The sequence below is a fragment of the Rhodococcus sp. BUPNP1 genome, assembly GCF_002215235.1.
Classification (GTDB): Bacteria; Actinomycetota; Actinomycetes; order Mycobacteriales; family Mycobacteriaceae; genus Rhodococcus.
Genome location: NZ_NERM01000018.1, coordinates 56,937 through 103,837, shown reverse-complemented (window position 1 = coordinate 103,837; position 46,901 = coordinate 56,937). Strand labels below are relative to the sequence as shown.

44 protein-coding genes (1 of these 44 only partly in view) are annotated in these 46,901 nt (G+C 67.9%); 29 read left to right on the top strand and 15 right to left on the bottom strand.

All coding sequences use genetic code 11. The features are described from left to right. Positions 1-132 precede the first annotated feature (132 nt). From B9C99_RS18320 to B9C99_RS18310, 3 genes are all read left to right on the top strand, one after another. Positions 133-828 (top strand): hypothetical protein, encoded by a 696-nt coding sequence (locus B9C99_RS18320; RefSeq protein ID WP_172414999.1) that lies wholly within the window; start codon positions 133-135, stop codon positions 826-828. A 70-nt stretch (positions 829-898) separates the two neighbouring features. Then, positions 899-2,830: a histidine kinase gene (locus B9C99_RS18315; RefSeq protein ID WP_088898838.1), complete on the top strand. Its 1,932-nt coding sequence runs from the start codon at positions 899-901 to the stop codon at positions 2,828-2,830. Continuing rightward, complete coding sequence (locus B9C99_RS18310) at positions 2,827-3,477, top strand: response regulator transcription factor (RefSeq protein WP_088898837.1); 651 nt, start codon at positions 2,827-2,829, stop codon at positions 3,475-3,477. The genes B9C99_RS18315 and B9C99_RS18310 overlap by 4 nt, the downstream gene beginning before the upstream one ends. A gap of 8 nt (positions 3,478-3,485) precedes the next feature. Here the strand turns inward: B9C99_RS18310 and B9C99_RS18305 are convergent, their stop codons facing one another. Continuing rightward, the gene (locus tag B9C99_RS18305; protein WP_088898836.1) at positions 3,486-4,202 is read right to left on the bottom strand and encodes a GntR family transcriptional regulator; all 717 of its coding nucleotides are present in this window, start codon (positions 4,200-4,202) and stop codon (positions 3,486-3,488) included. A gap of 98 nt (positions 4,203-4,300) precedes the next feature. On the opposite strand from B9C99_RS18305, the gene B9C99_RS18300 reads away from it, so the two are divergent. The 8 genes from B9C99_RS18300 (at position 4,301) to B9C99_RS18265 (ending at position 14,064) form a co-directional block, all read left to right on the top strand. Continuing rightward, positions 4,301-5,431, top strand: a complete 1,131-nt coding sequence (locus B9C99_RS18300; protein ID WP_088898835.1) for a TIGR03364 family FAD-dependent oxidoreductase — start codon at positions 4,301-4,303, stop codon at positions 5,429-5,431. Between the two features lie 40 nt (positions 5,432-5,471). Then, positions 5,472-6,143 carry a phosphonatase-like hydrolase gene (locus B9C99_RS18295; protein ID WP_088898834.1) on the top strand — a complete coding sequence of 224 codons (672 nt, stop codon included), beginning with the start codon at positions 5,472-5,474 and terminating at the stop codon, positions 6,141-6,143. Positions 6,144-6,166: 23 nt separating this feature from the next. Next, a complete protein-coding gene (locus B9C99_RS18290; RefSeq protein ID WP_088898833.1) occupies positions 6,167-7,135 on the top strand; it encodes a phosphate/phosphite/phosphonate ABC transporter substrate-binding protein in 969 nt (322 codons plus the stop codon). 2 nt (positions 7,136-7,137) lie between these two features. After that, positions 7,138-7,950: a phosphonate ABC transporter ATP-binding protein gene (gene phnC, locus B9C99_RS18285; RefSeq protein WP_088898832.1), complete on the top strand. Its 813-nt coding sequence runs from the start codon at positions 7,138-7,140 to the stop codon at positions 7,948-7,950. Beyond that, on the top strand, positions 7,947-9,536 hold the full coding sequence (phnE, locus tag B9C99_RS18280; protein ID WP_088898831.1) for a phosphonate ABC transporter, permease protein PhnE: 1,590 nt from the start codon (positions 7,947-7,949) through the stop codon (positions 9,534-9,536). The genes phnC and phnE overlap by 4 nt, the downstream gene beginning before the upstream one ends. Further along, on the top strand, positions 9,512-10,519 hold the full coding sequence (locus tag B9C99_RS18275) for a zinc-binding dehydrogenase (RefSeq protein ID WP_088898830.1): 1,008 nt from the start codon (positions 9,512-9,514) through the stop codon (positions 10,517-10,519). Before phnE ends, B9C99_RS18275 begins: the two co-directional genes overlap by 25 nt. Before the next feature lie 159 nt (positions 10,520-10,678). Then, positions 10,679-11,893 (top strand): acetyl-CoA C-acetyltransferase, encoded by a 1,215-nt coding sequence (locus B9C99_RS18270; RefSeq protein ID WP_088898829.1) that lies wholly within the window; start codon positions 10,679-10,681, stop codon positions 11,891-11,893. Between the two features lie 23 nt (positions 11,894-11,916). After that, positions 11,917-14,064, top strand: coding sequence for a 3-hydroxyacyl-CoA dehydrogenase NAD-binding domain-containing protein (locus B9C99_RS18265; protein ID WP_088898828.1), 2,148 nt, complete (start codon positions 11,917-11,919; stop codon positions 14,062-14,064). A gap of 158 nt (positions 14,065-14,222) precedes the next feature. Here B9C99_RS18265 and B9C99_RS18260 read toward each other — a convergent pair whose 3' ends face one another. Continuing rightward, the gene (locus B9C99_RS18260) at positions 14,223-15,530 is read right to left on the bottom strand and encodes a class I SAM-dependent methyltransferase (protein ID WP_088898827.1); all 1,308 of its coding nucleotides are present in this window, start codon (positions 15,528-15,530) and stop codon (positions 14,223-14,225) included. Further along, a complete protein-coding gene (locus tag B9C99_RS18255) occupies positions 15,527-16,987 on the bottom strand; it encodes an FAD-binding oxidoreductase (RefSeq protein WP_088898826.1) in 1,461 nt (486 codons plus the stop codon). Before B9C99_RS18255 ends, B9C99_RS18260 begins: the two co-directional genes overlap by 4 nt. Positions 16,988-17,136: 149 nt before the next feature. Between B9C99_RS18255 and B9C99_RS18250 the strand changes: the two genes are divergently transcribed. The 5 genes from B9C99_RS18250 to B9C99_RS18230 all read left to right on the top strand — a co-directional run bounded on the left by B9C99_RS18250 (position 17,137) and on the right by B9C99_RS18230 (position 20,807). Then, entirely contained in the window at positions 17,137-17,571 is a 435-nt protein-coding gene (locus B9C99_RS18250) for an SRPBCC family protein (RefSeq protein WP_026061346.1), read from the top strand. Positions 17,572-17,675: 104 nt separating this feature from the next. Then, complete coding sequence (locus tag B9C99_RS18245) at positions 17,676-17,999, top strand: YbaB/EbfC family nucleoid-associated protein (RefSeq protein ID WP_088898825.1); 324 nt, start codon at positions 17,676-17,678, stop codon at positions 17,997-17,999. A gap of 9 nt (positions 18,000-18,008) precedes the next feature. After that, complete coding sequence (recR, locus tag B9C99_RS18240) at positions 18,009-18,617, top strand: recombination mediator RecR (RefSeq protein WP_016693177.1); 609 nt, start codon at positions 18,009-18,011, stop codon at positions 18,615-18,617. Continuing rightward, complete coding sequence (locus tag B9C99_RS18235; RefSeq protein ID WP_016693178.1) at positions 18,614-19,213, top strand: TetR family transcriptional regulator; 600 nt, start codon at positions 18,614-18,616, stop codon at positions 19,211-19,213. Before recR ends, B9C99_RS18235 begins: the two co-directional genes overlap by 4 nt. Positions 19,214-19,310: 97 nt before the next feature. Continuing rightward, positions 19,311-20,807: an MFS transporter gene (locus tag B9C99_RS18230; RefSeq protein WP_237451269.1), complete on the top strand. Its 1,497-nt coding sequence runs from the start codon at positions 19,311-19,313 to the stop codon at positions 20,805-20,807. A 95-nt stretch (positions 20,808-20,902) separates the two neighbouring features. Here the strand turns inward: B9C99_RS18230 and B9C99_RS18225 are convergent, their stop codons facing one another. Both B9C99_RS18225 and B9C99_RS18220 read right to left on the bottom strand, forming a co-directional pair. Continuing rightward, complete coding sequence (locus B9C99_RS18225; protein ID WP_016693180.1) at positions 20,903-21,868, bottom strand: oxygenase MpaB family protein; 966 nt, start codon at positions 21,866-21,868, stop codon at positions 20,903-20,905. 4 nt (positions 21,869-21,872) lie between these two features. Next, positions 21,873-23,408 carry an aldehyde dehydrogenase family protein gene (locus B9C99_RS18220; RefSeq protein ID WP_088898846.1) on the bottom strand — a complete coding sequence of 512 codons (1,536 nt, stop codon included), beginning with the start codon at positions 23,406-23,408 and terminating at the stop codon, positions 21,873-21,875. Between the two features lie 130 nt (positions 23,409-23,538). On the opposite strand from B9C99_RS18220, the gene B9C99_RS18215 reads away from it, so the two are divergent. After that, on the top strand, positions 23,539-24,288 hold the full coding sequence (locus B9C99_RS18215) for a GntR family transcriptional regulator (RefSeq protein WP_202400023.1): 750 nt from the start codon (positions 23,539-23,541) through the stop codon (positions 24,286-24,288). A gap of 80 nt (positions 24,289-24,368) precedes the next feature. Continuing rightward, positions 24,369-25,226, top strand: coding sequence for an oxygenase MpaB family protein (locus B9C99_RS18210; RefSeq protein WP_088898823.1), 858 nt, complete (start codon positions 24,369-24,371; stop codon positions 25,224-25,226). A gap of 68 nt (positions 25,227-25,294) precedes the next feature. On the opposite strand, the gene B9C99_RS18205 is transcribed toward B9C99_RS18210, so the two are convergent. The 3 genes from B9C99_RS18205 to B9C99_RS18195 are packed head-to-tail and all read right to left on the bottom strand — an operon-like array spanning position 25,295 to position 28,166. After that, positions 25,295-25,771 carry a DUF4334 domain-containing protein gene (locus B9C99_RS18205; RefSeq protein WP_088898822.1) on the bottom strand — a complete coding sequence of 159 codons (477 nt, stop codon included), beginning with the start codon at positions 25,769-25,771 and terminating at the stop codon, positions 25,295-25,297. Next, a complete protein-coding gene (locus B9C99_RS18200) occupies positions 25,768-26,892 on the bottom strand; it encodes an NAD(P)-dependent alcohol dehydrogenase (protein WP_016693185.1) in 1,125 nt (374 codons plus the stop codon). Before B9C99_RS18200 ends, B9C99_RS18205 begins: the two co-directional genes overlap by 4 nt. Further along, on the bottom strand, positions 26,889-28,166 hold the full coding sequence (locus B9C99_RS18195; protein ID WP_016693186.1) for a TetR/AcrR family transcriptional regulator: 1,278 nt from the start codon (positions 28,164-28,166) through the stop codon (positions 26,889-26,891). The genes B9C99_RS18200 and B9C99_RS18195 overlap by 4 nt, the downstream gene beginning before the upstream one ends. A 254-nt stretch (positions 28,167-28,420) precedes the next feature. Here B9C99_RS18195 and B9C99_RS18190 point away from each other — a divergent pair, with 254 nt between their 5' ends. The 4 genes from B9C99_RS18190 to B9C99_RS18175 all read left to right on the top strand — a co-directional run bounded on the left by B9C99_RS18190 (position 28,421) and on the right by B9C99_RS18175 (position 32,787). Then, positions 28,421-29,410: a nitronate monooxygenase family protein gene (locus tag B9C99_RS18190; RefSeq protein ID WP_088898821.1), complete on the top strand. Its 990-nt coding sequence runs from the start codon at positions 28,421-28,423 to the stop codon at positions 29,408-29,410. Further along, positions 29,407-30,186 carry an enoyl-CoA hydratase gene (locus B9C99_RS18185; protein WP_016693188.1) on the top strand — a complete coding sequence of 260 codons (780 nt, stop codon included), beginning with the start codon at positions 29,407-29,409 and terminating at the stop codon, positions 30,184-30,186. The genes B9C99_RS18190 and B9C99_RS18185 overlap by 4 nt, the downstream gene beginning before the upstream one ends. 308 nt (positions 30,187-30,494) lie before the next feature. Further along, positions 30,495-32,093 (top strand): fatty-acid--CoA ligase FadD5, encoded by a 1,599-nt coding sequence (gene fadD5, locus B9C99_RS18180; RefSeq protein WP_088898820.1) that lies wholly within the window; start codon positions 30,495-30,497, stop codon positions 32,091-32,093. A 145-nt stretch (positions 32,094-32,238) separates the two neighbouring features. Further along, positions 32,239-32,787: a hypothetical protein gene (locus tag B9C99_RS18175; protein WP_088898819.1), complete on the top strand. Its 549-nt coding sequence runs from the start codon at positions 32,239-32,241 to the stop codon at positions 32,785-32,787. 48 nt (positions 32,788-32,835) lie between these two features. Here B9C99_RS18175 and B9C99_RS18170 read toward each other — a convergent pair whose 3' ends face one another. Together B9C99_RS18170 and B9C99_RS18165 are read right to left on the bottom strand one after the other, a co-directional pair. Further along, positions 32,836-33,984 carry a hypothetical protein gene (locus B9C99_RS18170; protein ID WP_088898818.1) on the bottom strand — a complete coding sequence of 383 codons (1,149 nt, stop codon included), beginning with the start codon at positions 33,982-33,984 and terminating at the stop codon, positions 32,836-32,838. Further along, positions 33,984-34,919, bottom strand: a complete 936-nt coding sequence (locus B9C99_RS18165) for a metal-dependent hydrolase (protein ID WP_088898817.1) — start codon at positions 34,917-34,919, stop codon at positions 33,984-33,986. The genes B9C99_RS18170 and B9C99_RS18165 overlap by 1 nt, the downstream gene beginning before the upstream one ends. Before the next feature lie 234 nt (positions 34,920-35,153). On the opposite strand from B9C99_RS18165, the gene B9C99_RS18160 reads away from it, so the two are divergent. The 3 genes from B9C99_RS18160 to B9C99_RS18150 all read left to right on the top strand — a co-directional run bounded on the left by B9C99_RS18160 (position 35,154) and on the right by B9C99_RS18150 (position 37,362). Next, a complete protein-coding gene (locus B9C99_RS18160) occupies positions 35,154-35,813 on the top strand; it encodes a TetR/AcrR family transcriptional regulator (protein WP_088898816.1) in 660 nt (219 codons plus the stop codon). After that, entirely contained in the window at positions 35,810-36,280 is a 471-nt protein-coding gene (locus B9C99_RS18155; RefSeq protein WP_088898815.1) for a rhodanese-like domain-containing protein, read from the top strand. The genes B9C99_RS18160 and B9C99_RS18155 overlap by 4 nt, the downstream gene beginning before the upstream one ends. A 239-nt stretch (positions 36,281-36,519) precedes the next feature. Further along, entirely contained in the window at positions 36,520-37,362 is an 843-nt protein-coding gene (locus B9C99_RS18150; RefSeq protein WP_088898814.1) for an alpha/beta fold hydrolase, read from the top strand. Positions 37,363-37,381: 19 nt separating this feature from the next. Here B9C99_RS18150 and B9C99_RS18145 read toward each other — a convergent pair whose 3' ends face one another. Genes B9C99_RS18145 through B9C99_RS18135 form a run of 3 tightly spaced genes read right to left on the bottom strand, consistent with a single transcriptional unit; the run spans position 37,382 to position 40,270 of the window. Next, positions 37,382-38,092: a type 1 glutamine amidotransferase gene (locus B9C99_RS18145; RefSeq protein ID WP_006552453.1), complete on the bottom strand. Its 711-nt coding sequence runs from the start codon at positions 38,090-38,092 to the stop codon at positions 37,382-37,384. After that, positions 38,085-39,338, bottom strand: a complete 1,254-nt coding sequence (locus tag B9C99_RS18140) for a Mur ligase family protein (RefSeq protein WP_088898813.1) — start codon at positions 39,336-39,338, stop codon at positions 38,085-38,087. The genes B9C99_RS18145 and B9C99_RS18140 overlap by 8 nt, the downstream gene beginning before the upstream one ends. Beyond that, entirely contained in the window at positions 39,233-40,270 is a 1,038-nt protein-coding gene (locus B9C99_RS18135; RefSeq protein ID WP_016693198.1) for an EamA family transporter, read from the bottom strand. Before B9C99_RS18135 ends, B9C99_RS18140 begins: the two co-directional genes overlap by 106 nt. Before the next feature lie 72 nt (positions 40,271-40,342). Here B9C99_RS18135 and B9C99_RS18130 point away from each other — a divergent pair, with 72 nt between their 5' ends. Next, complete coding sequence (locus B9C99_RS18130; protein ID WP_016693199.1) at positions 40,343-41,239, top strand: LysR family transcriptional regulator; 897 nt, start codon at positions 40,343-40,345, stop codon at positions 41,237-41,239. Positions 41,240-41,261: 22 nt separating this feature from the next. Here B9C99_RS18130 and B9C99_RS18125 read toward each other — a convergent pair whose 3' ends face one another. After that, positions 41,262-41,636 (bottom strand): SHOCT domain-containing protein, encoded by a 375-nt coding sequence (locus B9C99_RS18125; protein ID WP_088898812.1) that lies wholly within the window; start codon positions 41,634-41,636, stop codon positions 41,262-41,264. A 233-nt stretch (positions 41,637-41,869) separates the two neighbouring features. Beyond that, positions 41,870-43,681 (bottom strand): 2-isopropylmalate synthase, encoded by a 1,812-nt coding sequence (leuA, locus tag B9C99_RS18120; RefSeq protein ID WP_088898811.1) that lies wholly within the window; start codon positions 43,679-43,681, stop codon positions 41,870-41,872. Between the two features lie 354 nt (positions 43,682-44,035). Here leuA and B9C99_RS18115 point away from each other — a divergent pair, with 354 nt between their 5' ends. The 3 genes from B9C99_RS18115 to B9C99_RS18105 form a co-directional block, all read left to right on the top strand. Then, a complete protein-coding gene (locus B9C99_RS18115) occupies positions 44,036-45,331 on the top strand; it encodes a DUF4185 domain-containing protein (protein ID WP_088898845.1) in 1,296 nt (431 codons plus the stop codon). Positions 45,332-45,409: 78 nt separating this feature from the next. Then, positions 45,410-46,675: an aspartate kinase gene (locus tag B9C99_RS18110; RefSeq protein WP_088898810.1), complete on the top strand. Its 1,266-nt coding sequence runs from the start codon at positions 45,410-45,412 to the stop codon at positions 46,673-46,675. 2 nt (positions 46,676-46,677) lie between these two features. After that, a protein-coding gene (locus B9C99_RS18105) for an aspartate-semialdehyde dehydrogenase (RefSeq protein WP_088898809.1) crosses the window boundary here: on the top strand, positions 46,678-46,901 show its start. 838 nt of this gene lie beyond the right edge of the window; 224 of the gene's 1,062 nt are visible here — the first part of the coding sequence; the start codon lies at positions 46,678-46,680; its stop codon lies off the right edge, out of view.

The window sequence follows — 46,901 nt, the reverse complement described above, 5'->3', positions numbered from 1 at the left end:
AGGTCGGGTGGCCAGTCCTTTCAAGCCCCACTCGAGAGTGGGCAAACCTTATGCAGCCTCGCCCGGCCCGCCCGGGTTACAGCTCAACGTAACTCTCACGAAGTAACTGCACCTACGAACTTAAGGACCCTCATGAACACTCTCGGCACCGAGACCGAACCCCTCGCGCCGATCGCCCCCGACCGTCGTGGCCCCGGTTCGCTCTGGGCGTGGACGGGGGCGGTCGCCGGACTCGCCGGCGTCGTGGGCATCCAGGCGAGCATGGCGATGAGCGCGGCGTACAACGAGCGCACCGCCGGCAACGCGGTGGCGATCATGACCGAGTTCGCCGGGCAGCGCACGGCCATGCTCGTCATGCATCTGACGCTGATGGTGTCGACGACGCTGCTGCTCGTCTTCGCTGCCGGACTGCAGCGTCGGCTGCGCGCGGGCACTCCGGAGTTCAGCCTCGTGCCGACGGTCGCGGCATTCGGTCTCGTGCTCACCTCGGTTGCGACCCTCATGGGTACCGGGCTCGACACCGAGTTGCTGTTCGGCCTCGGCAACACCGACCAGATGGTGCCCGAGGTGGCGGTCTTCGCCTCGCACTGGATGGGCACCATCCCGTGGCTGTGGGTCGGTGCCGGCGTCAGCGGCGTCGCGGTCGCGGTGGCGGCCCTGCGTCACCGCGCGGCGCCCCGGTGGATCGGTTGGGCGAGCATCGTTCTCGGCGGCCTGACGCTGCTCCTCGGCATCTCCCCGCTGCAGTACATGGCGGGTTTCACCGGCCCGGTGTGGGTGTTGGTGGCCGGAGTCGGATTCGCCCTCGCGGACCGGCGTGCACGTTAGTGCCACTGCGAGCGGCCCAGCGGCGTATACCGGCCGCATCGAGGACACAGTGGTGCATACTCACCGCACCATGAAGGACACAGTCGCGGCGAACGGAGCGGCGGGTACCGGGGCACCGGTACCCGCCGCCGTCGTGGCCGTCGCCTCCTGGCTGCTCGCCGTCGCGGCCGTCGTCGTGTTCGTCGCGGCCCGGCCCGCGCTCGATTCCGACCAGCTGTTCTTCCTCGTCGACGTCGTCGGAGCCGCCGTCTACGGGACGGTCGCCGGGGTGATCCTCGCCCGCCGGGTCCACGCCGTGCCGATCCTGCTGGCCGTCGCGTCGATCGGCGTCGGTGTGGCAGCGGTGTCCTACAGCTGGACCCAGCTCGCCCTCGTCCGCCCCGAACTGCCCGTCGGATTCCTCGGTCCGCTGCAGAACACCACCTGGATCCCCGGGACGCTCGCGTTGTTCCTGGTGGTGCCGTGGCTCGTCCGCGACCGCCCGGCCGATCCCGTGGTGCGGGCCGGGATCGGCATCGGCGTCCTGACGATCGCCTGGTTCTTCTGGGCGCGCACCTTCACCGATATCGCCGACATCTGGTTCGTCGGACCCGTTGTGGCCGTGGGCTTCCTGACCGCGGGGCACGTCGAGTGGCGTCGCCGCCACGCTCCGGCCGGCGAACGATCCGGGACGGGATGGCTCGCGCTCGGCAGTGCCCTGATGACGGCCTCGTACATCCCGATGGCAGTCCCGGACGTGCCGTGGATGCTCACACCGCTGCTCCACCTTGCGACGCAGGCCTTCTATCCGGTCGCGATCCTCGCCGTCGTGCTGCGCCAACGACTCTGGGGTATCGAACTCGCCGTCGGTCGTGCCGCGCTCGCCGGCAGTCTCACCGCCGTGCTCGTCACCTGCTATCTCGCGGTGACGGTCGCGGTGTCGCTGGTGCTTCCGAACGAGTCGGTCTTCGCCCAGGCGGTCGCCGCCACCGCCGTCGCCCTGGCCGTGCAACCGGTGCGGATGTGGCTCGGCCGGAAGGTGCACCGCCTCGTCTACGGTGACGGCGTCGACCCGGCACGCGCCGTCCGGATCCTCGGGCGGCACTTCGCCGGTGCCGATTCCCCCGACCTGCTGCTGGGCGAACTCGCCGCCGGCATCGGTACCGCACTGCGCCTCGAATCGGTCGAGGTGCGCCGCGGCAGCGACGTGATCGCACGCTGGGGGACCGCGACCGGACCCGTCGAGGAGGTGCCGGTCGGTTCCGGTGACGCCACACTCGCCGTCACCGCACCCCCGGGCGAATCGCTCGGGACACGCAGCCGGCGGGCGCTCACCGAACTCGCGACCGTCGTCGACGCCGGTCTCGTCGTCCTGCGGTCTGCGGAGGACCTCGAAGACGCACGTCGCCGCCTCACCGAGGTGAGACTCGAGGAACGCCGCACCATCCGCCGTGAACTGCACGACGGTCTCGGCCCGTCGCTCGCCGGGGTGCGGCTCGGCCTGCAGGGCGCACGCAATCTCGTCGCCACCGACCCGGAAGCCGCGGCCGGACTTGTCGACGAACTGCTCCGCGAACTCGACCGGCAGGTCGACGGTGTCCGCGAACTGTCGCGCAGTCTGCTGCCCCCGGTCCTCGACGAACTCGGCCTCACCGCCGCACTCGACGAACTCGTGATCACCCACGCCCGCGCGGGATTCGGCGTCGACCTGCAGTCCGACCTCCCCGCCGGGATGTCCGGGCCGATCGCGTGGGCCGCCTACGGCATCGCCTCCGAGGCGATCATCAACGCACGACGGCACTCCGGCGCCGACGAATGCACGGTGCGGGTCGCGGCGGAGGGCGACCTGCTGGTCCTCGACATCGTCGACGACGGACGAGGGCTCGCGACCGACGCGCGTGTCGGTGTGGGGACGCAGAGCATGCGGGAACGGGCCCGGGAGGTCGGCGGAACGGTGGGCATCGAACCCGGCGACCCGCGCGGTGTCGTGGTGCGGGCACGGCTACCCTGGTCCGAATCATGAGCGACAACGGAGCGATACGCGTTGCGGTCGTCGACGACCATCCCGTCTTCCGCCTCGGTATGGCGGCCCTGCTGGGCACCCTCGGCGGGATCGACGTCGTGTGCCAGGCGAGTTCGGTGGGGGAGGCGCTCGAGGTCGTGACCACCGACGTCGACGTCGTGCTCATGGACATCGAACTCGGCGACGGATCGGGGATCGACGCGACCCGCAGCATCCTCCGGAAGTCGCCGGGCACCCGGATCCTGATGGTCACCATGCACGAGGACGAGGACATCCTCGTCGCATCGATCCGTGCCGGTGCGTCGGGTTATCTCGTCAAGGGGGCCGATCCGTCAGGGGTCGAACGGGCGATCCGGGCCGTGGCCGACGGCGAGATGATCGTCGGTGCGGCGGTCGCGGCGAAAGCCCTTGCGGCGGTCGCGACCTCCCGCAACACCTCGGCGGCCTTCCCGGACCTGACCGAACGGGAGCGGGAGATCCTCGATCTCGTGGCCCGCGGACTGGACAACACCGCGATCTCCCGTCGGCTCGTGCTCAGCCAGAAGACGGTGCGCAACCACGTGTCGAACATCCTCGGCAAGATCGGTGCCGCCGACCGGGCGAGCGCGATCGTGCGTGCGCGAGAAGCAGGCCTGGGCGTCGACTGACCTGCTGCTCAGTGAGTGACGGTCGTGACGAAGGACATCCGGTCGCCGCGGTAGAGCGACCGGCGGTGCTCGATCGGCACGTCGTTCTCGTCGTAGGAGATCCGCTCGAGCAGCAGCATGGGGGTGCGCGTGTCGGCGTCGAGCAGCGCCGCCTCGCGCGCATCCGGCAGCGTGGTCTCGATCCGCTCGACCGCCCGCGCGAAGGTGATCCCGTACGAACGGATCGCGGCGTACAGCGACGACGACGGATCCAGCGTCCGGCGCAGCTCCGGAAAGCGGTGTGCGGGAAGGCGCGTGCGTTCGAGCCCGACATGCACGCCGTCGGTGAGCAGGACACGTTCGAGTTCGAGGACGGGATCGCCGGGTTCGAGACCGAGACGGCAGGCCAACTCGTCGTCGGCGACGAGATCGGTCCACGCGACGAGCACACGCCCGGCGCTGCGCCCTTCGAGCAGGGCGGCCTCGGTGTAGGAACCGATGACGAGAGGCTGGACGATCTTCGGTCCGGCGACGACGGTGCTGCGGCCCCGCCGTTCGATGCGACCGTCGACGAGCAGTTCCCGAAGTGCCTGACGGACGGTTTCGCGGGCGACGTCGAATCGTGTGGCGAGATCGCGTTCGGAAGGGACCTGATCTCCCACGCTGAGCTGGTCGAGGAGGCACTCGACCTGGCGGCGCACGACCTGGTGCTTGAGGGTGCGCGCTTCGCGAACGACGGTGGCCACACATCCAGCGTAACCGAATTCCGGTCTATACCAACTGTTCACCGGGCGTTCGCCGAACCACCCCCATATGGTCTAGACCATCCGTCACTGTCGTCCCCATGCGAATCCTGATCATCGGTGGCGGCATCCTCGGCACCGCACACGCCGACGCCGCCGTCCGCCGCGGACACGACGTCCTGCACCTCGAACGCGAACCGGAAGCGCGCGGCGCCACCGTGCGGAACTTCGGACTCGTCTGGGTCTCCGGCCGCACACGCGGCGAACTCGACGCCACCCTGCGCTCCCGCGAGCTGTGGGAGGACCTCGGTGCCCGTGTTCCCGACGTCGGTTTCCGAGCGAACGGTTCGCTGACGTTGCTGCGCACCGACGCCGAGGTCGCCGTCGCCGAGGAAGCGATCGCACGCGACGACGCGCAGCGACGGGGATTCGCCCTGCTCGATGCGGACGAGACGCGCCGCCGTAACCCCGCGCTACGCGGCAAGTTCCTCGCGGCACTGCACTGCAGCGCCGACGCCGCCGTCGAATCCCGCATCGCGCTCCCGGCGATCCGGCAACACCTCGCCACCTCGGGCCGCTACCGGTTCCTGCCGTCCACCGAGGCGCGGGACGTCTCCCGCACGCCCCACGGGACCGTGCAGGTGCGCGACGACCACGGCACCGTGCACGAGACCGACCTCGTTCTCGTCTGTCCCGGCGCGACACTCGGTGGCCTCGCCCGCGACCTCGCCGACGACCTGCCGTTGCGCAGGGTCCGACTGCAGATGATGCAGACCGCACCGCTCGGCGAAGACCTCACCACGTCGATCGCCGACGGCGACAGCCTGCGCTACTACCCGGGATTCGCCGGTACCGCCCTCGACGACCTCACCGCCTCCGAAGAGCAACGACCCGTCGCCGCACGGCATCGCATGCAGTTGCTGTGCGTCCAGCGCCTGCACGGCGGCCTCACCATCGGCGATACCCACGCCTACGACGAACCGTTCGACTTCGACGTCGACGAAGAACCCTACGACCACCTCGTCGCGGTGACGGAGGAGTTCCTCGGCCGCCGACTGCCGCGCGTCGTCCGGCGCTGGGCCGGTGTGTACAGCCAGTGCATCGACCCCACGGCGCTCGTGCACCGCGCGAAGGCCGATGAGGACGTGTGGGTCGTCGCCGGTCCGGGTGGCCGCGGTATGACCCTCGGCCCCTATCTCGGCGAGGAGACCGCCGACCTTCTCGGCCTCTGACATCCCGGAACGGGACGCCCCGAAACCCTTGGAGAAGAACATGACCATCCGACTCGCCGTGCTCGACATGGCCGGAACCACCGTCGCCGACGACGGACTCGTCGTTCGCGCATTCGACGAGGCGGCCACCGCCGTCGGCCTTCCCGCGAGCGGCCCGGACCGGGACGACGCACGCCGATACGTCCTCGACACCATGGGGCAGTCGAAGATCGTCGTATTCCGCGCACTGTTCGGCAGCGACGAACGTGCCCGGATCGCCAACAACGCCTTCGAACGCGCCTACGAACGATTCGTCGACCAGGGCGACGTCTCCGCCGTCCCCGGCGCCGAGAAGGCGATCACGCAGCTGCGTGAGGCCGGCGTGAAAGTCGTACTCACCACCGGATTCAGCCGATCCACCCAGGACAGGCTGCTCGATGCACTCGGCTGGCGTGACCTCGCCGACCTCGCTCTCACGCCCGCCGACGCCGGTCGCGGACGCCCCTACCCCGACATGATCCTCACCGCCCTGCTGCGCACCGGTACCGACGACGTCCGTGACGTCGCCGTCGTCGGGGACACGGCAGGAGACATCCTGTCCGGTCTGCGCGCCGGCGCCTCCGTCGTCGCCGGAACCCGCACCGGCGCCCACGACGAGGCGACGCTCCGCGAAGCCGGAGCCACACACGTTCTCGACTCGATCGCCGATCTGCCTGCTCTGCTCCTCGCCTGACCCCCGACACGAAGGACACCCCCATGCGTTCCCTGTCGTCCCGGCGCACCGTTGCCTGTGCCGGTCTCGCCGCCGGACTCACCCTCGCCCTGACAGCCTGCGGTGGTTCGGATCCCGACGCGCTCACCGAACAAGGCTTCCCCGAAACCCTCACGCTCGGTGCGATTCCGGCCGAGAACTCGTCCGACCTGAAGGCGAGTTACGAACCGCTGCTGAAGATGCTCGAGGACGAGACCGGATCGACCGTCGAGTTCGTCCAGGCCTCCGATTACGCGGGCGTGGTCGAAGGCATGATCGCCGACAACGTCGATCTCGCCTTCTTCGGTCCCTTCGCGTACGTCGTCGCACAGCTCAACGGCGCCGACACCACCCCGCTCGGCGCCGTGGTGCAGGATCCGGGCGCCGAACCCGGTTACCGCTCCTACGGTCTGACGCAGTCCGGCAACTCCGGGATCGACAGTATCGAGGACTTCGCGGACAAGGACGTGTGCTTCGTCGATCCCGGTTCGACGTCCGGATTCCTGTACCCCTCGGCAGGACTCATCGAAGCGGGAGTCGTCGGATCGGGAACCGAGCAGGATCTCGTCGCCGGCCTGACCCCCGTCTACGCCGGCGGACACGACGCCTCCGCACTGGCGATCGCAGCGGGCGACTGCGATGCCGGCTTCGCGTTCGACACCATGGTCGACAAGACCATGATCGAGAGCGGCGACATCCGGGAAGGCGAACTGAAGAAGGTCTGGGAATCCGAGACGATCGCCGGATCCCTGTTCGTCGGCGACAATTCCCTCGGCACCGAGGTCGTCGAACGACTCGCCGGCATCCTCACCGAGAAGGGCAACGCCGACTACCTGCGCGCACAGGGATACTGCGACGGCGAATGCCGCATCACCGACGAACGTGCCTGGGGTGTCGTGCCCGCGACCGACGCCGACTACGACGGGGTACGCCACGTCTGTGAGATCACCGGCTCCGAGAAGTGCAAGGGCTGACGATGAACATCGATCCCACCCATCAGGTCGCCGGCGACGATCTCGTTCTCTCCGTCCGTGGTGTCACCAAGGAATTCGGCACCACCACCGCGCTGTCCGGCGTCGATCTCGACGTCCACCGCAGCGAACTGGTCGTGCTGCTCGGCCTGTCCGGCTCGGGGAAGTCGACCTTCCTCCGGTGCCTGAACGGTCTGCACCCCGTCACCGAGGGCAGCATCGACGTCTCCGGGACGCGGGTCGATCTCGCGTCGCGCCGTGAACTGCGGTCGCTGCGCAGGAACGTCGGATTCGTCTTCCAGCAGTTCAATCTGGTCGGACGGCTCAGCTGCCTCGAGAACGTACTCATCGGCGGACTGGGCAGACTGTCGCTGCCCCGCTACGGGGCACTCACCTACCCGAAGGCGATGCGTGTCGAGGCGCGGGAGCATCTCGACCGGGTCGGTCTCGCCGACCTCGCGGACCGGCGCGCCGACACGCTTTCAGGAGGCCAGCAGCAGCGCGTCGCGATCGCGCGGACCCTCATGCAGCGGCCCACGGTCCTGCTCGCCGACGAACCCGTCGCCTCCCTCGACCCGGAGAACGCCGGCGTGGTCATGGACCTGCTGTTCCGAGTGTGCATGGAGGACAAGCTCACCGTCGTGTGCACGCTGCACCAGGTCGACCTCGCACTCGGGTGGGCACACCGCATCGTCGGTCTGCGCGACGGCCGCAAAGTGCTCGATCGCCCCGCGGTCGGTCTCTCACGCGACGAGGCCATGGAGATCTACCGGCGCGTCGAGCCCGCCTCCGACCCGCTCGGAGCCGGGTCGGCATGAGCATCCTCGCCCCACCCCGCACCGAGCCGACGCCCCACGACGCCGGTCGCGGCCGCCGGCGGACGATCACCGCCGGGTGGGCGATCGTCGCGGTCGCCGTCCTGGCATCGGCCGCGTATATCGACTTCGCGCCCGCGACCCTGCTCGACGGGCTCGATTCGACGGCCGGCCTGATCGAACGCATGCTGCCGCCGCGGCTCGACGATCCGGGCCGCATCGGTGTCCTCGCCCTCGAGACGCTGCTCATGGCGGTGCTCGGCACCGTCCTCGCGGCGGTCGCCTCGATCCCGCTCGCATTCCTCGCGGCACGCAACACGACACCGCATCCGGTGCTGTATCGCATCGCCCGCGCCGTCATCACGTTCTGCCGCGCCATGCCCGACCTGCTGTTCGCGGTCCTGTTCGTCCGCGCACTCGGAATCGGCGTGCTCCCCGGTGTTCTCGCGCTCGCGCTCCATTCGATCGGCATGCTCGGCAAGTTGTTCGCCGACGCGATCGAACAGACCGACGCCGGGCCGCGGGAAGCCGTGCGCAGCACCGGCGTCGGGTACGTCCGCGAGATGATCAACGCGGTTCTGCCGCAGGTCGTTCCGTCCTGGACCGCGAACTTCGTCTACCGCATCGACATCAACCTCCGAACCTCCGTCGTCCTCGGTTTCGTCGGTGCCGGCGGCATCGGGTTCGCGCTGCAGGACGCACTGCGCGGACTGGTCTATCCACGAGCGCTCGGAATCGTGTGCGTGATCCTGGTGATCATCGCCGCGATGGAGGTCGTCGCCATCCTCGTCCGGCGCGCCCTGCTCACCCCCTCCGCGAACGGTCCCGGACGCGAACGTGTCTCACGTACCGTCTTCTCGGTCACCGTCGTGGGAGCCACGGTACTCGCCCTGATCACCCTCCGTATCGACCCGCGCGAGCTGTTCACGTGGATCGGTCCGTCCCTCGAGGTCTTCACGCGTCTCGTGCCGCCGGACTTCGCCGCGGTGGGATGGGATCTCGCCGACGCGGTGCTGCAGACCCTCGCGATCGGTGCGGTCGCGACCGCCGTGGGCGCGGCGCTGTCACTACCCTTCGGGATCCTGGCTGCGGGCAACGTGTCGCCACATCCCACCGTCTACGCATCCGCACGCGCCGTGATCCTCGTCGTGCGGGCCGTCCCCGAACTCGTCCTCGCGGTGATCTTCGTGGCCGCTATCGGACTCGGCCCCGTCGCCGGTGCATGCGCGCTCGCCGTCGGATCCGTCGGATTCCTCGGCAAACTCGTCGCCGACGCCGTCGAGGAGATCGACTCCGGTCCGCTCGACGCGGTCCGCGCCGTCGGTGGCGGATGGTGGAAGACCTTGTTCGCCGCGGTGATTCCCCAGGTGGTTCCGTCCGTCGTCGGTTCGACGCTGTACCTGCTCGACGTCAACATCCGCACCTCGACCGTTCTCGGTGTCGTCGGTGCGGGAGGCGTGGGATTCCTTCTCTTCGAAGCGGTCCGGACACTGAACTTCGAATTCGCCGGTGCGATCGTGGTCATCGTGTTCGCCGTCGTGTACGTCATCGAAAGGGTGTCGGGATGGATCCGCTCGAAGGTCGTGTGAGCCGCACGGCGGTGTGGACGGGAGCGGACATCGAGATGCGAGAGGTGCCGGTACCGGCCCTGCGTGACGGCGACGTGCTCGTCCGTGTCCGGCTCGCCACGGTGTGCGGGAGCGATCTGCACACCGTGTCCGGACGACGCTGCGGTCCGGTGCCGTCGGTTCTCGGACACGAAGGGGTCGGGGAGATCGTCGCGGTCGGCCCGCATGCCACCTCGGACGTGGGGGAGCGGGTCGTGTGGAGCGTGACGCGCGTGTGCCACGAGTGCGACCGCTGCCGATCCGGGCGCACGGCCAAGTGCAGATCGGTGACGAAGGTCGGTCACGAACCGTTCACCGGGCCGTGGCCGTTGTCGGGAACGTACTCCGAGTACATCGTCCTGCCCGCGGGCACGGAACTCGTGCCCGTCCCGGACCTGCTGCCCGACGTCGTCGCAGCTCCCGCCGCGTGCGCGACCGCCACTGCCGCCGCGGTGATCGACGCGGCCGGCGACCTCGCAGGACGCCGGGTCGTGGTGTGCGGTGCCGGAATGCTCGGTGTCACGGCCGTGGCCATGTGTGCGGATGCCGGTGCCGAGGTCGTGGTCCTCGACGTCGATCCCCGGCGCACCGCGTGTGCCGGACGATTCGGAGCGGTCGCCGACGAGGGTGGTCCCGTGGACGTCGCCCTCGACTTCTCCGGGTCGTCGGAGGCGATCGCCTCGCTCGTACCGCGCCTGGACATCGGTGGCCGCGTCGTCCTCGCGGGGTCGGTGGCTCCCGCCGCCGCAGTCCCTGTCGATCCGGAGGCGATCGTGCGCGGCTGGCTCACCATCAGCGGGGTGCACAACTACGAACCCCGGCACCTGCACGAGGCCGTGGCGTTCCTGACTCGCACGGTCGCCGTCCACCCCTGGGCCGAGCTCGTCGACGCGCCTGTTCCCCTCGCTGCGCTGGGAGAAGTCCTGCACAGAGGACGCGGCCTGCGGGCAGCGGTGGCTCCGTAGACGGTTTCCGGACGTTCGGTTCGGTCACGGACACCGATCGCTTCGGTCCTTACCGCCGAGGGCCGTCCGCTTCTACCGTGGGGGAGGTTGGGCACCCACGGCCCTCTACAGGGCCGTGGGTGCCATCGCTCCGCAAGCACGGGAAGGAACCTGCGCACTGTGACCACCGAGGCATTCATCTATGAAGCCATCCGAACACCACGCGGCCGAGGCAAGAAGACGGGGTCGCTGCACTCCGTCAAGCCGATCTCCCTGGTTACGGGCCTGATCGACGAGCTGCGTGTTCGCTTCCCCGACCTCGACGAGAACCGCATCTCCGACCTGATCCTCGGTGTCGTCAGCCCCGTCGGCGACCAGGGTGCCGACATCGCCCGCACCGCGGTCACCATCGCGAACCTGCCGGTCACCACCGGCGGCGTCCAGATCAACCGCTTCTGCGCGTCGGGCCTCGAGGCTGTCAACATGGCTGCGCAGAAGGTCCGCTCGGGCTGGGACGAGCTCGTCCTCGCCGGTGGCGTCGAGTCGATGTCCCGCGTGCCCATGGGCTCCGACGGTGGCGCGTGGATGCTCGATCCCGCCACCAACTACGACAGCTACCTGGTTCCCCAGGGCATCTCCGCCGACCTCATCGCGACCATCGAGGGCTTCACCCGCGAGGACGTCGACGCCTACGCACTGCGTTCGCAGCAGCTCGCGGCGGCAGCCTGGTCCGGCGGTTACTTCTCCAAGTCGGTCGTCCCGGTCAAGGACCAGAACGGTCTGACGATCCTCGACCAGGACGAGCACATGCGTCCGGACACGACCCTCGAGGGTCTGGCCAAGCTGCAGCCGTCGTTCGCGACCATCGGTGAGATGGGCGGCTTCGACGCCGTGGCGCAGCAGAAGTACCACTTCGTCGAGAAGATCAACCACGTCCACCACGGCGGCAACAGCTCGGGCATCGTCGACGGCGCGGCACTCGTGCTCGTCGGTTCCGAGCAGGCCGGCAAGGACCTCGGCCTGACCCCGCGTGCCCGCGTCGTCGCCACGGCCACCTCCGGTGCCGACTCGACGATCATGCTCACCGGCCCCACGCCGGCCGCGCACAAGGTTCTCGCCGCGGCGGGCCTGACGGTCGACGACATCGACCTGTTCGAGATCAACGAGGCCTTCGCCTCGGTCGTCCTGAAGTTCCAGAAGGATCTGAACATCCCGGACGAGAAGCTCAACGTCAACGGCGGCGCCATCGCGATGGGCCACCCGCTCGGCGCCACCGGCGCCATGATCACCGGCACCATGATCGACGAGCTCGAGCGCCGCGGAGCCAAGCGCGCCCTCGTCACCCTGTGCATCGGTGGCGGCATGGGTGTGGCCACCATCATCGAGCGCGTCTGACACCGGAAGGAATTCGAACAACAGTGAGCGACAACATGATTTCCTGGGAGAAGGACGCCGACGGCATCGTCGTGCTGACCCTTGACGACCCCAACCAGGGCGCCAACACGATGAACGAGCTGTACAAGGCGTCGATGAAGGCCACCGTCGACCGCCTGTACGAGGAGCAGGACTCCATCACCGGTGTGGTGATCACCTCCGCGAAGAAGACCTTCTTCGCCGGCGGTGACCTGCGCAACATCATCGCGATCGGCCCCGACGACGCGCAGGCCGCGTTCGACGAGGTCCAGGGCATCAAGGCCGACCTGCGTCGCCTCGAGACCCTCGGTAAGCCCGTCGTCGCCGCCATCAACGGCGCGGCCCTCGGTGGCGGTCTCGAGATCGCCCTCGCGACGCACCACCGCATCGCCGCCGACGTCAAGGGTGTCCAGATCGGCCTGCCCGAGGCGAGCCTCGGCCTGCTCCCCGGTGGCGGTGGCATCACCCGCACCGTGCGCCTCCTCGGCATCCAGACCGCTCTGCTCTCGGTTCTGTTGCAGGGCAACAAGTACAACGCTGTCAAGGCCAAGGAGATCGGCCTGGTCCACGAGGTCGTGGGCAGCGTCGAGGAGCTCGTCCCGGCCGCCAAGGAATGGATCAAGGCCAATCCCGAGGGTGGCGTCCAGCCGTGGGATGTCAAGGGCTACAAGATCCCCGGTGGCACCCCGTCCAGCCCGGCCTTCGCCGCGAACCTCCCGGCCTTCCCCGCGAACCTGCGCAAGCAGATCAAGGGCGCCCCGATGCCGGCTCCGCGCGCCATCATGGCCGCCGCCGTCGAGGGCTCGCAGGTCGACTTCGACAACGCCTCGACCATCGAGTCGCGGTACTTCGTCGAGCTCGCCACCGGCCAGGTCGCGAAGAACATGATCCAGGCGTTCTTCTTCGACATGCAGTCCATCAACTCGGGCGCTTCGCGTCCGAAGGACGTGCCGAAGCGCGAGATCAAGAAGATCGGCGTTCTCGGTGCGGGCATGATGGGCGCCGGCATCGCCTACGTCTCCGCCAAGGCCGGTTACGAGGTCGTCCTCAAGGACGTCACCCTCGAGGCCGCCGAGCGTGGCAAGAACTACTCGGAGAAGATCGAGACCAAGGCTCTCTCGCGTGGCAAGACCACCGAGGAGAAGTCGAAGGCTCTGCTCGACCGCATCACGCCGACGGCCGACCCCGCCGACTTCGCGGGCGTCGACTTCGTCATCGAGGCGGTGTTCGAGAACACCGAGCTCAAGCACAAGGTGTTCCAGGAGATCGAAGACATCGTCGATCCCGACGCGCTGCTCGGTTCGAACACCTCGACGCTGCCCATCACCGGTCTCGCGACCGGCGTCAAGCGTCCCGAGGACTTCATCGGTATCCACTTCTTCTCGCCGGTCGACAAGATGCCGCTGGTCGAGATCATCAAGGGTGAGAAGACCTCCGACGAGGCCCTGGCCCGCGTGTTCGACTACACGCTCGCGATCCGCAAGACCCCGATCGTCGTCAACGACAGTCGCGGCTTCTTCACCTCGCGTGTGATCGGCACCTTCGTCAACGAGGCCATCGCCATGCTCGGCGAGGGCATCGAGCCCGCGACCATCGAGCAGGCCGGTTCGCAGGCGGGTTACCCGGCTCCGCCGCTGCAGCTGACCGACGAGCTGAACATGAAGCTCATGCAGAAGATCGCGAAGGAAACCGAGGAGGCCGCCAAGCAGGGCGACACCAAGCTCGGCACCACGCGTCATCCCGCACTCGACGTGGTCGACTGGATGGTCGAGCAGGGCCGTCCGGGCCGCCTCGAGAAGGCCGGCTTCTACGAGTACGACGAGAACGGCAAGCGCCTGGGCATCTGGCAGGGCGTGCGCGATCACTACAAGACCGAGGCGACCCTCGATGTGCCGCTGCAGGATCTGATCGACCGCATGCTCTTCGCCGAGGCGATCGAGACCCAGAAGTGCTTCGACGAGGGTGTTCTCGAGACCACCGCCGACGCCAACATCGGCTCGATCTTCGGCATCGGTTTCCCGGCCTGGACCGGTGGTGTCGCTCAGTACATCGTCGGTTACCCGGGTGGCAAGGAAGGCTTCGTCGCGCGGGCCGAGGAACTCGCCGCCAAGTACGGCGAGCGCTTCAACCCGCCGGCGTCGCTGCGCAGCTGACGCACACGACGGTTGCACGGAAGGGCTCCCGACGCCACGGCGTCGGGAGCCCTTCCCGTTCGGTGACAGTCCATCGGAGCGCGAAACGGTCGGAGGAGCGGGAAATGCCCGCTCCTCCGACCGTTTCGCGCTCTTCTGTTGTGGTGCCGACCGGGCGACTAGGCGACCCACCAGGGCCGCAGCGGCGTCTGCGGCTTCTTGTCGTCGCCGAGCTTGACCGCGAGCACCTGGTGCAGCTGCACCACGTTGCGTTCGAAGCCGAGGCGGGAACCGGCCATGTACAGACCCCACAGGCGAGCCGTGCCCTCACCGACCTCGGCGACGCACGCCTCCCAGTGCTTCTCGAGGTACTCGCACCAGCCCTTCAGCGTCAGGGCGTAATGCTCGCGCAGATTCTCCTCGTGCATCACCTCGAAGCCGATGTTCTGCGCCTCGGTGATGATGCGACCCGAACCGGTGAGCTCCCCGTCGGGGAAGACGTACCGGTCGATGAAACCGCCGGCCTTGGCACGGGTGTTGTTCGTCGGCCGGGTGATACAGTGGTTGAGCAGCAGACCGCCCGCCCGCAGCTTGCTGTGGAGGAACCGGAAGTAGGCCGGGTAGTTGGCGACACCGATGTGCTCGGTCAGGCCGATCGACGAGATGGCGTCGAACCCGCCCTCGGGCACGTCGCGGTAGTCGGAGTGCCGGACCTCGGCCAGGTCGCTCAGACCCTCCTCGACGATGGCCTTCTGAGCCCACTCCGCCTGCTCCTTGGAGAGCGTCACGCCGAGGGCCTTCACACCGCGCCGAGCGGCGTAACGCACCATTCCGCCCCAGCCGCAACCGATGTCGAGCAGACGGTCGCCCGGCTTCAGTCGCAGCTTCTCGAAGACCAGACGGTACTTGTTCTCCTGGGCGTCCTCGAGGCTCTGGTTCTCGGATTCGAAGACGGCGCAGGTGTACGTCATCGAGGGCCCGAGGACGTACTCGTAGAACTCGTTGGACACGTCGTAGTGGTGGTGGATGACCTCGGCGTCGCGCGACTTCGAGTGCCGCAGGCCCTCGGCGATGCGGCGCCAGCGCGGCAGGTGCTCCTGCGGCGGCGGCGCGATCGGCTTGAGCAGTTCGGTGCCGAGCGACCGGGCGATCTGCGCGAGGACGCGGGCCGGGGGACGTTCGAAGTGCAGGTCGCCGAGCGCGGCGAGCAACTCGTAGGGGTTGCCGGGATGCACGCCCTTCGCCTGGAGATCGCCCGAGATGTACGCCCGTGCCATACCCAGATCGCCGGGGGCGGTGGCAATGTACGTCGCTCCCTTGGGCGATGCGAGATGCAGACCGTAGGGGGAGTCCTCGGGGCCCGCTGCCGATCCGTCGTAGGCCGTGAAGCGCAGCGGCATGTCGCCGCCGGTCACGATCTCGACGATCTGGGCGAGTGCGAGCTTGTCCTCGGTGGACCGATCGTTGTCGGCCTTGAATATGGTCACTTTCGTTGCACCGCCTTCGAAAAGAGGTCCAGTAGACGGGACCGAGGGTCGTATTTCTGTTTGAGGGCGGGGTATTCACCACCGCCGTAATAAAGTTCCTCGAACTCGTCCTTCGAGTAGTAGGAGTCCGAGTAGAGCGATTTGTGCCCGTCGAGTTCGGCGACCTTCTTCTCGATCAACCGGTTGGCGACGCCCTCCTCGGCGCCGGGCACGATGGGAACGGACGACCAGAACCCGACGTTCACATAGGCGCGCTTCGGCTCGAGTGGGTACAGCGGCCACGGGCGCTGGGCGTCCGAGGTGCTCGGACGACCGGCCTCCGGGGACGACTCGATGTCGCGCAACTTCAAGGGGCACAACCAGATCGGCTCGATGGGGATCTCGTCGAGGAACCACTCGACGAACTCCTGCGTGCGCTCGAGCGGAACCTCGATGTCCTGCACGACGCGCTCGCGGGGCGGATTGCCCTTGCGTGCCTCGATCCGGTCGGCCACCGAGTACTTGTGGTCGAGCGCGATGAGCTTCCAGTAGAAACTGCTGCGCAGCAACTGCTTCGGCCACAATCGGCGGATCTTCGGGTTCTGGGCACCGAAAGCCCGTGAGCACCAGAACCAGTCGGTGTCCCACCGCCACAGATAGTCGCGGATCGTGAGCCGATCCTCCTTGGGGCGGTTGACGGAGACGTGCTGGATCGACCGGTAGTAGATGTCCTGCCCGGTGTAATCGCTGACGGGGCCCGGCTCGTCGGTCTGCGTGCCGAGCGTCAGGTAGCTCTCGGTCGCGGAGAAGACGACACCATCGAGGTAGTCGACCGGCGTGCCGTCCCAGGTCCGCTCGTCGACGATCCGCGCGAGAGCGGACTGCAGATCGGCGATCGTGTCGAATCGCAGGTGACGCAGTGCGACGAAACGCTTCACCGGTTCGAGTTCGATGCGCAGGCGCGTGGCGTATCCGAGCGAACCGTACGAGTTGGGGAAGCCGTGGAACAGGTCGGCGTGCTCACCCTCGGGGCGGGCCGTGACGATCTCGCCGGACCCGGTGAGGATGTCCATCTCGAGCACCGACTCGTGGGGGAGACCGTTGCGGAAGGACGTCGACTCGATGCCGAGCCCGGTGACGGCGCCGCCGAGCGTGATGGTCTTCAGTTGCGGGACGACCAACGGTGCCAGGCCGTAGGGCAGCGTCGCGTCGACGAGGTCCTCGTAGGTGCACATGCCGGCGACGTCGGCGGTGCGGGCCTGCGGGTCGACGGAGATGACACCGCCGAGGCCGGAGACGTCGAGCCCCGGCGCGTTCACCGCGGCGCGTGCTCGAAAGAGGTTCGACGTCTTCTTCGCGAGTCGCACGGGCGCGTCGGCCGGAATCGCGCTGTACGAGCGCAGCAGGCGGTCGACACCCTGACGGTGTACCGCCTCCCCGTACGGGACCTTCACACCTGACGATCTCGGCATCTGCATTCGACTCCTTCGGAGCGGCGCATCAGTGGGCACGTCCACAATAGACCCGGCGGTCGCATCCGTCCCGGAACGCGCAGGGCAGGATGGATGCTGTCGTCACAGGCACATTCGAGCCCGCATCAGCACGGAAGAAGCAGAAGGAGTCGTTCATGGCACAGGTCAGCGCAAGTAGTTCGATCCAGTTGGCGGCAGCTCCCGAGGCGGTGCTCACCGCCCTGGCCGACTACGAGACCGTGCGTCCGCGCATCCTCACCGAGCACTACCGCGACTACCGCGTGATCTCCGGCGGCCGCGGTGACGGCACCGTCGTGCACTGGATCCTCCAGGCCACGGAGAAGCGTCAGCGCGACGTGCAGGCCACCGTGTCGGTGAAGGGCAGTACCGTCACGGAGACGGACGCGAACTCGACGCTCGTGACGACCTACAGCGTCGTGCCGAACGGGACGGGTTCGACGGTCGTCGTGCTCACTCAGTGGAAGGGTGCCGGAGGCGTCAAGGGCTTCTTCGAGAAGACGTTCGCGCCGCTCGGCCTGAAGAAGATCCAGCAGCAGGTGCTCGAGAACCTGAAGAAGGAAGTCGACTGAGCCCGGTTCCGTCGACCTCGGCGTCTGTGCCGACCCCGATGCGCGGCGACTAGGCTGGCATCACAAACGTGCAGAAAGGACGTGCCGTGCAACCCGGTGGTGGAATGCCCGACATGCAGCAACTCCTCGCTCAGGCCCAGCAGATGCAGCAGCAGCTCGCCGCTGCGCAGAACGAGATGGCGCAGGCGGAGGTCACCGGCCAGGCCGGCGGTGGCCTCGTGACGGCGACGGTGAAGGGCACGGGCGAGGTCGTGTCTGTGAAGATCGATCCGAAGGTCGTCGACCCCGAGGACGTCGAGACCCTGCAGGATCTCGTGGTCGGTGCGATCGCCGACGCCTCGGCGAAGGCCCAGGAGATCGCGACCGAGAAACTCGGTCCGCTCGCGGGTGGGCTCGGCGGCGGAATCCCCGGCCTGCCCGGTTTCTAGAGGTCGGCGTTGTACGAAGGACCGGTACAGGACCTCATCGACGAGCTGGGCAAGCTTCCGGGCGTCGGTCCGAAGAGTGCCCAGCGCATCGCGTTCCACCTGCTCTCGGTCGAGCCGCCCGAGATCGACCGCCTGCAGGCGGCGCTGCAGCGGATCCGCGACGGCGTGCAGTTCTGCGAGGTCTGCGGAACGGTCTCCGACCAGCAGCGTTGCCGGATCTGCTCCGATCCTCGCCGCGACCGCACGGTGATCTGCGTGGTCGAGGAACCGAAGGACGTGCAGGCGATCGAACGCACCCGTGAGTTCCGGGGGCGCTATCACGTCCTCGGCGGTGCGCTCGACCCGCTCAACGGCGTCGGTCCCGACCAGCTGCACATCCGCGAACTGCTCACCCGGATCGGCAACCAGGAGGACGGCGTCGACGTCTCCGAGGTGATCATCGCGACCGACCCCAACACGGAGGGCGAGGCGACGGCCACCTATCTGGTGCGCATGCTGCGCGACTTTCCGGGGTTGAGCGTCACCCGCCTCGCGTCGGGTCTGCCGATGGGTGGCGACCTCGAGTTCGCCGACGAACTGACGCTCGGACGAGCGTTGTCGGGGAGGCGGGCGATGTGACCGTGCGCAGCACGGAGGCATCGCATCGGGGTGGGCCCGAGAAGCGTCGCCGGACTTCCGACGAGACCCGGAAGCTGATCATCGACGCTGCCGGGAAGGCGTTCGCGACGCGCCCCTACCGCGACATCACGCTCAAGGACATCGCGGAGGAAGCGGGGGTCAGCGCACCGCTGATCATCAAGTACTTCGGCTCGAAGGAGCAGTTGTACGAGGAGCTCGTCGACTTCCAGTACGGCGCGCAGGTGCTGTTCGACGGGCCGCTCGAGAGCCTGGGGGAGCGGATGGTCGCGATGTTCGCCCGCCCGCTCGAGCCGTACAAGCCGTTGTCGATGAACATCCTGTTCATGAGCGGGGGCAGCGAGGAGAGCAACCGCATGCTCCGCGACAACTACTCCACGCAGATGGTCGACGCTCTCGCCGCGAGGCTTCCGGGGCCGGATGCCCGGCTCCGGGCCGAGCTGGCGATGTCGGCGTTGATGGGGTTGGCGATCATGCGTCGTCGCATGATGCAGGAGCGCGCGACCGGCACGGTCGAGGAAGTCGTGGCCATGTACGCGCCGCTGGTCCAGCGGTTGCTCGACGGAGACGGTTCTTAGCGGCACGAATGACCTTGGTCACTACTCTTGAGGGTAAATAGCCGTTCACCTAATGTGGTGAACGGCTATTTACCTGTTTGGCGAGGAGGGGGTGTCGATGTCGATCTCGCTCCCCCTGCGCCTGCACGTGGCGGGTAGGTCCGTCTCAGCGCCGACGCGCTCGGCGTCCGGAACGACGAAGGCGAGCGGACCGGCGGAGAAGAAGGCGCGCAATCTGCGGCATCTCGTCTTCCCGGTTCTCGCGGTCGGTGCCGTCTTCCAGGCCATCATGCAGACCGTCATGGTCCCGCTCCTGCCGAGCATGCCGGGCTTCACCGGCGCCGGAACCACCGCCGTGTCGTGGCTCGTGACGAGCACCCTGCTGGTCGGTGCGGTGATGACGCCCATCTTCGGCCGTCTCGCCGACATGATCGGCAAGAAGCGGATGCTGCTCATCGCGTTCTCGCTCATGACCCTCGGCTCGCTGATCTGCGCGCTGACCTCCGACATCGGGCTGCTCATCCTCGCCCGTGGCCTGCAGGGCGCCGGCGCGGCGGTGCTGCCGATCGGCATGGCGATCCTCCGCGAGGTCCTGCCCCGTGAGCACGTGGAGCGCTCGATCGCGATGCTCAGCTCCACCCTCGGCATCGGCACCGCGGTCGGCATCCCGTTCGCGGCCGCCATCGTCCAGTTCGCCGACTGGCACCTGCTCTTCTGGATCACCGCCGCCATCGGCGCCGGTGTCGCCCTCGCGGCGTGGATCGTCATCCCGGAATCCGACACCCGCACCGGCGGTCGCTTCGACGCCGTGGGCGCCGCCGGGTTGTCCGCCGCGCTGGTGTGCCTGCTCGTGCCCATCACCCAGGGCAGCACGTGGGGATGGACGAGCCCGGCGGTGCTGCTCTCGTTCGCCGCGTCGGTGCTGCTGTTCGTGCTCTGGGGCGTGCAGCAGTTGCGCAACCGCAACCCGCTCGTCGACCTGCGTGTCTCGGCCCGCCGGTCCGTCCTCGCGCCGCACCTGTCGGCACTGCTCGTCGGGTTCGCCTTCTACGGCAACACCCTCATCACCACGCAGCTGCTGCAGGCGCCGTCGGCGCACGGAGCCGGATACGACCTGACCATCCTCCAGGCCGCGGCCTGTCAGCTCGCCGCCAGCTTCGCGATGATGATCTTCGCGATCGTGGCCTCCCGGATCACCGAGCGCTTCGGACCCAAGATCACGATCATGACCGGAGCGGTCTTCCTGCTCGCCGGTTACAGCGTCCACGCGGTGCCCGGCAAGCCGCTGTGGCTCGTGGTCGCCGCCATCTTCGTCGCGGCCATCGGCACGTCGCTCGTGTACTGCACGCTGCCGGTGCTCCTGCTCGGCGCGGTGCCGCTGTCGCAGAACGCCGCGGCGAACGGCGTCAACGTCCTGCTCCGCACTGTGGGCAGCACCGTCTGCAGCGCGGTCGTCGCCTCGGTGCTCGCGGCCCACACCCTCGGCGGCGGGCTCGGCATCGGCACGGCGGGCTTCGTGATCGCCTATCTCGTGTGCGCCGGCTGCGCCGTCGTCGTCTTCGTCTCGGGGTTCGCGCTCCCGTCGAAGCAGGCCCTGCGGCCCGTCGAGAACTGAGCCCGGCCCGCTCCTCCCCGAACAGTTACGGCCCCGCACCCGGTGTGAAACCGGAATGCGGGGCCGCCCTCCTGTCCCCCAGGTCTATCGGTGCGTCAGTGTTCGACGCCCAGATCGTTCGGACGGTAACCGAGGGGGTAACCCGGATACGTCCTGTTGGTGGCATTGCCCGCCGACAGCGACACGCGTCGCTTCGGCAGTCGCCGCACGAACGCCGACCGAGCCCGCAGCGCGCCCTCGACGATCTCCGTCAGCTGCGGTGAGCTCTTCGGGAAACCGAACGCCGACGCCATGCGGTCGTCGATCAGTGCGAAGACGACCTTCTCGATGCCCTTGTTCAGCACCTTCGGGTACCACGACTGGAACAGGCGCAACGTGTAGGTGCCGATGGCGTGGTTGTCGTCGCTGTAGGTGAACTTCTCACGCTCGTATTCGAGCTTGAACCGGTGGAACTCCTGGAACGACTCCGGGATGTCCTTGATGCCCATCCGGATGCCCACCTGGCGGTAGAAGTAGAACGATGCCAGCCGCTCCTTCGGGTGCAGACGACGCCACCCGTAACGGTCGATCCAGTCGAGCGGGTCGTACACGAAGGTCGACAGGACGTACAGCATGTCGTCGTTGTCGATCGAGTACTTGCCGTGCATCCGGTTGATGTTGCGCAGCGATTCGCGTCCCCGCTCGGCGTCGTAGCCGTGTTCGACCAGCTCGGCCATCAGCAGCGCCGTGTCGTCGTACCGCTTCTGCGGCCGCTTCTCGAACTCGCCGGTGCGGGCGAGCAGTTCCGAGATGCTGGGCACGCAGTACGTGCGGAAGAGGGCGAACTCGAGCGACCGCTGATAGTCCCACGGGAACTCGTAGCCGGCGGTGATCCGCACGATGTCCTGGTGCTGCGTGACCGGGTCGAGCTCCTCGATCACCTTGACCCAGCCCATCCGCCCACGCTTCGGGTGCGGATCCCTGTTCGGGGGCGGGAACGTGCCGGCCTTCTCGATACGTGCCTCGGGCTTCGCGACGACGGCGGCCTTCCGGCTGCGAGTGCGCGGGGGAGTGGTCGTCATCGGCTCACCTTCCGTGCATGAACTTGAGCATCGCCTGCGAGATCTTCAGGTCGCGCTCCGGACGCTCGAGGCTCATGAGCTTGAGCGGCGAGCTGAACTTCGCCACCGTGACGGACTTGGGACGGCTGAACTCGCGCAGGCCGTCGGCGCCGTGGATGCGGCCGAAGCCGGACTCGCCGATGCCGCCGAAGGGCAGCGAGGCGATGGCGGCGAAGCCGAGCACCGAGTTGACCGACACCATGCCGTTGCGCAGGCGCTCGGCGAGCTGACGGCCCTTCTTCTTGTTGCGCGTGAAGATCGACGCGCCGAGACCGTAGTTGGTGCCGTTCGCGCGCTCGACTGCCTCGTCGAGGTCGCGGACCTTGTTGACGACGACCGTCGGGCCGAAGGTCTCCTCGCACACCGCGGCCGAGGTCTCGGGCACGTCGGTGAGGATGACGGGTTCGACGATGCGCTCCTGCACCGACTCGAGTCCGCCCAGGACGGCCTTGCCGCCGGACTTCAGGGCGTCCTCGATGTGGTTGCGCACGATGTCGACCTGGCGCGGAAGCGTCATCGGGCCGTAGGTCGAGTTCTCGTCGCCGCCCGGCTTCGCACGCCGGACGGTGGCGGTGAGCTTGTCGAGGAACTCACGGTAGACGGGCTCCTCGACGTAGATGCGCTCGACGCCCGCGCAGGTCTGGCCGGCGTTGCCGAACGCACCGAAGGCGGCGAACTCGACGGCCTCGTCGATGTTCGCGTCGGCAGCGACGATCATCGCGTCCTTGCCGCCGCACTCGGCGACGAGCGGGGTGAGCGACTCGGCGCACACCGCCATGACCTTGCGGGCGGTGGGGCCGGAGCCGGTGAAGGCGACCTTGTCGACACCCGAACGTACGAGCGCCGAACCCGTCTCACCGAGACCGGTGATCACCTGGAAGACCGGCTGGGTGGGGGCGATCGAGTTCCACTTGTCCTCGAGCCACTTCGCGACACCGGGGGTGAGCTCGCTCGGCTTGAACACGACGGCGTTGCCGGCGGCCAGCGAGTAGGCGATCGAACCCATCGGGGTGTAGACCGGGTAGTTCCAGGGGCCGATCACGCCGATGACGCCGAGCGGCTTGTACTCGAGGGTCGCGGCCTGGTTGAAGCTCGCGACGCCCGAGGGCACCTTGCGAGGCTTGAGCACCTTCTTGGCGTTCTTGGCCGCCCAGTCGAGGTGCTCGACCGCCAGCATGACTTCGAGGAAGGCGTCGCCGAAGGGCTTGCCGGTCTCCTTCGCCACCACCGATGCGAGCGAGGTCGCGTCGGACGCGACGGCCTTCTTGAACTCGAGGAGCCAGTCGCGGCGGCCGCGGAAGCCCTGGGCCTCCCACCAGCGGGCGGCGACGCGGGCACGCTCGACGGCCGCGCCCACGGCGGCCTCGTCGGCGATCGGATACTCGGCGATCACCTCGCCGTTCCGGGGGTCGAGGCTGGCGAAGGTGTCGGTGTTCGCTGCCGTGGATGCCTTGTCCGAGCTGCTCTTCGCGTTTTTCGGACTGGTGAGGTTCTGGGTCATGTTCGACACTTCCTGGTGGACCACATCACATATATTTGATGTGATAGCTGTAGTGGACATCACATTAGGCGTTCGCGGGCCAATTGGACAACCCCCGTGCGCAGTTGTCCGGATTCCTACAGGAGACACGATGGCGGCACCGACACGCAGCCCCGGGACAGCGGCGGATCACGCTGCGGCATCCCGACGTTCGGAGGGGGCCGTGCGGCGCCGTCCGCAGCTGTCCGACGAGGTGGCCGGCCACCTCCGCGGCTCGATCATGTCCGGCGCACTGCGTCCGGGCGACTTCATCCGGCTCGACGAGACGGCGGTCGAACTCGGCGTCAGCGTCACCCCCGTCCGGGAGGCGCTGCTGACGCTGCGCGGGGAGGGGATGGTCGAATCCGCCCCGAATCGCGGGTACCGGGTCTCGCCCCTCACGCGCGGCGACATCGACGACATCTTCTGGCTGCAGGGACAGATCGCCGTCGAGCTCGCGCTCCGTGCGGTCGACCGTGCCACGCCGGCCGATCTCGAGCGTCTGGCCGAACTCAACGAGAGGCTGCGCATGCTCGTCGTCGTCCCGGAGGGGGTGACACCCGACATCGAGCGGATCGCCGACGCCGAGTTCGACTTCCATCGCGAGCTCAACCGCATCGCCGACAGCCCCAAGCTCGCGTGGTTCCTCAACACCGCCGCGCGCACGATTCCGTACCGCCTCTACGCGCGGGACGCCGAGTGGGGCACGCTCGCCATCCGGTCGCACACGAAGCTGATCGAGGCGATCGCCGCGCAGGACCACAGCGAGGTGATCACGCAGACGCTCGTGCAGTTCGAGGACGCGGCCGCGCGCCTGGTCGCCCACCGCGAGCGGGCGGGGGTCGATTCGCCCTCCGGATAGGCACTTGCCTATCTGAGTACGGGTGTGCACAATTTGTATGACAGTGCTGCACCCGTACTTTCACCATCAGGAGACCTCCGATGACGACCCACGCCGAAGAGCGCGCCCCCGCCGTCACCACCGACGAACCGGTGGCGACCCCCGCTCCGCTTCCGGTGGGCTCGGTCGAACTGGCCGACTTCGTCGGAGAGTCGATGCTCCTGCTCGGCGCCGGCGCGACGGTCCTCCTGCAGCTGGCATCGCGCGGTGTCGGGCACGGCGTCGCCGACCACAGCACCACCCTGCAGCGGCCGCTCGACCGGCTGCGCACCACGATGACCTACGTCTACGCCGTCACGCTCGGTACTCCCGAGGAGAAGAAGCAGGTCGTCCGGATGGTCAACAAGGCGCACGTCCCGGTGCGCTCGGAGACCTACAACGCCTTCGACCCCGAACTCCAGTTGTGGGTTGCCGCAACGCTGTACCGCAACGGTGTCGACATGTACCGGCGGATGTTCGGTCCTCTCACCGACGCCGACATCGAACGCATCTACCGTCAGTCCGCGGTCTACGGCACGGCCCTGCAGGTCAAGGACGACATGTGGCCGAAGACGCGGGAGGAGTTCGACAGGTACTGGGACGAGATGATCGCGACCTTCGAGGTCGACCGGAAGGTGCGTTCGTTCACCCGCGACCTCCTCACCGGCGGCGACGCCCCGCTTCCTGTTCGGGCTCTCATGCCGCTGCAGCGCTTCATGACGATCGGTCTTCTCCCGCAACGCATGCGCGACGAGTTCGCGCTGCCGTGGAGTCCGCGCGACCAGCGGCGCTTCGACCTGTTCTGGAAGGTGGTCCCGCCGATCTACCGCGCGGTGCCCAGGCCCATCCGCCAACTGTCGGCCACCTACTACCTCAACGACATGCGCCGCCGGATGAAGGCGCACGGGCACGTCATCTGAGTTCTCTCCGGAGAACGACACAGTGGCCGGACGCACGTCCGGCCACTGTGTCGTTTCCCGTCGGACGATTACACAGCGCTGTCGCGTTCGAGACCGAACCAGTAGTGCTCACCGTCGTCGAACACCAGCGAGCCCTTACCGTTCATCACCCCGACGACGGTGTCGTCGTCGACCTTCTTGAAATGGTCGAAGACCGGCATGCCGTCGTAGACCATCGTCGCCGTCACCTCGCCGCGGAAGACGATCTCCCACAGGCTCGCCTCGCCGCGTCCGGTCTTCGTGTCGGAGAACAACTCGCCGTCCTCGTCGTAACACACGAGCGGCTGGACCTCGGACACAGACGCGAACGTCTTCCCGTACCACCGCGACCTGCCGAGCAGTGTGTGGGTGCGGTGCCCGGTATCGAAACTGAAGCCCTTCCACCGGTATCCGACGAGATCGTCGATACGTGCAGGAGCGAGATGCTCCCAGAGGGCGTCGAGTTCGCGAGGATCGATCCGGTCGGTGCGGGCGCGCAGTTCCTCGAGTCGCTGGACGACGTTCATGTGTTCCCCTGGATGTCGAAGGTGAGTACGGCCTTGACGACCTCGCCGGAAGCGACAGCGGCGAGAGCGTCGTCGAATTTCGTGAAATCGAAGGTCTGAACGAGTTCGTCGACGGGGAAGCGCCCGTCGCGCCAGAGTGCGGCCAGTTCGGGAAGGAACCGGTGCGGATCGACGTCGCCCTCGATGACTCCGGTCAGGGTGCGACCGGACAACAGATGGGTCTGGTCGATCGAGACGGGATTGCGGCCGGCGCGCAGTCCGAGGGTGGCGCAGACGCCGGGACTGGTCAGGGACGACAGTGCCTGCCGGATCACGGATTCCGAACCCACGGACTCCACCGCGTAGTCGGCGCCACCGCCGGTGAGACGGCGCAGATGGCGTCCGAGGTCGTCGTGATCGGTGGGGGAGAGCAGCTCGGTGGCCCCGAGCGATCGCGCGAGTCCGTGCCGTCGCGGGTTGGGGTCGACACCGATGATGTTCGCGCACCCGGCGATACGTGCCGCCATCACCGCGGCCATGCCGACGGCGCCGAGACCGAAGACGACGATCGTCGACCCCCGTTCCGGCCGCAGCACCTCGAGCACGGTTCCGGCGCCGGTCGCCAGACCGCACCCGAGCGGACCCGCCGACGCCACCGGGACATCCGCCGGCAGACGCACCGCGTTGCGTTCGGTGGCCACGACGAGCGAGGAGAACGACGACTGTCCGAACCAGTTGCCGTGCACCGGTGCTCCGTCGGCGTCGCGGAGCACCGCGGTGCCGTCGCCGCGCACACCGCCGTAGTTGAGCGGGGCGAACCGCGTGCAGTAGGCGTGCCGTCCCCGGGCACAGTTGCGGCACGTGCGGCACGAGTCGAATCCGAGGACCACCCGGTCGCCGACCGCGAGATCGGTGACTGCCGAACCCACTTCGGTGACGACCCCGGCACCCTCGTGGCCCAGCACGACGGGCGTCGGGACGGGGACGCCTCCCGCGGCGGCGGTGAGATCGGTGTGGCAGATCCCGACCCCGTGAACCTGGACGAGCACTTCGTCGTCGCGCAGTTCGGGCACGGTCACCGTCTCGAGCCGCAGCGGTGCGCCGTACTCGCGGAGTACCGCGGCGGTCGCGGTGCGGGTCATCCCGCCGCCTCCGGCGAAGCGGTGCCGCCGAGCAGCACCGAGAGCATCAGCTGCTGTACCCGGCGTTGCCGGGAGGGGGTGGGCAGGAAGTGCACGAGGTTGCCGGTGTCGAGCACGAGGTTGAGCGCGGCGTGCACGAGGAAACGGCACTCGACGGCGGGCAGTTCGGGGCGTAGCTCGCCGACCAGCCGGGCCCATTCCTCGATGTTGAGGCGCTGGATGTTCCGCAGGTCGCTGCGGTGGTGCGCGGGCAGATTGCCGACCTCGGCGAAGTACACCGACATCAGTTCGCTGTTCTCGAACGACATCCGGACGTACACCTCGGTGAGGACGTCGAGGGCCTGCGCGGAGGTCGTCGAGTCGGCGAGCGCCTCGCCGATGATCATCGCGACGCGATCACCGGCCCGGTGGAAGGCGGCCGCGAGCAGATCGGCCTTGCTCGCGAAGTGCCGGTAGACGCCGGACGCGTTGATACCGGCTGCCGCACCGATCTCCTCGATGCTCACCTCGTGATAGCCCCGCGCATCGAAGAGCAGCACTGCCTCCTGCAGGAGGACCTCGCGCTTGTTCGCCACGGACAATCCGCGCGGTTCGGGGGCCGGCGTGGGCTCGTCGACATCGGGCACCAGGTCGGTCGCGGCGACCGCCGTGCACGCGTCGAGCAGCAGCTGCTGCAGGCGCCGGTTGGACAGTGGGACACGGTGGGTGGTGATGGAGCCGATCACGCTGAGCATCGCGCTGCTGAGCAGGATGTAGTCGTCGTCGGTGAGATCGGGCCGCAGGCGCGCGACCGTGCGGGCGAGATGGCGGTTGAGCGCTCTCATCTTCGAGCGGATCTCGCTGTGGTCCTCGCCGGTGAGATAGCGACGTTCCCAGCGGTACAGCCCGCCCGTCCGGCGGTTGTCGATCGTGGTGCGGATCAGCGCGAGGAGCTTGCGTTCGAGTTCCTCGGCGGCGTCGAGTTCGGCGCCGTTCGCTCCGCTCTGTTCGTCGAACTCCGCGAGGGCGGCGCCGAGGGCGTCGGCGAGGGTGACGACGGCGTGGTGGAACAGGGCGTACTTGTTCGGGAAGTGCCGGTACAGGGCGGGGCCGGAGATGCCGACGGCAGTGGCGATCTCGTCGATGCTCACGCCGTGGTAGCCGCGTTCGCTGAACGCCTCGGCCGCGACCGTGGCGATCTGTGCCTTGCGGTTCTTCGGCCGGCGCCGCACGGTGGGGGTCGGGGTGCCGGTCTTCGCGGCTGTGCGTGCCCCGACCTGCGCTTGTTCGGGCACCCTGCCTCCTCGTCGTGGATCCTGTTTCCGGCCGCGATGTCGCGGCGAATGTTCGTCGGCCTCAAAGGTAACAGTCGCACCCCCTGCAGAGAAACACTACTTTCGGGTAAGAATCGCCAAAACTGCAGGACAGAACGTATTGACAAACCAGCACCCAGGACGCAAAGTTAACCCCAATTCTTCAGGTGCGTCACCGCTGGGCGCATACGGAACCGTCACGACAGCGGCACTTTTCGAAGGACCGAGGAGGACTCGTGAGAACCCGATTCACCGAGATTTTCGGGGTGGAGCATCCCATCGTCCAGGGCGGCATGATGTGGGTCGGCCGCGCCGAACTCGTGGCCGCCGTGGCGGAGGCGGGAGCGCTCGGCTTCATCACCGCACTGACCCAGCCCACCCCGGAGGATCTCGTTCGCGAGATCGAACGGACGCGCGAACTCACCGACAAGCCGTTCGGCGTCAACCTCACGATCCTGCCGTCGATCAATCCGCCGCCGTACGCCGAGTACCGCCAGGCGATCATCGACTCGGGCGTGAAGATCGTCGAGACCGCCGGCTTCAACCCGGCCGATCACCTGCCGCACTTCAAGGACGCCGGCATCAAGGTGATCCACAAGTGCACGAGCGTGCGGCACGCGGTCAAGGCCGAGCGCATCGGCGTGGACGCCGTGAGCATCGACGGCTTCGAGTGCGCCGGCCACCCGGGTGAGGACGACGTCCCGGGCCTGATCCTCATCCCCGCCGCGACGAGCAAGCTCGGCATCCCCGTCATCGCCTCGGGCGGCATCGCCGATTCCCGCGGGCTCGTGGCGGCGCTCGCGCTCGGCGCGGACGGGGTCAACATGGGCACCCGCTTCATGTGCACGGTCGAATCGCCCGTGGCCCACGAGGTCAAGGAGCAGATCGTCCGCAACACCGAACTCGACACCAAGCTCATCTTCCGCACTTTGCGCAACACCGCTCGTGTCGCCACCAACGCGGTGAGCGAAGAGGTCGTCGAGATCGAATCGCGCGGAGCCGAATTCGGCGACATCGCCCACCTGGTCGCCGGTGCGCGCGGCCGCAAGGTGTTCGAGGACGGAGATCTCGACGCCGGTATCTGGACGGCCGGGCAGAGCCAGGGGCTCATCCACGACATCCCCACCGTCGGCGAACTGGTCGACCGCATGGTCACCGAGGCGGAGGCCGTCATCACGGGCCGCCTGAACGACATCGCCGGTGCCGACCGGACGGTGCGCGCATGACCTCGACCACCACCGAGAGCCTGCGGTCCGAACTCGCCGACGGCATCCTGCGACTGACCATCACGCGTCCGCGCCGGATGAACGCGATCGACCTGACCACGATGAAGACGCTGAGCGACGCGGTGAAGGCGGCCGGCGACGACGAACGCGTCCGTACGATCGTCGTCACCGGTGAGGGATCGGCGTTCTGCACGGGTGCGGACCTGGCTGCGGGAGCAGCGGATCCGCAGGACCCCGGTGTCGTCATGGACACCGCCAACGAACTGGTCCGGACGATCGCGTCCGTCCCGGTCCCCGTCATCGCGGCGGTCAACGGACCCGCCGCGGGCGTCGGTGTCTCGATCGCCCTCGCGGCCGATCTCACCTACGCGGCCGAGAGCGCGTACTTCCTGCTCGCCTTCGTCAACATCGGACTGATGCCCGACGGCGGCGCGAGCCTGCTGGTTCCCGCCGCGATCGGGCGGGCCCGGGCCGCCGAGATGGCACTGCTCGGCGAGCGGGTGTCCGCGCAGGACGCCGACCGGTTCGGACTGGTGGCCCGCACCCTGCCCGACGCCGAACTCGCCGCACATGTCGACGCCGTCGCCTCGCGGACCGCATCCGGCCCGCGACGTGCCCTGGAACTGACGAAGCGAGCCCTCAACGCCTCGACGCTCGGCGAACTCGACGCGGCGCTCGCGCGGGAAAAGGACGGCCAGGTCGAACTCCTCGGTTCCGCCGACTTCGCAGAGGGGGCCATGGCGATGCTGGAGAAGCGCCCCGCCCGCTTCGCCTGACCGGACGATCCTTCCCGATCACGGTTCTCGGGGGATCGACTAGGAACTTCCCGGGCGGGAGCAGGGACCGGCGTGCTCGTCGGAACACCCGCTCCCGTCCGGTGAACCCAGCGCTCGACCAGTATTTTCTGCGGTATCCACCCGTTCTCGCTCGGCGACGACGCCTGGAGCGAGTCGGGCCGCATTCGCGGAATCTCCGTTAACAAAAGCTCTGGCCCAAACCGTTCCGGGCCTGTAATGTGCCTCACACATCGACGGCTCGGCACAGGCCGTGCCCGCACTCCCGCCCCGTCACGAGAGGATCATCGATGGTTCCCCCCTCTGTCGTTTCCGAAGCGGTCGGTTCCGACGCGACCCGCTTCCGTAGCAACAACTGGAACAATCAGGTGGCGCGCCACGCCCTGATGATTCCCGATCGCACGGCCTTCCGATTCCGCGGCGAGACCATCACCTGGTCGCAGCTGAACACGCGTGTCGAGAAGCTCGCCGATGCACTCTCGCGTCGCGGCGTCGGCTTCGGCGACCGCATCATCATCCTCATGCTCAACCGTCCGGAGTACGTCGAGATCGTGCTCGCGGCCAACGCCCTCGGTGCCATCGCCGTGCCGGTGAACTTCCGCCTCACCGCACCCGAGGTCGCCTTCCTCGTGGGTGATTCCGGCGCGAAGGCGATCGTCGCGGAGGGACCGCTCGTCCCGCTCGCCGCCGCCGCGCGTGGCCAGGCCGAGGGCATCGAACTGTCCATCACGGTCGGAGCCGAGCCGGAAGGCGACTCGCTCTCCTACGAGGCGCTCGTCGCCGAAGAGGGCGAACCCCACCCGCCGGTGGCGATCCCGAACGACACGCCCGCGCTCATCATGTACACCTCGGGCACCACGGGCCGGCCGAAGGGCGCCGTGCTCACCCACTCCAATCTCGAAGCGCAGTCGCTCACCTGCATCCGGGCCTTCCGTCTGTTCGACGAGTCGGGCATCGGTTTCTGCGCGTCGCCGATGTTCCACATCGCGGCCCTCGGCTCGATCGCCCCGAGCCTGATGCTCGGCACCCCCACCGTCATCCACCCGGTCGGCGCCTTCGACCCGGAGGAACTGCTCGACGTGCTCGAGGCCGAGAACGTCACCAGTCTGTTCCTCGTGCCGGTGCAGTGGCAGGCGATGTGCGCCGCGCAGCGGGCCGAGCCGCGGAAACTGAAGCTGCGCAACATCTCCTGGGGTGCGGCACCCAGCTCCGACACGATCCTGCGGGCCATGGCGGAGACCTTCCCCGACGCCTTCAACGTGGCGGTCTTCGGGCAGACCGAGATGTCGCCCATCACCTGCGTGCTCGACGGCGACGACGCCATCCGCAAGCTCGGCTCCGTGGGCCGGGTCATCCCCACCATCCAGGCGCGCGTGGTCGACGACGAGATGAACAACGTCGCCCCCGGTGAGGTCGGCGAGATCGTCTACCGCGGCCCCACCATGATGCGCGAGTACTGGAACAACCCCACCGCCACCAGCGAGGCGTTCTACGGCGGATGGTTCCACTCCGGCGACCTCGTGCGCGTCGACGAGGAGGGCTTCGTCTACGTCGTCGACCGCAAGAAGGACATGATCATCTCGGGTGGCGAGAACATCTACTGCGCCGAGGTGGAGAACGTCCTGTACGGGCACCCCAAGGTGCTCGAGGCCGCGGTCATCGGCCGCCCCGACGCGAAGTGGGGCGAGGTGCCCGTCGCCGTCGTCGCGCTCGAGCCCGGCAACGACGATCTCACCCTCGACGAACTCCAGCCGTACCTGAACGAGCACCTCGCGCGGTACAAGCACCCCAAGGAGGTCGTGATCGTCGACGCCCTGCCCCGCAACGCGAGCGGCAAGGTCGTCAAGGGTGAACTCCGCGGCGGTCTCCCCGCCGTCACCCAGGGCTGATCCCGGCGCACTCCTCGTACGAACGAACGGGGACCGGACCACTACGGTCCGTGTCCTCGTTCGTCGTCGTTCGGCGCCGGATCGGTGAGGTCGCGTCGGGGGAGCCGTTGAACTACTGGAAGAAGTTGTTGGAAGGACTGGGCGGATGACACCGACCGATGCCCCCACCGGTAACGACACCGAATCCGCAGCGGAATCGCGCGATGCTGCTGCGGCCACCCGTTCCGGCGTGGGCCGGTGGGTCACCGCCGCGGTCGTCGTGGTGTTGCTTGCGGCCGCCGGTTTCTTCGGATTCCGTTGGTGGCAGGCCGAACAGGACGCGGCGCTGCGCGACGACGCGATCACGCAGGCTCGCGAGTACGCAGTGGCGCTCGGCACCTACGACTACCGCTCGTTCGACGACAACCTCACCGCCGTGACCTCCAATGCCACCGAGGAATTCGCCTCCCGCTACGAGGAGGTGGCCGGAGATCTGCGAGAGCTCGTGGCGAACGGGGAGGGTACGTCGGCGGCGCGGGCCGAGCACGCCGGTCTCGAGAGCTTCGACGGCGATGTCGCCACGGTGCTGGTCTTCCTCGATCAGGACGTGAAGAACGTCGTCGTGCCGGAGGGACGTACCGACGCGACCCGCTTCGTCATCACATTGAAGCGGGTCGGCGACCGGTGGTTGCTCGACGGAGCCGACGCACGGTAGCGCGGGCCGGCTCCCGCGGTAGCGGAGCGTCGAATACCACCGACTTCGTCAGGCCTCGGTGAGCGTCTTCGATGCGGTGTCGTCCGGACTCGTCTCGGCCGTGCGCGGGACGGTGAAAGCCGCAGCGACGCAGGCGATCGCGACGACGAAGCACGCCACGGTGTACCACAGGCTGCCGATCGGGTCGCCCGCTTCGGTGACCCCGTCGACGGCGGAGAACCAGTCGGGCAGAGCGCCGATCCACAGCACGGCCATCACAGCGAGATAGGCGACGGCGTACCAGCGGACGAGGTCGTTCGAATAGGGCCGATCGGTGGGTGTGCTCCGCAGTCGAGACCACTGGCGCGAGAGCACGTAGATCGCCACGATCGACAGGATCACGAGTTCGGCAGCATAGATCGTCGCTCGAACAGTCGTGCTGCCCATGCCGATCACGGTCGCCGGCGCCGGGAGGATCACCACACCCACGGACGCGAGAAGCCCGACGGTGATCGTGCGCCAGGTCAGTTCGAGCCCGCCGAAGGTGCGCCCGGCGTCGATGTGCCGGCCGACGAAGAACTGCGCGCAGAATGCGAGCGACATCGGCCACAGAGCAGCGAAGACCACGACGCTGGGCAGCGGAACGGAGTCGAAGAAGGGCTGATTGATCGGATTGTCGAGCGACCACTCCCACCACCGCAGCTGCGGTCCGAGGTGATCGAAGATTTCGTAGAAGGCGTGGTGGACGAAGCCCACGCAGACCGCGCCGACGACGGTGCCGTACTGCCGGAACACCCCGAGCATCCGGACGATCTCGAACGCGATCGTCGCCATCATCGGGTAGATCGCGATGATGTACAGCGGCAGGCGTCCCCACATGAACTCGACGGTGAACACGTTGTGCGCGAACATCGTGTCGAGGTAGTCCTCCACGCCGAAGGCGTCGGGGAAGTACAGCAACGGTTCGATGATGAACAGGAACGCGAGCGTACCGAGCCAGACGACGAGGTTCGTGGCGTCACCGGTGCGCCGCAGCCGGACGATCGCGTACACGAGCATCAGCACCGCCCCGAGCACGATGGTCGCCTCGAGGACGGGCAGCGTCCAGTTCTCCAGCGCGAACGGGCTGCGCAGTTCGAAGATCCCACCGGCTTCGTCGCACGAGAATCCGAGGCGGGTCGAGAGGTCTTCGAAGGTGGGCGAACACAGGTCGGACATCAGTTGTTCCTTCCGCCCACGGTTTCGGCCGTGTACCAGTGCGAGACGTCGTAGCCTTCGTCGAATCGACGGAACCACACGTCGGCGAGCGCCGGCAGCTTCTCGTGGTCGGGATTGTGCTTGGGCATCTGGCTGCGAACGATGCCCACCAGCGCGACGAGCTGTTCGCCGAGCGGCAGGACGTCGAAGGCACGCGGCATCGGGCCGTGGTCCTCGTACTGCAGGAACGGCAACCGGCGCCGCAGGTTCTGCTTACGGCGGTACGACGCGAACATCGACATCGCGTCGATCTTCCGTTCCTCCAGCGGCACATGCTTGTTGAAGCCCTCGCACGCGATGGCGATGACGTCGAGAACGTGCTTGAACACCGAGGGGGCCTGCCGCATGCGGTACAGATCGCTGCCGACCACCGCGTCGAAGATGATGAGCGCCGAACTGCGGTGTTCGACCTCCTCGACGAAATGCCAGATGAACAACGAGGCGACCCGGTCGTCGCCGGGGCGGAAGAGCGATGCGTCGTTGTCGAGCATGAGCTTGAAGACCGGAGTGAAGGTCGCCTCGAGGTCGGCGGTGTACGCGAGGCGGTATTCGGCGGAGGTCTCGGCGGTGAGCTTGTCGAAGGCGCCGATGACGTCGTCGAGCGTCTCCTGCAGCCCCGGATAGCTCTTGATCAGACCCTTCACGTGCTGCCGGTGGGCGGTGGAGTGCTGCCCCTCCTGGTACATGAAGGCGTTGGCCTCTTCGAGGACCTCGGGATCGGTGATGCGCGGGGTGATCTCGCGGATCATGTTCACGATCATCTTCTCGAAGCCGATCGCGAGGAACGAGACGGCGTTGGCCATGCTCGAGAAGGCCGGATTCTCCTCGTTCCACAGGAACGGCACGTCGTAATCCGCGAATGCGAAGCGCATCTTGCGGACCTGCAGGTTCGTCATGGGGTGGTACCTCGTCTCGTCGACACCGGACTGGTTGTGGACCTGGTTGGGACACGGTCGGGGAGGACCTCGGAAGAGCCGGGAGGCCCCCGATCGGCGTGACCATACACGAAATGCGTCATGTGTATGATAGGTGTCCCATTCGCTCGCGGGAGCCCGTTTCGGACCACATCCACCGAGGCCGGCCGTGTTACCGTCGGGCCTTCTCCAGGCGACGGTTCGAGGTAGCGCGAAGTGGCACGTAGACGTGGGTGGGGTGGGAGTCCTCCCGCCAGCGACGAAGAGGCGTCGCAACGGATCGTTGCGGCTGCCGTCGACCTGATCGACCGGACCGGCGCCGAGATCAGCATCGCCGACGTGGCCCAGTCACTCGGGGTGATCCGCCAGACGGTCTACCGCTACTTCCCGAGCGCCGACGCCCTCATGCGCGCGGCCGCCATCGCGTCGGTCGAAGGGTTCCTGGAGCGCCTGACCCGGCAGGTGGCGGGGCTCGACGACCCGGTCGAGTCCATGACCGAAGCCGTGGTCTACACACTCGCGGAGGTGCGTCGCACCCCGCATCTCGGCATCCTGTTGTCGAGCACCTACTCGAACCCGCACCCCGAGGAGATCGCCTCGGAAGAGGCGTGGATGTTCGGCATGGCGATGATCAAGCGATTCGACGTGGACTGGGAGAAGCACGGCTACGACGACGACTCTCTCGCCGAGCTGGTCGAATACGTGCTGCGCACGATGCAGTCGTTCTTCGTGTCACCGGGAACGCCGCCACGCTCCGACGACGATCTGCGCCGCTACCTGCGGCGATGGATGGGGACGGCGATCCTTGCCCAACGGGAGTGGGATTCCGGCAACCCCGCGGAGGGCGATCACTCTCCCGTAGAGTCCGGATCGTGACGAGCGACGAGCAGCAGATCAGGCGTGCCGATCGCACGCGCGACGGCGACCCGCAGAACGTTCCCCGCCCGCTGGAGGGCGAAGCCGACCGCACGGTGGTGGAGACGACCTGGGGAGAGGTGCAGCCGATGCAGGTGGCGGCGGGCGTGGCGACCGTCGGTGAACTCGAGGTGATCGAACTGCTCGACCGGGGTGCTGCGCTCGTGGACACGCGGGTGCCGGATTCCCGGAGCGGGGTGAGCCTCCCCGGTGCCGTGAACATCCCGCACGACGACATCGTCGAGAGGAAGGGCGAGCTCGATACCGCCCGGACGACGATCGTCTTCTGCAACGGTCCCCAGTGCCCTCAGTCGCCCGATGCGATCCGGAAGCTGATCGATGCCGGATATCCCGCGTCCGGACTCGCCTACTACCGCGGGGGCCTGCACGACTGGGCAACTCTGGGATTCCCGCTCGCCTCGGTCTGATCCGGGTCGTGGAAAAGGACTTGCGTTCGCACTGTGACGTAGCTAACATCGAAGGTGCGAATCGAGCTTATGAGACGTCCGCGGACGACAGAGAGAAGCTCGTGAAGCAGAGATCCGGCCCGGAGAACGCGTAAAGCGAATCACCGGGCCGAACCCCTGTTCAGGGGAGGATTCGCGGTCACTTGTCCGGTCGGTGCCGATCGCCGCGACCGCAGCGGGGCTTTCGAAGGGGGACTCGGGTGGGGGAGCGCATCACGACCGTCGAGAGGGACGGACTCCGGTTCGACATCCGCGACGACGGGCCCATCGACGGCGACCCCATCGTTCTTCTGCACGGCTTCCCGCAGGACTCCCGATCCTGGGAGGCGGTCGCGCCCTACCTGCACGCTGCGGGATACCGCACCTTCGCCCCGGATCAGCGCGGCTACTCGCCCGGTGCCCGACCTCGGCGTCGTCGGGACTACCGCCTGCGGCACCTCGTGGACGACGCCGTTGCGCTCATCGACGTGGTGCCAGGCAAGAACGTGCACGTCGTCGGGCACGACTGGGGAGCGGTCGTCGCGTGGGGTCTGGCCACCCGACGTGCCGAACTGGTCCGGACCGTGACAGCGGTGTCCGTCCCGCATCCCGCTGCCTTCCTGCGTGCCTTCGGCACGAGCCTGCAGCTGCTGCGTTCGTGGTACATGCTCGCTTTCCAGGTCCCGTGGATCCCGGAGATTCTGCTGAGCAACGAGGCCGTCGGTCGCTCGGTGTTGCGGCGGACGGGGCAACCCGCCGAGGCAGCCGAGCGGGACTCCGCGCGCATGGCCGATCCCGACGCCGTCCGCGGCGGCGTGAACTGGTATCGAGCCGTGCCCTTCGTGGATCCGAGAGCGACCCTCGAACCCGTTCGCGTGCCCACGCTCATGGTGTGGAGCGACGGCGACGTCGCCATCGCGCCCGCGGGGGTCGACGCGACCGCCCGCTACGTCAGTGGTCCGTACCGACGGGAAACGCTCGTCGGTACGAGCCACTGGATCCCGGACGAGGAGCCGGAGAAGCTCGCGCGGCTGGTCCTCGAACACATCGCCGCGCACGGCTGATCGCCCGGGCGCGTAACCGTCAGGCGCGCAACCGTTCCTGCCGCAGCAGATCGACCTCGGGCAGATCCAGCGGCGGCAGCGAGTCGACTCCCAGAGCGCGCATCAGGAGATGATCGGCGAGTTCGGGATTGCGGGCGAGCACGGGACCGTGCAGATAGGTGCCGATCACCGAACCCTGCACGGCACCTTCGAGTCCGTCGCCCACACCGTTGCCGACACCGCGGTCGACGCGGCCGAGCCCGGTGGCGTCGGAGCCGAGAGTCGTTCCACCACGGTGGTTCTCGAATCCGGTCAGCGGCTGGGTGAGGCCCGACAGCGTGGGGCGGATGACGATCTCGCCGATCGCGCGGGTCTGCTGCGGCGAGGTGGTCGCGTCGAGGATGCCGACACCGTCGACGCGTTCGCCCGAGGACGTCTCGTACCAGTGGCCGAGCACCTGGATCGCGGCGCAGATGGCCAGCACGGGCGCTCCGCGCTCGGCGGCGCGCTGCAGACCCGGATAGCGCTGCAGGTGCCGCGTGGCCAGTCGCTGCGCGGCGTCCTCGGCACCACCGAGGGTGTAGAGGTCGAGGGACTCGGGGACGGGATCGTTCAGTCCGATCTCGACGATCTCGGCGTCGTGACCGCGCATCCGCAGGCGCTGGCGCAGAACCAGGGCGTTGCCGCCGTCACCGTAGGTGCCCATCACGTCGGGCAGGACGAGTCCGATGCGGACGGTCGACTCAGACATGGGCAGCTCTCCTGGCGATGGCGGTGTTGAGATCGCGGAACGCGGTGTAGTTGGCGAGCACCTCCACACGGCCGGGAGGGCACGAGGCGATGGCCTTCAGCGGATCCGGCACCAGTGTGTGCTCGACACCCGCGTAGGTCAGGCGGACGGCGAGATCGGTGCCGCGTTCGCCTGCAGCCACCACCTGCACGCCTTCGAAATGTTCGAAGCGCACGTCCCACAGCCACGACAGGTCCTCGCCGTCGGGCACCTGACCGTTGACGGCGATCACCAGGCCGTCGACGGTCGGGTCGATCATCGACAGGGCCTCCTGCCAGCCGGCGGGGTTCTTCGCGAGCAGCATGTGCACCGAGTGCGGCCCGACCTGCACTGTCTTGTAGCGACCGGCGACCTCTTCGACGACCGAGGCGGCCGCGACGGCCTTCGCCGGATCGGCGCCGAGGGCCACGGCGGCCGCGACCGCCTGGGCGGCGTTGCCCCGGTTGGCGCGACCGGGGAGGGTCAGCTTCAGCGGGAGGACGAGGCCGTCCGGTCCGTACAGGTTCTCGTCGTCGACCCACCAGTCCGGTGTCGGCCGCGCGAAGTCGGAGCCGGTGCTGTACCAGTGGTCGCCCTCGCGGACGATCGGCTCGCCCGTGCGCGGGCAGCTCACCGAGTCGTTGGCCCAGCCGGCGCCCGCGGCGACCCATACGACGTTCGGGTTGTCGTAGGCGGCGGACGTGACGAGCACGTCGTCGCAGTTCGCGACGATCACGGCGTCGGGATGCCGCTTCAGTCCCTCGCGCAGCTTCCGCTCGATCATGTTGATCTCGCCGACCCGGTCGAGCTGGTCGCGGGTGAGGTTGAGCAGCACGATCGCGCGGGGCTCGAGGGCGTCGGCGACGTGCGGGGTGTGGAGTTCGTCGACCTCGATCGCGGCGAGCGGCGCCCGGAGATCGGTGGCGAGCGCGGCGACGATCCCGGCGTCCATGTTCGCGCCGTCCGCCTGGGTGACGACCGAGTCGATGGTCTCGAGCGCGGCCGCGGTCATGCGGGTCGTCGTGGACTTGCCGTTCGTCCCGGTGACGAGCACGGTCTGCCGGCCGTGGCCGAGCTGCTTCATGAGTGCCGGGTCGATCTTCAGGGCGACGAGCCCTCCGATCATCGAGCCCTTACCGCGTCCGGCCTTCTGGGACGCCCACGCGGCGGCTCGGGCTGCGCGCAGTGCGAGCCGTCCACGTGCGGTGATTCCTGTGCTGGTTCCCACGTCGGCGAGTGTTCCACAGGCGTGGGAGCGTTGTGTCGCCGGAGGAGCGTCCTGCTCGTCACACTGCGGTGTCCGCCCTGGGCGGCGAGGGCTCCGACGATGACGATCACACCGCCGATCAGCGACGACGGTGCCGGCTGTTCGCCGAGCGTGATCCACGCGACGGTGAACCCGACGACCGGCACCATGAGCGAGAGCGGTGCGACGGTCCCGGCGGGGTAGCGCGACAGCAGCGAGGCGTAGATGCCGGTGCCGGCAATGGTGCCCGCCAGGACGACGTAGGAGAGTCCGGCCAGGGCCAGGCCCCCGTCCGCAGTGGTGACGGCGGTCCCGAGGGTCGACCACGCCTGCGGACCCTCGGCGAACCAGGAGATCCCGAAGAAGGGGAGCACGGGCACGACGCACATCCACAGCATCAGGCGCATGGGGTCAACGGCGCCCGCCTTGCGGGTCGCGATGTTGCCGACCGCCCACGACAGGCCGGCGAGCAACGCGAGCGTCATAGGGATAAGGCTCACGTCCGCGGCGCCCTGCCCCACGGCGACGATCATCATGCCGGACACGGCGACGACGAGACCGGCGAGGCGGATTCCGTCGAGTCGTTCGCGCAGGAACAGAGCGGCGAGCAGGACCGTGAAGGGCGCGGACGATTGCAGTACGAGGGACGCGAGGCCCGTGGGCAGACCGGCCTCCATCGCCCAGAACAGGAAAGCGAACTGGGCGAAGCCGAACCCGGCGCCGTAGAGCAGGAGCCAGCGCATGGGAACGGCGGGTCGCGGGACGAACAGCAGGACCGGGACGGCGATGATCGCGAAGCGCAAGCCGGCGAAGAAGAACGGCGGGAAGTGATCGAGACCCAGTCTGATCGCGAGGAAGTTGCATCCCCAGAGCACCACGACGGTGAGCGCGAGCAGACGGTCCCGGAACGACATGCCGTCAATTCTTTGCGCAGGAAACAATCAGGACAAGCGAATGTTTCTGAAGGAACTGTGTAGCTTTACTACATGGATGTCGTGCGATTGCGGATACTGCGCGAACTCGCCGACCGCGGGACGGTGGCCGCGACCGCCGCAGCGTTGTCGATGACACCCTCGGCCGTCTCACAGCAGCTCAAGGTGCTCGCGCGGGAGGCGGGAGTACCCCTGCTCGAACCGGACGGCCGGCGTCTGCGGTTCACCGATGCGGGTCGCGCGCTCGTGGTGCGCGCCGACGAGGTCCTCGACGCGCTCGACCGGGCCGCCGACGAGATGACCGCCTACGCCCGGTCGCCTCGCGGACGGGTGCGCGTGGCGTCGTTCCCCTCCGGGGCGGCGCTCCTGCTGCCGGCCGTGCTCGAGGCAGCCGGGACGATCGGTGTCGAGCTGGACGTGAGCGACGAGGACGTCCCCGCCTCGGCCGCGCCCGCACTGCTCGCCGACTACGACGTGGTGCTCACCCACCGCGACGAGCGTTCGGCGCCGCTGTCCGGCCCGCGGGTCCACGTCGAGACACTCATGCGCGAACCGATCGATGTCGTCCTCCCGCCGGGGCACCGGCTCGCGGCGCAGGACCGTGTGCAGGTCGACGAACTGGTGGGGGAGAGCTGGATCAGCGTGCGGGGTGGATTCCCCGTCGACGACGTGTTGCTCTCCGTCGCGGCGGTGACGGGCATCCGGGCGCGGGTCGTGCACCGCATCAACGACTTCCGTGTCATCGAGGAGCTCGTCGCCGCGGGGCACGGGGTGGCCCTGTTGCCGCGGTATTCGGTTCTGCATCCGGCCTTGGTGCGCCTGCCGCTGGCCGGTGTGCGTGCGGCGCGGATCTACGAGCTCGTCACCCGCCCGGGAGCAGCGCGGCGGCCCGCCGTGGGTGCAGTGCTCGACAGCTTCCGGGCCGCGGCGGCACGGAAGCTGTCGATGTGAACGAACGGGTGGTCACGCGGGATCAGGCGAGTGCCTTGGCCTTCAGCGCGTCGAACTCGGCCTGGTCGATGACACCGTCGTCGAGCAGCTTCTTCGCGTCGGCGATGTGCTCGGCGGGCGACTTGCCGGCGACCGAGCGGATGTAGTCGTCCTGCACGGCCTTGTACTGCGCTGCTTCCTTCGCGGACCGCTCGGCCATGCCGCTGCCGTGGACGATCAGATAGATCAGGCCCGTCAGCCACGGGAAGACGAACAGGAAGACGATCCATATCGCCTTGACCCAGCCGGACTGTTCGCGGTTGCGGAACAGATCCCCGATGATCATCCACAGCATGATCAGGTACGCGATGAATGCGAAGCAGACGATGATGTACCAGATGATGTCCATGAATTCCATACGCACACTCCGGGTTCGAGCAGAACGACTCTGCGGGACGAGAATTGCGGAATTCGACGGATATCACCCGTGAACGGGTTCGTTCTCGTCGAACATTCGGAACTGTATCTTTCCGGAGAGTGCGGTAATTGCCCGAAACGGTATTTGCGAGATGAATTGTCGGGGTGAAAATCCCCGAAAACGACGAATGCGGTGGACCCTGATGGGTCCACCGCATTCGGTATCGAGAAGGGTCAGCGGTGTGAGCGGTTCACCGCGGAGACCATCGCGCGCAGCGATGCCGTGGTGATCGACGGGGCGATGCCCACGCCCCACACCAGGACGCTCGTGCCGTCGGGACGCGTGACGTCGGCCTCGACGTAGGCCGCGGCGTTGGCGTCGTCGCCGGCGGACATGGCGTGCTCGGCGTAGCCGCGGACGGCTACCTGGTAACCCAGCGACTCGAGGGCGTCGACGAAGGCCGCCAGCGGGCCGTTGCCGCTGCCGGAGATCTCCTTCTCCACGCCGTCGACCTTCAGTACGGCGGCGATGGTGTCCTCACCGTCGTCGGTCTCGGCCGCGGTGACCTTCTGCCGGATGCGCTCGAGCGGCGAGATCGGGGCCAGGTACTCCTCGTGGAAGATGTCCCACATCTCCTTGGGGCTGACCTCGCCACCTTCACCGTCGGTGACCTTCTGCACGGCCTGCGAGAACTCGATCTGCAGGCGACGCGGCAGGTTCAGGCCGTGGTCGTGCTTCATGATGTACGCGATGCCGCCCTTGCCGGACTGCGAGTTCACGCGGATCACGGCCTCGTAGGTGCGGCCGACGTCCTTCGGGTCGATCGGCAGGTAGGGCACGGCCCAGGTGTGGTCGTCGACGTCGACACCGGCGGCCTCCGCATCGACCTTCATCGCGTCGATGCCCTTGTTGATCGCGTCCTGGTGGCTGCCGGAGAAGGCGGTGTAGACCAGGTCGCCGCCGTAGGGGTGGCGCTCGTGGACGGGCAGCTGGTTGCAGTACTCGACCGTGCGGCGGATCTCGTCGATGTTCGAGAAGTCGATCTGCGGGTCGACGCCACGGCTGAACATGTTCATGCCCAGGGTCACCAGGCAGACGTTGCCGGTGCGCTCACCGTTGCCGAACAGGCAGCCCTCGATGCGGTCGGCGCCGGCCTGGTAGCCCAGCTCGGCCGCGGCGACACCCGTGCCGCGGTCGTTGTGCGGGTGCAGCGACAGGATGATCGAGTCGCGCTTCGCCAGGTTGCGGTGCATCCACTCGATCGAGTCGGCGTAGACGTTGGGGGTGGCCATCTCGACCGTGGCCGGCAGGTTGATGATCACCGGGTTCTCGGGGGTCGCGCCCAGGGTCTCGACGACCGCGTCGCAGACCTCCTTGGCGTACGACAGTTCGGTGCCGGTGTACGACTCGGGGGAGTACTCCCAGCGCCAGTTGGTGTCGGGGTGGTTCTTCGCCTCCTCGAGCACCAGTTCGGCGGCGTCGGTCGCGATCTTCTTGACGGTCTCCTTGTCGGCGCGGAAGACCACGCGGCGCTGCAGGATCGACGTCGAATTGTAGAAGTGCACGATCGCGTTCTGCGCCCCGGCGCACGCCTCGAAGGTGCGCTTGATCAGTTCGGGGCGGGACTGCGTCAGCACCTGGATGGTGACGTCGTCGGGAATCGCGCCGTCCTCGATGATCTCGCGGACGAAATCGAAATCGGTCTGGCTCGCGGACGGGAATCCGACCTCGATCTCCTTGTAACCCATGCGTACGAGCAGATCGAACATGCGCCGCTTACGGGCGGGGCTCATCGGGTCGATCAGCGCCTGGTTGCCGTCGCGCAGGTCCACGGCGCACCACGCCGGGGCACGATCGATGATCTTGTCGGGCCAGGTGCGGTCGGGCAGCGAGATCGACTCGACCTCCTCGGCGAACGGCCGGTACCGGTAGGTCGGCATCGAGGAGTTCTTCTGCTTGTTCCACGACGGCTGGTCGGCCGGGGCCGGCTTGCTCGGCGGCGTGATGGTGCGCGAGCCGGAGGTGAAAGCGTCGGCGGGTGACATGACGTAGCTCCAAAGAGAAAAGGGGACCTGTGGGCCCAGATCGAATATCGACCGGCGCGTCGAAACCCCGCGACGGGAAGCCGGTCTGGTCAGATCCCGCCGCGGCGGCCGAGGAGAAGCACGCGCTGCATGTCCAGCAGTGTATCGCGCCCTCCCCCACCTCGACCAAGTGGCACCTCCCACACGCGCGCGTTCCGTGTGACCGGGTGGCGGTGATGTCGTGACCCGATCGATACGAACGCGCCTGACAGAGCGGTACTTGCGCCCCTAGCGTTACCGGGCGTAACTCCCGCAACATCAGTAACACCGGTATCACCGATATCTCCGGTAACACGACAGGTGAAGGGCGTGTCGATGGGGTCGTTGCGCACGGCGGTGGCCGGATCGTGCAGTGCACTGCTGGCACTCGGACTCATGGCGGTCTCCGCTCCCGCGGCGCAGGCCGAACCCTGCGACTCCGGCCCCCTCGGGTCGGGCTCCGGATCGGGTCTCCCCGGCTCGGGTTCGGGCACCGGATCCTTCGGCACGGGATCGGCCGGCCCCCGGCTCGGAAGCAGCGGATCGGGAAGCGGGGGACTCGCACCCGAAGGACCGCAGGGACCGCTGCCGGCACTCGGCCCGGGACCCACCAGCACCGTGTCCTGGGTGACCGGTCCGCGCAGCCCCAACAGGACCTTCGACAGGTTCTCCATCTCGGGAACCGACCTCGGCATCATGTGGGACAACGGGGAGGAAGGCGACGACCGCCAGATCCTCATGGCCTTCGGCGACACCTTCGGCGACTGCTCGCTGCCCGACCAGCAGTGGCGGCACAACGTCCTCATGCGCACCACCGACGCCGACCTCTCCGACGGCATCGACGTGCCCGATCCGGTGCCCGGCGACCCGCGTGCGGGTTCGCCCGTCCTGCCCTCGGCTCCCGACATCTCTCGCGAACTCGTGGGCAGTCTCGCACTCGACGGCGTCGAGATCACCGTGATACCCACGGCCGGCATCGCCGTCGACGGCGTCCAGTACGTCAACTTCATGTCGGTGCGGTCCTGGGGCGACCACGGCGAGTGGTGGACCAACGCGTCGATGATCGCGACCTCGACCGACAACGGGGAGACCTGGCAGCTCGACCCGGCGACGGCGCGGATCAACCTGCCCCTCGACGTGCCCACGGTGCAGCAGCTGTCCACCGGGAACGAGAACTTCCAGCAGCACGCCTACGTCCGCCACGAGGGATACGTCTACGACTTCGGCACACCGCAGGGCCGGTTCGGCGCGGCCTTCGTCTCGCGCGTCCCCGAGGCCGCTCTGCTGGACCTGGCCGCCTACGAGTACTGGAGCGGCGACGACTGGGTGTCCGGCGACGCCGCCGCGGCCACCCCGGTCGTGCCGCCCGCAGTCGGGGAGATGTCGGTGCAGTTCCTGGGCGGTGAGTTCGTCATGCTCTACGGCAACGAGGCGAACGGCACGATCGAGATGAGGACGTCCGCGAGACCCGAGGGGCCGTGGAGCGAGGCTCGCGTGCTGGTCACCCACCGTGAGATCGGTGGTCTCTACGCTCCGTTCATCCACCCGTGGTCCACGGATACGGACCTCTACTTCACCGCCTCGCGGTGGGGTGACTACAACGTCATGCTGTTGCGCACGACACTTTCCTGAGATGCCCCGGGTCGATGAAAGCCGCGGTCGGTAAGCTGGGCCACTGGACTTGTTCCCGAGACCCGGAGGTTGGCCAGCGTGGCACTCGTCGTCCAGAAGTACGGAGGATCCTCGGTCGCGACGGCCGAGCGGATCCGGCGCGTCGCTGAAAGGATCGTCGAGACCAAGAAGGCGGGCAACGACGTCGTGGTCGTCGTCTCGGCCATGGGAGACACGACCGACGAACTCCTCGATCTCGCGCAGCAGGTGTGCCCGGCCCCGCCGGCCCGCGAGATGGACATGCTCCTCACCTCCGGTGAGCGCATCTCCAACTCCCTCGTCGCGATGGCGATCCACTCGCTCGGCGCCGAGGCCCGGTCGTTCACCGGTTCCCAGGCCGGCGTGATCACCACGGGCAGCCACGGCAAGGCGAAGATCATCGACGTCACCCCCGGCCGCGTGCGCGCCGCCCTCGACGAGGGCAGCATCGTGCTGGTCGCAGGCTTCCAGGGCGTGAGCCAGGACAGCAAGGACATCACGACTCTCGGTCGTGGCGGTTCGGACACGACCGCCGTCGCACTCGCCGCCGCGCTGAACGCGGACGTCTGCGAGATCTACACCGACGTCGACGGCGTGTTCTCCGCGGACCCGCGCATCGTCAAGGACGCGCAGCGTCTCGAGAAGGTCTCCTTCGAGGAGATGCTCGAGCTCGCCGCGTGCGGCGCGAAGGTTCTCATGCTGCGGTGCGTGGAGTACGCCCGCCGCTACAACGTGCCCGTGCACGTTCGTTCGTCGTACACCACCAAGCCCGGCACCATCGTGTCCGGATCGATGGAGGACATCCCTGTGGAAGAGGCCCTGATCACCGGCGTTGCGCACGATCGCAGCGAAGCGAAGATCACCGTCGTCGGCATCCCCGACACCCCCGGTTACGCCGCCAAGGTGTTCCGCGCCGTCGCCGACGCCGAGATCAACATCGACATGGTGCTGCAGAACATCTCGAAGGTCGAGACCGGCAAGACCGACATCACCTTCACCTGCCCGAAGAGCGACGGCCCGCGTGCGGTCGAGCTCCTCACCAAGCAGCAGGGCGACATCGGCTTCACCCAGGTCCTCTTCGACGACCACATCGGCAAGGTCTCGCTCGTCGGTGCCGGCATGAAGAGCCACCCCGGCGTCACGGCCAAGTTCTGCGAGGCCCTCGCCGACGCCGGCATCAACATCGACCTGATCTCGACGTCGGAGATCCGCATCTCCGTGCTGGTGGATGACAACGAACTCGACGACGCCGTGCGCGCTCTGCACGCGGCATTCGAGCTCGGCGGCGACGAAGAGGCCGTCGTGCACGCAGGAACGGGGCGGTAATCGTGACCACCAATCAGGCGAGCGAAGCGACGGGCAAGACCATTGCAGTTGTAGGCGCCACGGGGCAGGTCGGTATCGTCATGCGCACCCTCCTCGAGGAGCGCAACTTCCCGGCCGACACCGTCCGGTTCTTCGCGTCGGCCCGCTCGGCCGGCAAGAAGCTGCCGTTCCGTGGTGAGGAGATCGTGGTCGAGGACGTCGCGGCGACCTCCGACGAGGATCTGAA

Excerpts from the sequence above, each read along its gene's own strand:
- B9C99_RS18245 (WP_088898825.1), top strand. The coding sequence starts at position 17,676 with ATGCCCGACATGCAGCAACTCCTCGCTCAGGCCCAGCAGATGCAGCAG.
- B9C99_RS18310 (WP_088898837.1), top strand. The coding sequence starts at position 2,827 with ATGAGCGACAACGGAGCGATACGCGTTGCGGTCGTCGACGACCATCCC.
- B9C99_RS18115 (WP_088898845.1), top strand. The coding sequence starts at position 44,036 with ATGGGGTCGTTGCGCACGGCGGTGGCCGGATCGTGCAGTGCACTGCTG.
- B9C99_RS18130 (WP_016693199.1), top strand. The coding sequence starts at position 40,343 with ATGGATGTCGTGCGATTGCGGATACTGCGCGAACTCGCCGACCGCGGG.
- B9C99_RS18320 (WP_172414999.1), top strand. The coding sequence starts at position 133 with ATGAACACTCTCGGCACCGAGACCGAACCCCTCGCGCCGATCGCCCCC.
- B9C99_RS18215 (WP_202400023.1), top strand. The coding sequence starts at position 23,539 with ATGGCGGCACCGACACGCAGCCCCGGGACAGCGGCGGATCACGCTGCG.
- B9C99_RS18290 (WP_088898833.1), top strand. The coding sequence starts at position 6,167 with ATGCGTTCCCTGTCGTCCCGGCGCACCGTTGCCTGTGCCGGTCTCGCC.
- fadD5 (WP_088898820.1), top strand. The coding sequence starts at position 30,495 with ATGGTTCCCCCCTCTGTCGTTTCCGAAGCGGTCGGTTCCGACGCGACC.
- B9C99_RS18230 (WP_237451269.1), top strand. The coding sequence starts at position 19,311 with ATGTCGATCTCGCTCCCCCTGCGCCTGCACGTGGCGGGTAGGTCCGTC.
- B9C99_RS18220 (WP_088898846.1), bottom strand. The coding sequence starts at position 23,408 with ATGACCCAGAACCTCACCAGTCCGAAAAACGCGAAGAGCAGCTCGGAC.
- B9C99_RS18250 (WP_026061346.1), top strand. The coding sequence starts at position 17,137 with ATGGCACAGGTCAGCGCAAGTAGTTCGATCCAGTTGGCGGCAGCTCCC.
- B9C99_RS18185 (WP_016693188.1), top strand. The coding sequence starts at position 29,407 with ATGACCTCGACCACCACCGAGAGCCTGCGGTCCGAACTCGCCGACGGC.
- B9C99_RS18205 (WP_088898822.1), bottom strand. The coding sequence starts at position 25,771 with ATGAACGTCGTCCAGCGACTCGAGGAACTGCGCGCCCGCACCGACCGG.
- phnC (WP_088898832.1), top strand. The coding sequence starts at position 7,138 with ATGAACATCGATCCCACCCATCAGGTCGCCGGCGACGATCTCGTTCTC.
- B9C99_RS18225 (WP_016693180.1), bottom strand. The coding sequence starts at position 21,868 with ATGACGACCACTCCCCCGCGCACTCGCAGCCGGAAGGCCGCCGTCGTC.
- B9C99_RS18170 (WP_088898818.1), bottom strand. The coding sequence starts at position 33,984 with ATGTCCGACCTGTGTTCGCCCACCTTCGAAGACCTCTCGACCCGCCTC.
- B9C99_RS18135 (WP_016693198.1), bottom strand. The coding sequence starts at position 40,270 with ATGTCGTTCCGGGACCGTCTGCTCGCGCTCACCGTCGTGGTGCTCTGG.
- leuA (WP_088898811.1), bottom strand. The coding sequence starts at position 43,681 with ATGTCACCCGCCGACGCTTTCACCTCCGGCTCGCGCACCATCACGCCG.
- B9C99_RS18125 (WP_088898812.1), bottom strand. The coding sequence starts at position 41,636 with ATGGAATTCATGGACATCATCTGGTACATCATCGTCTGCTTCGCATTC.
- B9C99_RS18200 (WP_016693185.1), bottom strand. The coding sequence starts at position 26,892 with ATGACCCGCACCGCGACCGCCGCGGTACTCCGCGAGTACGGCGCACCG.
- B9C99_RS18300 (WP_088898835.1), top strand. The coding sequence starts at position 4,301 with ATGCGAATCCTGATCATCGGTGGCGGCATCCTCGGCACCGCACACGCC.
- B9C99_RS18275 (WP_088898830.1), top strand. The coding sequence starts at position 9,512 with ATGGATCCGCTCGAAGGTCGTGTGAGCCGCACGGCGGTGTGGACGGGA.
- B9C99_RS18315 (WP_088898838.1), top strand. The coding sequence starts at position 899 with ATGAAGGACACAGTCGCGGCGAACGGAGCGGCGGGTACCGGGGCACCG.
- B9C99_RS18145 (WP_006552453.1), bottom strand. The coding sequence starts at position 38,092 with ATGTCTGAGTCGACCGTCCGCATCGGACTCGTCCTGCCCGACGTGATG.
- phnE (WP_088898831.1), top strand. The coding sequence starts at position 7,947 with ATGAGCATCCTCGCCCCACCCCGCACCGAGCCGACGCCCCACGACGCC.
- B9C99_RS18175 (WP_088898819.1), top strand. The coding sequence starts at position 32,239 with ATGACACCGACCGATGCCCCCACCGGTAACGACACCGAATCCGCAGCG.
- B9C99_RS18255 (WP_088898826.1), bottom strand. The coding sequence starts at position 16,987 with ATGCAGATGCCGAGATCGTCAGGTGTGAAGGTCCCGTACGGGGAGGCG.
- B9C99_RS18295 (WP_088898834.1), top strand. The coding sequence starts at position 5,472 with ATGACCATCCGACTCGCCGTGCTCGACATGGCCGGAACCACCGTCGCC.
- B9C99_RS18165 (WP_088898817.1), bottom strand. The coding sequence starts at position 34,919 with ATGACGAACCTGCAGGTCCGCAAGATGCGCTTCGCATTCGCGGATTAC.
- B9C99_RS18210 (WP_088898823.1), top strand. The coding sequence starts at position 24,369 with ATGACGACCCACGCCGAAGAGCGCGCCCCCGCCGTCACCACCGACGAA.